Below are 56602 nucleotides of genomic sequence, written 5' to 3' on the forward strand. Positions count from 1 at the left end.
CAACGCTGCCATCAGTAGGCCGCCCACAGTCGAACGAGCCGTGGCCACGCCAGTACCCTACGTAGTACCCTACATTCTATGAAGACCAAGACGAGCGTGTACCTCGAATCCCAGCAGGCGGCCCGTCTCAAGCAGGCGGCGGAGGAGTCCGGGCGGTCGGAAGCCGATCTCATTCGAGAAGGGATCGACCTCGTTTTGCTCCGCACACACCGGGTTCGCCGAAGCAGGCCATGGCCGTCATTCGACTCCGGGGATCCGAATTTCGCCGCCGACAGTGAGGAATCGCTCGGCGAGGCCTACGGGCGATGAGCTTCTTCATCGCTGACACCTCGGCGATCATCGCGGCCTACGATCGCGCCGCCGAGCTGCAGGATCGCGCGCGCGAATTCCTGGCCACCTCAGTGGCCGTCGTCTCGCCGCTGGTGCTCGATGAGATCGATCATCTGCTGATCGCCCGATTCGGCAAAGACCGTCGCATCGCCGATCTCGTCCTCGACGATCTGCTCACCTCTGCCGAGGAAGGCGCGGTACTCGTCCCACCGATCGATCATGACGATCTTCGAGCGTCGCAGCAGATCATGGGACAGTACCGCGGGCTGCGACTCGATCTCGCCGATGCGGTCAACGTAGTGCTCGCCGAGCGCTACCTGACCAACGACATCCTGACATTGGATGAGAAGGACTTTCGCGCCATCCGGCCACTGACGCCTGCCCACCCCTCGTTTCGGTTGCTGCTCCAAGACGCTTGAGCCGTCGGCGCCGTCGTGGGCCCGCGACGCCGTCGGCCTCGGGCTGAGCGGAGCCGAGGCCCGCTGAGCCTCCGCACGCGACATTTCGGAATCTCTCAGGTTGACGCACGATGATGTGGACCATGCCCGCTCGACGAGGAGTTCCGGAACTACCATCGTGGCGGCAGGCGAAACCGGCAGGCGAGCGAAAGGCGTGGTGAACGCACGGTGAGCAACAATCCGGGACGGACTAATCCGCTGCTGAAGGCGGAGCGCGCCGACCGCAACCGCAAGATCCTCATCCAGGTGGCGGTGGCCGCCGTGCTGATCGGCCTGGTGGCCGCGATCGGCATCGGACTCGCGATCAAGAAGGCGGAGAAGGACGATCCCGGTCCCACCCCGACCATCGCCGCGGCGCAGACGCCGGGCGCCGTCGGCGGCTCGATCACCGACAACGGCTCCATCCGGATCGGCAAGCCCGAGGCGAAGGTCACCGTCCGGTTGGTCGCCGACCTCCAGTGCCCGGCGTGCAAGGCCTTCGAGGCCACCTACGGCAAGGTGCTCGAGGACGCGGTGAGCACCGGCACCGCCGCGGTCGAATACAACATCATCTCGTTCCTGGACAAGGCCTCCACGACCCAGTACTCGACCCGCGCGGCCAACGCCTCCTACTGCGTCGCCGAGCAGGATCCGACCAAGTACCAGACGTGGCTGTCGGCGATGTTCGCCCAGCAGCCGCCGGAGGGCGGCAACGGCCTGCCCGACGAGAAGCTGATCGAGATCGCGAAGTCGGTCGGCTACACCGACGCCGTCGCGAGCTGCATCACCGACGGCACCTACGAGAAGTTCGTCGCGTCCACCACGAACAAGGCCTTCGACGGCGGCATCCAGTCGACGCCGACGGTGTTCGTGAACGGCAAGCAGGTCAACCCGAGCGCGCTCGAGCAGACCATCGCCGCGGCGGCCGCGGGCCAGTGATCGCCGCGCCACCCCGGTCCGCCTGGCTGCTGTTGATCTGCGGCCTCGCGGGCTGGCTCGCCTCGATGGCGCTGACCATCGAGCGGTTCAAGCTCTTCACCGATCCCGGCTACCGTCCCTCGTGCAGCATCAATCCGATCCTGTCCTGCGGCTCGGTCATGGTCACCGATCAGGCCTCGGTGTTCGGGTTCCCGAACCCGCTGCTCGGCATCGTCGCGTTCTCCGTCGTGGTCACGCTCGGCGTCCTCGCGGTGGCCGGGCTCGGGTTCCCGAAGTGGATCTGGGGCGGCCTGTGGCTGGGCACGGTCGCCGGCATCGGCTTCGTCTGCTGGCTCATCTTCCAGAGCCTGTACCGCATCAACGCGCTGTGCCCGTACTGCATGGTGGTCTGGGCGATCGTCACCCCGCTGTTCGCGGTGGCCACCGACCAGCTGTGGGGCGAGTCGCGCGGCCCGCTCCGCGTGCTCGCCGAATGGCGCTGGACCATCGTCGCGCTCTTCTACGCGGTGGTGCTGCTGCTGGTCTTCCTGCGGTTCCAGGATTACTGGCTGAGCCTGTTCTGACCCTGCCGCCTGTGCTGACGCGCTCGCGTCAGTTCGGCGCGCCCTTGCCGAGCACCACGGTCACCGTCCGCTCGACGCCGCCCACGCCGATCACTCCCAGGCGCACCGTGTCGTCGGGCTTGCGCACGTTGATCGCGGCGCGCAGAGCCCGAGCGGTGGTGACCGCCTTGCCGTCGATGGACGTGATCACCTCGCCGTCGGCGAGTCCGGCGGCAGCGGCGGGACTGCCGTAGATCGCGACATCGATGCGCGCGCCGCTCGGCTTCGCGTCGGAGATCAGCACGCCGAGCGTAGCCGTCGGGCCGATGTGCACCGTCTCGGTCGGCGTGCCGGAGCGGATCTGGCGCACCACCCGCATGGCGGCGTCGATCGGCACCGCGTAGCCGTTGGGCTGCCGATCGACCGCCCGGTCGCGATCGCCCGACGCCGCGGTGATCACGCCGACGATCGCACCGCGCCGATCGGCCAGCGCTCCCCCCGACTGCCCCGAACTCACCGCGGCCGCGATCTCCAGCATCCCCGACAGCGCCTTGCGGGAGAGATCGGCCGAGTTCAGCGCGACGATCGTGCTGTCGAGATCGGTGATCTTCCCGGCGATCGCGGTCGGCGGGCCGCCCGTGCCACCCGCGTTGCCGATCGCGAGCACCTCGTCGTCCAACCGCAGATCGGCGGCACTGCCGAGCTGCGCGATCGTGAGTCCGGCGGCGTCGGCCAGCTCGAGCAGGGCGATGTCGGCGCTGGAGTCGTAGCCGAGCACGTTCGCGGAGTAGACCTCCCCCGTGCCGACCGACGTCACGGTGACCGATTCGGCGCCTTTGACCACGTGATGGCTGGTCAGTACCTGTCCATCGGCGGTGAGCACGATGCCCGAGCCCGCGGCCCCCTGACCGAACATCTGGGCGGCGGTGCTGATGTTCACCAGGGCCGGTTTCACGGCGGCCGCGACGGCGACCGGGTCCATCGGCGGGGCGGCTTCGTGCTCCATCGGCGCGACGACCGAGCCAGGGCCGGTGAACGGCCAGCCCGGCAGCTCACCGCGATACCCGAGGAAGCCGGCGAGGCTGAGCAGGGCGACCACGATCAGCGCCAGCGCCCGCCCGCCGCCGCTGCCGCGTCGTCCGTCGTCCATGGCACTCCCGCCTCTGCTACGCCTGACGAATTCCATTGTGGCCGGAGATCTTCACCGTAGATCAGGATTTCCGGCCGTCGCACCCGCCGAGGGTCGGAAAACCGGGCAGGATGGACATCCCCCGCGCTCCCCGGGGCAAACCCGTCTCGGCAAACACGCGGCGTCGCGAAGCCGTATAGGTTGGCAATCCGCGCATGCGACGGTAGGCATGTATTCATGAGCACTGTTGCCGCCGCCTACGCCCTGCCCGCTCCCGACGGAGCCTTCGAGAAGGTCACCATCGAGCGCAGGGAACTCGGTCCGCACGACGTGCTGATCGACGTCAAGTACGCGGGCATCTGTCATTCGGACATCCACACCGCCCGCGACGAATGGGGCGGCACCCGCTACCCGTGCGTGCCGGGCCACGAGATCGCGGGCCTGGTGGCCGCGGTGGGTTCTGCGGTGAGCAAGTACAAGGTCGGCGACCGGGTCGGCGTCGGCTGCATGGTCGACTCCTGCGGTAAGTGCGGTCCGTGCCTGGCCGACGAGGAGCAGTACTGCCAGGTCGGCGCCACCATGACCTACAACTCCGCTGTCGCGCCCGAGGTGCAGCCGGGCGGCTACACCATGGGCGGCTACGCCACCCGGGTCGTGGTGACCGAGAACTTCGTGGTGTCGATCCCGGAGGGCATCGGACTCGACGTGGCCGCGCCGCTGCTGTGCGCGGGCGTCACCCTGTTCTCGCCGCTGCGGCACTGGCAGGCCGGGCCCGGCAAACACGTCGCGATCATCGGCATGGGCGGGCTCGGGCACATCGGCGTGAAGATCGCCGCGGCGATGGGCGCGGAGGTCACCGTGCTGAGCCACTCGCTGAGCAAGCAGGACGACGGCAAGCGGTTCGGCGCGGACCACTACTACGCCACCGGCGACCGCCAGACCTTCCGCGAACTGCGCGGCCGCTTCGACCTCATCCTCAACACGGTCTCGGCCGACCTGCCGCTGGACGACTACATGAAACTGCTGAACCTGGACGGCACCCTGGTGATCCTCGGCCTGCCCGAGAACCCGTTGAGCGTCAAGCCGTTCACCCTCGCCGGCTACCGCAGGTCGCTGTCGGGCTCGATGATCGGCGGTATCGCGCAGACCCAGGAGATGCTGGACTTCTGCGCCCAGCACGGCATCGGCGCCGAGATCGAACTGATCTCCGCCGACGAGATCGACAACGCCTACGACCGCGTCGTCGCCAGCGACGTGCGATACCGCTTCGTCATCGACACCGCGACCATCTAGGAGTACTTCCGGCGGGCACGGGTTCGCGCCGCGCTGGCATGTTGCGGGCGGCCGGACGCGCAGCTCAGTACCGTGGTTTTGTGTCCGCGGATGACCAAGACTCGACCACGCCGAAGTCCGGTGCGGATTCCCACGCGCCCGGGTCCGAGAAGCCGAAGGCCGAGGCGTCGACGTCCGACGTCTCGAACGCGCCGCCGCCGTGGCTGTTGCGCGCCTTCCTGCTCGCCGCCGCCACGGTCGCGGGACTGATCGTCGGGTTCTGGGTGCTCCAGCGGCTGCAGGGTTTGCTGACCGTGCTGATGGTCTCGCTGTTCCTCGCCTTCGCCATCGAGCCCGCGGTCAACTGGCTCGCCGCGCGCGGGGTGCGGCGCGGCATCGCGACGGGCGTGGTGTTCCTCGGCCTGTTGCTGATCGTCGTCGGGTTCCTGTGGACGCTGGGCTCACTGCTCGTCAATCAAGTGACCACGCTGGTGCAGAACGCGCCCGAATACGCCGACCGGATCGTCGACTGGGTCAACAACACCTTCCACACGGAACTGTCCGGCACCGACATACAGAAATACGCGACGGAGTGGAGCGACCAGATCGAGGGCTATCTGGTCGGCCTCGCCGAAAATGCCTGGGGCATCGGAACGGCCGCCATCGGCGCGCTCTTCCAGGGGCTCGGCGTCTTGCTGTTCACCTTCTATTTCGCCGCCGACGGACCGCGCTTCCGCAATGCCGTGTCCTCGCTGCTGCCGCCGCATCGCCAGCGGCACGTGCTGCGCGCCTGGGACATCGCGGTCGACAAGACCGGCGGCTACATCTATTCGCGCGGCCTGCTCGCCGTCTGCTCGACGCTCGCGCACTACGTGGTGCTGCGGATACTCGACGTGCCATCGGCTTTCGCGCTCGCGCTGTGGGTCGGCGTGGTCTCCCAGTTCATTCCGACCGTCGGCACCTACCTGGCGGGCGCGCTTCCGGTGATCGTCGCGATGGTGAACGGCGGCCCCGGCGACGCGCTGTGGATCCTCGGCTTCATCGTCCTGTACCAGCAGTTCGAGAACTACGTGTTGCAGCCGCGCATCACCGCCACCACGCTCGACATGCACCCCGCGGTCGCCTTCGGCGCGGTGATCGCGGGCGCCGCGTTACTCGGGGCCACCGGCGCCCTGCTCGCCATCCCCGTCACCGCGACCGTGCAAGCCTTCGCGGGGGCCTACATCCGGCGCTACGAGGTGGAGACCGACGTCGAATCCCCGGCCCCCGAGCCGCCCAAGCGCAACGGCCGGAACCGGCTGCGGGAATTGATGGTCCGGATTACCCGCGCCTAGCACTGAAGGGTCCGTCGTCCTCCGTCTTGCGATGCGGCGACCGAACACAGTCCCGCGTTTACCGATGCTCCGGTGCGTGTCCGGGCGGCCCAACTGCGCGCGAAAGCAGATCGGAGCGGCAACCGTACAACGGGCCGCCTTCTGTTTCGCTAGGGAAGGCGGCCCGTGCCGTCCCCCGCCGCGACCAAGCGCATGACCGCGTCCACCGACGCTTCGGCGAGTTCGTCGTCCAGCGGCAGGTGGCCGAACAGCGCGCGAAAGTAGATCGGAGCGGCGACGGCGTCGAGGACGAAGTCCATATCGATGTCGGGGCGGACCTCGCCGCGCCGGACCGCCGCGCGTAGTGCGATTTCCGTGGTCTGCCGCCGGGGCTCGAAGACCGTGGCCAGGAAGTGCTCGCGCAGTTCCGGATCATTGCCCAGATCGGCGAGCAGCGCGGGGAGCACCCGATCGAGCGAGGTATCGCGGAGCGCAGCGACGAGATCGCGCATCGCCGCGGTCAGATCGGCGCGCAGGTCGCCGGTGTTCGCGGTGGGCCGCAGGCCGAGGAGATCGGCGACCACCGCCACCACCAGGTGCCGTTTGGAGGGCCAGCGCCGGTAGATCGCGGGACGGTGAATTCCCGATCTGGTGGCCACCCCGCCGATCGAGAGCTCGGCATATCCGTTCTCGCTCAGCAGTTCTCGCGCGGCGATCAGCACCGCCGCATCGATCCGATCGTCGCGCGCGCGGCCTGCCATCAGAACACCGGCCGCGGCATCAACATGACCAGCCAGCCGTCCGGATCGGGAAAAGCCAAGCCGCCGTGCGCCGCCCAGTACGGATTCTCGACGGGCACCGGCTCGACGCCGAATTCACCGAGCCGCTGCGCGACGTCGTACATCTGCGCCTCATCCTCGAAACAGAGGACTAGCAGATTCTCGGAACTCGGTGCGGCGCAGGGACTTCCGTCCACATGCGAGGTGAACTCGAGGTGATACTCGGCGCCGGGCAGACCGAGCATCACACCGTCGTACCCCGCGTGGTTCTCGAATCGGTACAGCTCGCGAAGGCCGAGCCCCTCGACGTAGAACCGCACCACCTCGTCCAGCCGATCCGTCGGCCGCGCGACCCGTACCTGGGCCACCCGTAGCGAATCGGGCCACGCTCGTTCATCCACAGTCATACCCAAATAATACGGTACGGACCGTACCGAAATAGCGGGTTGCGACCGGAACGGAAGCTTCACCTTGGTGGGATCGAACCACTTGGAGGGTGCGCTGGCGTGCACCCTGGGTGTCCTTTCGACGCGATCCGGCGTCGAGCAGTCTGGACGGCGTCATCACGACAGCGGGACCGCCCCGCCACACCGACACGAAGGAGCACCCTCGTATGACCTCGAACCAGCGCTCGACCCGCCGCACCCACCGGTTCGCCCGCGCCATGGCTATCGCCGCGGCGCCCGCCCTACTGGGCGCGGGCCTGCTGACGGCAGGCGTGGCCCAGGCTGGTCAGGACGCCAATCTGGCGACCTGTACCTGGCCCAACCTGGTGTGCGGAGGGCAGGTCGATCTGACCCCCGGCGGCCAGACCGACCTCACCCCGGGCGGCCAGACCAACCTCACTCCCGGCTCATCGACCGAGAATTACGACTCCTACGGTAACTACTACTACTACTGATCACGGTGCCTGCGTGCGGCTCCGCCGCGCTGGCGCCACTCCCTTGGCAGCGAGAGCAATTGCCGACCCACTCGGCTGAGGTACACACCGTAGCGAGTTGAGGTCCCCGCCGCAGAGGCGTGAAAAACAACGGGCCGCGTTTCCATTTCGTGACGGAAAAGCGGCCCGTTTCGGCTGACTATTCGGCCGTCGGCATGCGCCGCCGGATGCGCCGCGCGGCGGCGACCAGATTGCGCAGCGAGGGCTCGAGCTGCCAATAGTGCCGGGTCTTGAGTCCGCCGTCCGGATTGGCCCACAGCCGTTCCGGGGTGACAGCCTCGGCCGCTGCCGTGAGCAGTTCGTCGAGCTCGTCGATGTCCGGGATACGGGCCGAACGGCTTTCGTACACACCGGGACCGACACCGTGGCTCAGGCCGTGGCCCGACGCGCAGTCCTCCTTGAGCGCCTTGAGCACCCATTCGATGGAGCGAGTGGCGACGATCGCGGTGACGTCGGCGTCGAGCTGATCGATCGCCTCCACGACCTCGGCGCGACCGGAATAGCCGATGTGCGTGTGGATCTGGGTCTCCGGCCGCACACCAGAGGTGGCCAGCCGGAACGCGCCGACCGCCCAGCGCAGGTACTCCGCGCGGCCGACGTCGCGCAGCGGCAGCATCTCCCTGATCGCGGGCTCGTCCACCTGGATGATGGCGATGCCCGCCTTTTCCAGATCCACCACCTCGTCACGGATCGCCAGCGCCACCTGGTCGGCGGTCTCGTGCAGCGGCTGGTCTTGCCGCACGAACGAACGCGCGATCATGGTGACCGGGCCGGTCACCATGCCCTTGACCGGCCGGTCGGTGAGCGACTGGGCGTAGGTGATCCACTCCACCGACATCGGCGCCGGGCGCGAGACGTCGCCGTAGATGATCGGCGGTCGCACACAACGGGATCCGTACACCTGCACCCAGCCGAAGTGGGTGGTCGCGAAGCCGTCGAGCAGCTCGGCGAAGTACTGGATCATGTCGTTGCGCTCGTGCTCGCCGTGCACCAGCACGTCGAGGCCGATGTCCTCCTGCAGACGGATGGTGGCCTCGATCTCGGCCTCGATCCGCTTGCGGTACTCGTCGTAGGACAGCCGTCCCTCGCCGAGTTCGTACCGGGCCTGGCGAATTCGGTCGGTCTGCGGGAACGAGCCGAGCGTGGTGGCGGGCACCGGAGGCAGGTTCAGCTTGGCCTGCTGGGCGATTCGGCGCTGCTCGTAGGGCTCGCGCTCGCGCATCTGCGGCGTGATCGCGTAAACCCGTTGGCGCACCGCGTGCTTCTGCTTGAAGTGCACTTCCGTCGGCCGCTTGCGCCACTTCTCCGAGGGACCCTCGGTGAGCGCCTTGGCGAGCGAAACCACCTCGCCCACCTTTTGTTTCGCGAAGGCGAGGCGATCGGCGACGTTGCCCTCGATGTCGTATTCGACGAGCAGGTCGTAGGGCACGTGCAGCAGCGTGCTTCCGGTGGAGACCACCAGATCCGGGCACACCTTGGCCAGTTCGTTGAGGTACTCCAGCGTCACGAAACGGTCTGCGCGCCACACGTTGCGGCCGCTGATCACGCCCGCGTACAGCCGCTTGCGGCGGATGCCGGGCACCTCGGCGAGATCCTCGGGGCGGATGCGGTGGCTGGCCAGGTCCAGACCGATGGCCTCGACATTGGACGCGGCGAGGATGGCCAGCGCCGGTCCGAAATCGCCGTACTGACCGGTGACGAGCATGCGTGGCCGCAGCGGCGCCTTGGACAGCCGCTGGTAGGCCAGCTCGAACGCGGCCAGCTCGGCCTCGCTGCGCTCGCTGGTGAACGCGGGCTCGTCCAGCTGGACGCAGGTGGCGCCGCGCTTGGCGAGGATCTCGAACAGCTCCTCGTAGACCGGGAGCAGCTTGTCGAGCAGGGTCAGCGTGTCGAACTCGGCCTCGCCGGGCACCTGCCCCGCCTTGGAGAGCAGCAGCAGCGAGAGCGGGCCCAGCATGACCGGACGTAGCTCGATGCCGCGCTCCTTGGCCCGGTCGAACTCGTCGAGCAGAGCTTCGGGATGCAGCGAGAAATCGGTCTCGGCGTCGAGTTCGGGCTGGCGGTAGTGGTAGTTGGTGCCGATGTAGCGCACCAGCTCCAGCGGCGGCAGGTCGGGCCGCCCGCGCGCCATCAGGAAGTAGAAGTCCAGCGGCTCCATCACGTCCTGGTAGGGCTGGAACCGCTTCGGCACCGCGCCGAACATCAGCGCGTTGTCCAGCACGTGGTCGTAGAAGGAGAAGGTGTTGCCCGGCACCTGGGTGAGCCCGGTGGCGGCCAGCTCGCTGAACTGCTGTTCCTGGATGTCGCGACCGACCTCGAGCAGTTCCTCACGCGAGAGCGAGCCCCGCCAGTAGGACTCCAGCGCCCGCTTGAGTTCCCGGTGCGGTCCGATCCTGGGATACCCCAGAATGCTCGACCCGTAGCCATCCGTGACGTTGACCATGCGCGGCAACTCCCTTTCGATCACCTGCGCGATATCCGCTCCGCACGGCGGACGACGCACAACACTGCGCTTTCCGGTGTCCGGCCGAGCCGTGCCAACGGCCCGGCATCCTTGCAGCCTATGCCGATTACTACTGCTGTCACTGCGAAGCGCTGGTGGCGGCGCCTCACCTCATTCGGCCCGACCATTGATCGACCGCACATCCACAACACACCCGGCCACCTCAGGGGAGAGTCTCAGGCCGTCAGACTCGGGCTGGCACGACCTCCGACCGATCGCACCATCCACGCACTCCCAGCCACCCCCAGGGCGAGTCTTACGAGCCCGTTCGCGGCCCGTCTCGCGTCCGAGCGGTCGCGACGCATGCGCCGCAGGCGCGAGACGCGACCGCTCGGACGCGAGACACCAGGGGGCCGCGAACACGCGCGCGCCAGCGCGCCAAAAACACAGCCCGCAAACCCGCCCTGGATCACCGAACCATCAACACAGCTAGTTCCCAGGAAAGGTCCAGCATCCTCGCAGATACCTGGCGCACCATGAACTCATGACTGGTGCGCCCGCGGATCAGTCCCCCGAGGCCAGAGTGCTGGTGGTGGACGACGAGCCGATGATCCTCGAACTGCTCTCGGTGAGCCTGCGCTACCAGGGCTTCGAGGTGGAGACCGCGAGCGACGGCGCGCAGGCGCTGGACCGTGCCCGCAGCTTCCGGCCGCAGGCCTTGATCGTCGACGTGATGATGCCTGGCATCGATGGCTTCGGCCTGCTGCCGAGGCTGCGCGCCGACGGCATCGACGCGCCCGTGCTCTTCCTGACCGCCCGCGACGACGTGCAGGACAAAGTGGCGGGCCTGACCTTGGGCGCCGACGACTACATCACCAAGCCGTTCAGCCTGGAGGAGGTGGTGGCCCGGCTGCGGGTGGTGCTGCGCCGCGCCGGGCCCTGCGAATCCGCGAAGGAGAGTTCGCGCATTCGCTTCGAGGACATCGAGCTCGACGACGACACCCACGAGGTGTGGAAGGCGGGCGAGCCGGTCACCCTTTCCCCCACCGAGTTCACCCTGCTGCGGTATTTCATGGTCAACGCGGGCACCGTGCTGAGCAAGCCGCGCATCCTGGATCACGTATGGCGCTACGACTTCGGCGGCGAGGTCGGTGTTGTGGAGACCTACGTGTCGTATCTGCGCAAGAAGGTGGACACCGGCGAGCAGCGACTGATCCACACCTTGCGTGGTGTCGGCTACGTGATGCGGGCGCCGCAGCGCGGCCGCCCGCTGGGCCCGTGAGTATCGGCTCGGTGCGCGCAGACGCCGATCGGAAAGCGCCCGCCGCCAAGCGAACTCGCCCTTCGGCGCAGCGGCGCGCCGCCCGCGAAGCAGGCCGGGCGCGCCGGGCGCGGGAAGCGTTCGCGCAGCGGCTCGGCGCCATCCCCTTGCGGGTGACGCTGGTGGTGGCCCTAGTGGTGTTGGCGGCGCTGGGCCTGCTGGCTTCCGGCTGGGCGGTCACGTCGTCGCTGGAGGTGTCGCTGCTGAACCGCACCGATCAGCAGTTGCACGATGCCGCGATGACCCGCGCCAGGACCGCGCGCCCGCCGCTGCCGCCGCCGACTCCGCCGCCGGATCAGCGCACCGCGCCGAGCCCGTTCTACATCGTCACCGAGAACAAGAACGGCACAGGCACTTTCGTGTTGCAGCCGTTCAATGTCGACGCCACCCCCGATTTGCCGAATCCGCCTTCTCTCGAGCCGGTGACGGTGGGTTCGGTCGGTGATTCCGACGTCCAATGGCGCGTGGTGACCGTGCACCACCAGGACACGATCACCACGATCGCGTTGCCGCTCACCCACAATCAGCAGACCGTCCAGCGGCTGGTGACACTCCAGCTGGTGATCGGCCTCGCCGTTCTCGCCGCGCTCGCGCTGGCCGCGTATTTCGTGATCAGGAGCAGCCTGCGCCCGCTGCGCCGGGTGGAGAACATCGCGGCGGCCATCGCCAGGGGGGATCTGCACCGCCGGGTTCCGGTGCGCGGCACCAACACCGAGGTGGATCGGCTGTCCCGTTCGCTGAACGGCATGCTGGCGCAGATCCAATCCGCGTTCGCGGCGACCGAGGCCTCGGAGGCGGCGGCGAAGAGCTCCGAGGCGAAGATGCGCCGCTTCATCGCCGACGCCAGCCATGAATTACGAACCCCGATCACCACCATTCGCGGTTTCGCCGAGCTGCACCGGCAGGGCGCGGCCACCGATCCCGGGATGTTCATGGACCGGATCGAACGCGAGGCGCAGCGGATGGGCCTGCTGGTGGAGGATCTGCTGATGCTGGCCCGGTTGGACGCGCAGCGCCCGCTGGAGAGCGGCACGGTGGATCTGCTCGCGGTCGCCAGCGACGCGGTGCACAACGCCCGCGCGGTCGCCGCGGCCGCCGATCCGGACGGCCCGCGCCGCCCGATCGCCCTCGAAGTGTGTTCCGGTTCGGGAACTTTGGAAATCAACGGCGACGAGGCCAGGCTGCGCCAAGTGCTGGCGAATCTGCTGAACAACGCCCTCACGCACACCCCGCCGGACGCCTCGGTGACCGTTCGTCTCACGCCCGGCGACGACGACGTGCTGCTCGAGGTGGCCGACACCGGTCCCGGCCTGCCGTCCGAGGAGGCCGAGCGGATCTTCGAGCGCTTCTATCGCACCGACATCTCGCGCGCCCGCGCCAGCGGCGGCACCGGTCTGGGTCTGTCCATCGTGCAGGCGCTGGTCACCGCGCACGGCGGCGACGTGCGGGTCACCAGCACCCCGGGCGCGGGCGCCACATTCACCGTGCGGCTGCCCCGAGACTCCTAGAGCGGCGACTCCTGGATCGAGCGACTCCTAGATCGGCGTCACGGAGTCGACGAGCCAGCGGTCGTCGGTCTTGTCCAGCGCGACCCGCACCCGGCTGCCGGTGGTGGTCCCCTGCGGCGACTCCTTGCTGGTGGTCACCTGATTCAGGTACAGCAGCACCACCGCGTGGTCGCGGTCGGCGGAGACCACGCCGCTCGCCTGGGTGGTGGCCCGCACGGTGAGCTGCTTCTCCTTGGCGCCCGGCGCGATGGCCTGGCTGATCAGCTTCAGGTAGTCCTCGCGAAAGTCGGCGGACAGGTTGTCCGCGGCCTTCGGCAGCACGGTGTCGACGCTGCCGTAGTCATAGCTGAACATGGCCGAGACCGTCCGGTCGGCCGCGGTGACCGCGTCCTGCCTGGCCTGCTCGTCCTGCCGGTCCGACCAGTACCCGAATCCGTTGATGGCCATGACGATCACCGCCGCCAGCGCCACCGCGCCCGCGGCGCCCGCCGCGATCAAGCCCCGTGTTCCGTTCATGCCACGAACTCCACATTCGAGGCGGACAGGCCGGAGTCGGTGCGGGTCACGGTGACCCGGAACCGGTAGAACCGCGTCTGCGGCTCGGCCTGGCCCGCGTTGGTCAGGGTCTGTTTGGCGGCGACGAGCACCTTCGCGGAATCGTCGGCGTCGCTTTCCAGCGCGGCCTCGACGATCTCGCCGTTGGAGACGACCTTGGCCTGCTGCACGATGCTCAGGAACGGATCGACCCGGCCGTCGAATTCGGTCTTGAACTGGCCGGAGGCCATCGAGAGGATCCGGTCGATGTCCTCCTTGGCGGAGTCGGCCCTGATGGTGGTCAGATTCAGAATGGCCTGCCGCGCGGTCTGCACGTAAGCGGTGCGGCGCTCGTCGCGCTCGCCGGCGGCCCTCGCGACGAAGACCGAGGCGACCGCGCCCCCGACGAGGGAGAGGACGAGGACCGCCGCGACGGCCACCGCCACGATGCTTCCGACGACGGACCGGTCGCCGCGCAAGCCTTCGGCGGTGTCGTCCCCGTCGGTGGAACCGGAGGTCTCATCCGAGGACGTCGCCGTCTCGGCCTCGGCCTTACCGAGGTCGGCAGACGGCGCACCGGCGGATTCCACACCCGCCGAAACCTGCACCGGGTCGGCAGCACCGCTGTCCTTCGGCTCGCTCTTCGTCAGCGCGACGGTGTCGGCGTTTTCCACAGCCTCGGCGATCTCGGCGATCTTCGCCTGCCCAGCACTGTCAGCACCTTTCACCGCGCTGTCGGCATTCTTCGCCTGCCCGGCGCTCTCAGCATCTTTCGCCGGCCCCGCGCTGTCAGCATCTTTCGCCGGCCCCGCGCTGTCAGCATCTTTCGCCAGCTCGGCGGTGTCGGCATCCTTTGCCTGCTCAGCGCTGTCGGCATCCTTTGCTCGCTCCGCGCTGTCGGCGGGCTTCGGGCGGTCGGCGCTCTCGGCAGCTTTCGCCTGCCCGGCGCTCTCGCCGGCCTTCGCCTGCCCGGCGGCCTCGGCATCCGCAGTCCGCCCGACACTCTCGGCAGCCTTCACCCGCCCGGCGGTCTCCTCGCCGCCGAGCCGAGCGGCATCCGTCGCCGACTCCTCCGTCACCGCGTCGGCGCCCTCCACGGGCGGGCCCGCCGAGCGAACGGCCCGCCTGCGCGCGCGATGTGCATCTCCGCTGATTTCACTCATCGTTGCTGCTCCTCGAGCATCGCCTGCCAGCTCGGCGGTACCGTGCCGGAACCGCCGGGCCCGACATCACCTTGTCGGTAGGTGCGACCGTCGGTGCCTATGTACACGCCGGTAGCCGGATCGTAGGACTTGGCGGCCGCGGGCGTACTGAACGACGCGGGAGCGACCTGAGTGTCCTCGGGCGCGGGACCGCTCGCGGGCGCCACCGGCCGCGGCGGACCGAACGGCGGGTTGTCGCCGATGGGAACGTAACCGGTGCGGCACAGCTCCGGCGTCGGCGCGCGCACGCCCGGGTACTCCATGCACGGCGTGTTGCGGATACCGCGCACCTCGATGGGCGAGTCCTGCGGAATCTTGCAGTAGAGACCGGGCGGGGTCGGCACGGAGTTCAGTTCGCTCGGCGAGCGGCGCTCGTCTTCGGGCAGGAAGCCGGTGGTGCAGGCGGGCGGATCGTTGATGGTCATCATGAAGTCGACGAGCACGCCGTACTCGACCGGTCCCCGCACCGCGGTCATCAGCGCGGCGACCAATGGCGGGTACACGACCAGGATCTGCTCGAGGCCCGCGTGGTAGATCGTGGTGACCTGCCCCAGGCTGACCAGGTTCGAAAGCAGCAGCGGCAGCGTCGGTTTCAGATCCTGGAACTGCGTGGACACGCGCTGCAAGGCGGCCGGGCCGTCACGCAGGATGTTCGTCAGCGCCGGATCGTGCGCCCGCAGCTGATCGGTCACCGTGGCCAGGTCGGCGGTCCACGACCGGATCGCCGCGTCCGAGCGGATCTGGGTGTCGAGCAGCGGGCCGATCTGCTCGATCAGTTTCTTGGTCGGCTCGCTGCTGTTCTGCGCCTCCTGCACCAGCAACGAAGCGGAGTCGATGAACCGCTGCAGGTCGGGTCCCGCGCCGTTGAACGCGCGGAAGGCCTCGTCGATCACCTGCCGCAGCCGGGTATCGGCCACGCTGGAGAGCAGGCGGTCGGTCTGATCGAGCAGCGTGCCGACGTCCTGCGGCAGCTTGGTGCGCTCCTGCGGGATCACCGCGCCCGCCGCGAGATTGCCGCCCCTGGGGCTTTCCGCCGGAATCAGGTCGACGTACTGCTCGCCGACCGCCGAGACGCTGCGCACCCAGGCGTCGACGTCGGACGGGACCTTGTAGTCGCTGTCGATGGACAGCTTCGCCTCCACGCCCTCCGGCGTGAGCAGGACCTCCTGCACCTTGCCGACATTGGTGCCGCGATAGGCCACGTTGGCGTGCGGGTAGAGGCCGCCGGTCGCGGCCAGCTGCACGGTGACGTCGTAGCGCCCGATGCCGAACATGGCGGGCAGCTGCACGTAGGTGCCCGCCATGATGGTCAGGCCGATGACGGTCAGCACGGCGAAGATGCCGAGCTGGACGCGGACGAATCGGGTGAGCTTCATCGGCCCGGACTCCCTTGCGGCGCAGTGTCTCCCGCTCCCGGCAGCGGCACGGTCAGGCCGGGAATGGCGGGCAGACCGGGGATCGGCGGCAGACCGGGAATGGTCGGCGTCGGCTGGCCCTGGGCGGGTGGCTGCAGCGGACCGGTCGCCGGGTTGCCGCTTTCGCTGGCGGTGGGCGGCGCGAAGCTGCCGACGATGCCCTCGACGCCGCCGAAGCGGCCGCCGAGCGGGGTGCCGGTGAGCCAGTTCGAGTCCAGGCGCTTGCCCGTCATGTCCACCGTCATGAACAGATTCAGGTAGTCGCCCTTGATCGCCTTGTCGATGTTCTCCATCGGGAACGGGAAGGTGAGCAGGATCTTCAGCGACTCGATGAGGTTGTTTCCGGTGTCGGACAGCTGCCGCAACACCGGCTCCAGACTGGCCAGGTTCGCCTTCAGGTTCTCGCCGCTGGTGCTGATCACCCGCTGCGTCACGTCGCTGAGCTCACCGAGCGCGGTGAGGGCGTGGGTGATGTTCTCCCGCCGGTCGGCGAGCACCGTCAGCGCCGGATGGATGCGCTCGATCGCCGAGCCGAGCACGGCGCGCTGCTGGGCGAGCTGCCCGCCGAGCCGGTCCAGCCCGTTCAGCGCGGCGATGATGTCACCGGTCTGCGCCTCCAGGTTGGTGGTGAGCTCGTTCAGCTGCGGCAGCAGGTCGCGGATCGCGTCCTCGCGTCCGCTCAGCGCGGAATTCAGTTCGCGGGTAATGGTTTCCAGCTGTGCTACGCCGCCGCCGTTGAGCACGACCGACAACGAGGAGAGCACCTGCTCGGTGGTCGGGTACGCCCCGGCACGGTCCAGCGGGATGACGTCGCCCGCCTTCAGCTGGCCTTCGGGCGGCACGTCCGTCGGCGGGGCGAGCTCGATGTGGTTGCTGCCGAGCAGACTGGTCTGACCGATCTTGGCGGTCGCGTTGGCGGGCAGTTTCACGTTGCCGTCCAGCGAGACGGTCACCAGCGCGTGCCAGTTCTGCACCTCGATGCCGGTCACCGTCCCCACTGGGACGTCGTCGACGCGCACCGGCGAATTCTGGGTCAGCGTGGTGACATTCGGCATCTGAATACTGACCTGGTACGAGCCCTCGCCGGTGCCTTCGGCGCCCGGCATCGGCAACGAGTTCAGGCCGTCCCACTGGCAACCGGTGGCGCCGAGGGTCAGCGCGACGCCCATCGCGAGGACGGCGGTCTTGCGCATCGGTCGCATCATCGACCTCCTCCCGGAATGGCCAGGCCCGCAAGCCCGTTCGGCACGGTGATCGGCGCGGGCTGCGGCGTCTGCACCGGAACGCGCTCCTCCAGGCTGGGCGGGCTGTAGACGATCTGGTTGGGGAAGGCGTGCACGCCGGTGGCCGGGTTCAGCATGATCGGCGCGTAGTTCATGGCCAGCGAGTCGATCACCGGCGCGAGGTAGGTGGCACACAGGTCGGCGGAGCGATCCGAATCGTTCTCCTCCAGCGCGCGCACCGAGCCGCACAGGAAGCTCAGCGGGTCGGCCGTGTTGTTCAGCGCGACCGCGCCGGTGATGGTGCCCTGGGCCGGCTTGTAGAGCTGGTAGAAGTTCACCAGCGCCGTGGGACCCGAGTGCAGCACCCGTTCCAGTTCGGGGCGCTTGTCCACCAGGATCTGGGTGGCGTCGGACAGCCGCTGCACGCCCTCGGTGAGCTCGGCTCCGCTGCCGTCCAGGAAACGCTTGACGTCCGCCATCGCGAGGTCCAGATTGTCCAGTCCCGCACCGAGATCCGCCGAGACGCCGGCCAGCACGGAGGACACCGAGGCGAGTCTGCCGCCGAACTGCACGATCTGCTCGTTGCTCGCCGAGAGCACCTCGACGAACTGCTGCAGATTGCGGATGGTGCCGAACAGGTCGGTGCGGCCATCGGAGAGGGTGTTCAGGGTGGCGGAGAGCTCGCGGAGGGTCTCGCGCATCCGGTCGCCGTTGCCGTCCAGGTTGTTCGCGGCGGTGTCGATGAAGCGCCCGAACGAGCCCTGTTCGTCGTCGCCCACCGGGCCCAGAGTCGTTGCCAGCTTGGACAACTCGGCCTTGATGTCGTCCCACTCGACCGGTACGGCGGTGCGCTGGATCGGAATGGTCGCGCCGTCGGCCAGCTTGGGCCCGCCGGTGTAGGCCGGGGCCAGCTGGATGAAGCGGGCCGAGACCAGCGAGGGCGAGATGATCACCGCGCGCGCGTCGGCGGGGATGTCGATGCCGCGGCGGATGGTGAACTCGACCCGGACCTGATCGCGACCCGGCTCGACCTTGTCGATCTCGCCGACGTCGACGCCGAGCACCCGCACGTCGTCGCCGACGTAGAGGCCCGTCGTCGACGGGAAGAACGCGGTGACGGTGGTGGTCCCGATCTTGGTGATGCCGCGATACGCGCCGACCGCCACCAGTGCGGCGACCAGCACGCCCGCGACCACCCACGCCCAGCGCGGGCCTTTCTGAACAACCTTCGGCATTTTCATCGCGGCGGCTCCTGGACCGCAGGCCCGATCGACGGGGGCGGGTTCAAGAAGAAGTTGCGCAGGTCGTCCGGCAGGTGCTGCGGCCACACCAGCGCGTCGACCAACGGCTGCAGACCGACGGAGGTCGCGTTCACCACGTAGGCGTTGAACCACGGACCGTTGCCGACCTGCTCGCCGAGCGCGGCGGCGAACGGGCCGAGCCCGTCGAGCGCCTGGGTGAGGTTGTCGCGGTTGCGCTGAAGCAGGGCGAGCACCGAATTGAGCCGGTCCAGCGCGGGTTTCAGCTGCGCCTCGTTGTCGGCGACCAAGCCGGAAAGCTGCTGGGCGAGCCCGTTCACGTACACGATCAGCTGTTGGATCGCGGTGCGGCGGCGGTCCAGCTCGCCGAGTAGTTCGTTGCCGTCGAGCAGCAGCGCGTTGATCTGGGCGCTGCGGTCGGACAGGATCTTGGTGACGTTCTGCGCCCGCCGCAGCAGTTCGGAGAGCGCCTCGTCGCGCGCGTTGATGCTGCGCGAGAGCTGAGTGACGCCGTCCAGCGCCGCGCGCAGCGGGGCCGGGGTGTCGGCGAAGGTCTCCGAGAGGGCGTCCAGCGTCTCGTCGACCTTCACCATGTCCAGGCCGTGCACCGTGCCCGCCAGATCGCCGAGCGCTTCATTGAGCGAGTACGGCGAGGTGGTGCGCTCCAGCGGAATGGTGTCGTCGCGGCGCAGCGCGCCCTGGCCCTGCGGCAGCAGCTCCAAGGATTTGCGCCCGAGCACGGTGTTGGTCTTGATGGCCGCGGAGGTCTTGTCACCCAAGACGATCGATTCGTCGAGAGTGAACTTCACCAGTACCTTGGCGCCCGCCAGCTCGACATCGTCGACCCGGCCCGAGCGCACGCCGGCGACCTGCACCGGGTCGCCGGGCGCCAGCCCGCCCGCGTCGGCGAAGTAGGCGGTGTAGATCGCGCCGCCGCGGATGAACGGCAGCCGGTCGAACTGCAAGGCCGAGAGCGCCACCGCGATCGCGACGACGATGCCGACGATACCGATCGTGACGGCCGGGGATCGCTCGTTCATTCGGGGGCGCACCTTCCCGTCTCCTGTCCGCCGGGCATGTTGATGTGCAGCGGTTGTCCGTTCGGTCCGTCGACGATGAAGTTCGTGCTGCATATGTAGAGCGCGAGGAAGGAGCCGTAGGAACCGATGCGGATCAGCTTCCGGTAGGTCTCCGGCAGCCGCTCCAGCACCCACTGGACGGTGTCCGAGCCGTTGTCCAGGTTGGTGGCCAGCCTGCCGGTCTGCTCGATCGTGCCGCGCAGGTCCGGGCGGGCCTGGGCGAGCAGGTCGGTGAGGTCGCCGGTGGCGCCCGCGATCCTCGGCAGCGCGTCGCCGATCGGATCACGGTCGGCGGCGAGGCCGCTGACCAACCGCTGCAATTCGGTGAGGGTGGTGTCGAACTGCTCGCCACGCTCATCGATGGTCGCGAGCACGGCGTTCAGGTTGTTGATGACGCTGCCGATCAGCGCGTCGCGCTCGCCGAGCGTCTTGGCGAACGAGCCGCCGCTGTTGAGCAGCGAGACCAGCGTGCCGCCTTGGCCCTGGAAGATCTGCAAGAGCGCGTTGGTCAGGTCGTTCACCTGGCCAGGATCGAGCCCGCGCAGCAGCGGTTTGAAGCCGCCGAGCAGCATGTCCAGGTCCAGCGCGGGCGCGGTCTTGTCCGTGCCGATGGTGCCGCCCTGGCGCAGCTTTTCGGCCGAGCCCGGCCCGTCGAGCAGCTCCATGTACCGGTCGCCGACCAGGTTCTCGTATTTGATCGTCGCGCGGGTGCTGGTGAGCAGCTGGTGCTTGCGGTCGACGTCGAACTCGACGTGCGCCAGGTTGTCCTTGCCCACCTTCACCGAGGTGACCGAGCCGACCGGCACGCCCGCGATGCGCACCTTCGCCCCGGGCAACATGCCCGAAGAGCTGGTGAACACGGCGTGGTATCCGTATTCCCTGGCGAAGCGCATCTGGCTGAACACGATGGCCAGTCCGGCGAAGACCAGCGTCATCACCAGGGTGAAGATGGCCAGCTTCACCGTCGTCGCGGTGTTCTTCACGGCGCGCTCACCCCCGGAAGCCCGGCGAACAGCAGCTGGAACACCTTGGGGCCGTTGAATTCGAGCTTCATCGACGGCACGTAGGGCGTGCCCTCGTTGGTATCGGTGACGATGTAGTTCGCGTGGCTGCCCGGCACCCGGTTGTCCAGCCCCTCACAGCGCGGGCCGCCGGTCGCGTTCACCTTCGGCAGATCCTCCGGAAACTTGTACGGCTCGGCGCCGAACATGAAGTTGGTGTTCATCGTGACGCCCGGCTGCAGACCGCCGAACATCATGTTGGCAATCGGCATCAGCCGCCCGATCGCGTTGATCATGCAGTGCAGGCCGGGCGCGTACTCCTCGAGCAGGCCGGTGGTCGGGCGCAGCAGATCGAGCGCGGTGCCGAGGTTGTTCTCGTTCTCGCGCAGCACCGAGCCCGTGGTGTCGGCCAGGCCGACCAGGTTTGCGAGCACGTCGTCGAGGCCCTGCTGTTCGTCGACCAGCGTCTGGCTGGTGGCTACCGCGTTGTCCACGGTCCGCAGCAAATCACCCACGGTGTCCGCGTACAGGTTCGACACGTCGGCGGTGGCCGCGAAATCCTGTTGCAGTGTCGGCAGCGTCGGGTTGATCTCGCGCAGGTAGACGTCCAGGTTCACCAGCAGCTCGCCGAGGGTCTCGCCGCGGCCCTGCAGCGCGGTGCCGAGGGCGGAGAGCGTCGCGTTCAGCTTCTCCGGCTCCACCTTGGCCAGCACGTCGGACAGATGCTGGAACAGCGTGTTGAACTCGACGGTCACCTGCTCGGCGACGACGGTCGCGCCCGGCTGCAACGATTTCGACGATGCCTGTTCCGGCACAACGAAGTTGACGTACTTCGCGCCGAAAACGGTGGTGGACCTGATGTCGACGCCCGCGTTGGCGGGCACCATCTTCAGCAGTTCGGGGTCTATCGCCAGCTTCAGCTCGGCGCCGTCGTTGTGCTGGGTCACCTCGGAGACCCGGCCGATCTCGACCCCACGCAGCTTCACCTTGGCGTCCGGGTCGAGCACCAGGCCGCTGCGCGGCGCCTCGACCAGCACCGTCGCGGTCTTGGTGAACCCGCCGAGGAACATGGTCAGCGCGATCGCCACCACGGCGACCAGCACGAGCACCATTCCCAGGCCGGCGAGTTTGTATTTGATCTTCTCCATACCGCCCTACCCGGAAAGATGAAAGTTGCCGGAGGTGCCGTAGATGGCCAGCGAGATCAGCAGAGTCACCGTGACCACCGCGACCAGCGAGGCCCGCACCGCGTTGCCGACAGCCACACCCACGCCGACCGGTCCGCCCGCGGCGAAATAGCCGTAATAGGTGTGGATCATCATCACCGCGAGTGCCATGAAGATCGCCTGGGCGAAGGACCAGAGAATGTCGCTGGGGATGAGGAACGTCGAGAAGTAATGGTCGTAGACGCCCGCCGACTGCCCGTAGATCACCACGGTGGCGAACCGCGCCGCCACGAACGAGGCGATCACGGCCAGCGCGTAGAGCGGCACGATCGCGATCATCCCGGCCAGCACCCTGGTGCCGACGAGGAACGGCACCGGCCGGATCGCCATGGTCTCGAGCGCGTCGATCTCCTCCGAGACCCGCATGGCGCCGAGTTGCGCGGTGGACCCCGCGCCGATGGTCGCCGCAAGGCCGATGCCCGAGATCACCGGCGCCGCGATGCGCACGTTGATGAACGCGGAGAAGAAGCCGGTCAGCGCCTCGACGCCGATATTGCCCAGCGAGCTGTAGCCCTGCACAGCGATGGTGCCGCCCGCGAACAGCGTCAGGAAGCCGACGATCACCACCGTGCCGCCGATGACGGCGAGTGCGCCGGTGCCCATGCTGATCTCGGCGATCAGCCGGATGGTCTCGGTTCGGTAGTGGGTCAGGGCGCGCGGCATCGAGGCCAGCGCCTGCGCGTAGAACACGGCGTGCTTGCCCACCGAGTCCAGCGAGTCCGACATCCGGCGCGCCCGCCGCACCGTGCGGGGAAACCGGGACTGGATCACGAAGGCCATCGCGTCACCGCACCGTGAACTTGATGCCGACGGCGGTGACCACCACGTTCACCACGAACAGGGCCATGAAGGCGAAGACGACGGTCTGATTCACCGCATCACCGACACTCTTGGGACCGCCTTTGACGTTCAGGCCGAGGTAACAGGCCACCAGTCCGGCGATCAGCCCGAACAATCCGGCCTTCACTTCGGAGATGATCAGCTCGGGCAGATGGGTGAGCAGCGTGATGCCGTTGACGAAGGCGCCCGGGTTCACGTCCTGCAGATAGACCGAGAACAGGAAGCCGCCGACGATGCCGATCGTGCACACCAGGCTGTTGAGCATGAGCGCGACGAACATCGAGGCCAGCACCCGCGGCACCACCAGCCGCTGCACGGGGTTGATGCCGAGGACGCGCATCGCGTCGATCTCTTCTCGGATGGTGCGCGCGCCCAGGTCCGCGCAGATCGCGGTGGCGCCGGCGCCCGCGACGATGAGCACGGTGACGATCGGTCCGACCTGGGTGACCGAGCCGAAAGCCGCGCCCGCACCACTGAGGTCGGCCGCGCCGATCTCGCGCAAAAGAATGTTCAGCGTGAAGCTCACCAAGACGGTGAACGGGATCGCGACCAGCAGGGTCGGCACGATGGACACGCGCGCGATGAACCAGGACTGATCGATGAACTCACGCGCTTGAAAGGGCCTGCGGACGCTCGCGCGGGCTACCTCGGCGGTGAGTTCGAAGAACCCACCGACGGCCCGCAACGGGACAGCAAGGACCTCGTTCATCCGCGATCCTCCTAGCTCAACTGCACGTACTGCTCATGGCGCGACACGGCACCATGGCCGCGTCGCCGGATTGATTAGAACATGTTCACATGGTCGCCGTGCCGTTTTCGTCACATTTGAACTGCACGTTTTCTAGATGACGGACCTCGAATATGAAACGTGTGTCATACGTAGGCGGTGACGCCTTTGTGAGGCGTCACACACCGGTCACCCATGTCTACCAAGTGCTGGACTCATGATCAACAGCTGGACAGTTGATCAGTTAATCATCGACGACCGAGGCGATCGCCCGGCGATCAGCCGAGTTCGGTCACCGAGGAAGCCGAGAAGGTCTGCCCGGCCGGGCGCTCGGCGAAGTAACCGGAGAGCGTGGCCGCGAGGTCGGCGGAGTCCCACGCCGCCCCGGCGGCGTCGAAGCGCCGCTCGACGACGGGCGCGGCCATCAGCGCCACCATCGGTCCGTAGACCACGAACAACTGCCCGTTGACCGAATCGGCCGCGGGCGAGGCGAGGTAGGCGACCAGACGCGCCACATGATCGGGCGAGAGTGGATCGATTCCGGCTTCGGGGGCCGCACTGAACACGGCTTCGGTCATCGCCGTCCGCGCACGGGGCGCGATCGCGTTGGCCCGCACGCCGTAGCGCGAGAGCGCACGCGCGGCCGAGAGGGTAAGGGCGGTGATGCCCGCCTTGGCCGCACCGTAGTTGGCCTGCCCCTCCGGGCCGAGCAGACCCGCCTCGGAGGAAGTGTTGATCAGGCGGCCGTAGACCGGCGCGCCCGCCTCCTTCGACTTGACACGCCAGTAGGCGGCGGCATTGCGGGACAAGAGGAAATGCCCGCGCAGGTGCACCGCGAGCACCGCGTCGAAGTCCTCGTCGGACATGTTGAACAGCATGCGGTCACGCGTGATGCCCGCGTTGTTGACCACGACGTCCACGCTGCCGAACGCCTCGTTGGCGGTGCGAATCAGCGCGTCGGCCGTGGCGCGCTCCGCGATACTGCCCGCGACGAACTCCGCCTTGGCTCCCAGCGCCCGGATCTCGGCCAGCGTCTCGGCGACCGCGTCGGATTCCGCGAGGTCGTTGACCACCACCGACGCGCCCGCGCCCGCCAGTGCGAGCGCCTCGGCCTTGCCGAGTCCCGCGCCCGCGCCGGTCACGATCGCCACACGGCCCGCCAAGCTCAGATCAGTTTCGTTCACCGGCCCGACTTTAGAACGTGTTCCAACCTACTGGCAAGAAACTTTCACAGAAGCTTCAGCGCGGCTTTCGGGCACTGCGCCACCGCATCCTCGACATCGCCGAGGCGGTCGTCGGGCACCTCGGCGGTCAGGATGTGCAGCTGGTCCTCGTCATCGAGTTCGAACACGTCGGGGGCGATTCCGACACAGATTCCGTTCGCCTCGCACAGATCCCGATCGACACTGACCTTCATGGAAACTCCTTATCTGCGACTCATCTCAAAGCCTACAAGCCTGCGCGGTCACACGCGCCGCCATCGGCCGGATTCCTGGGCAATACTGGAACATGTTTCAGTCGATATGCAATCATCGGGACAAGCGAATCTAACGACATGAGGTTTTGCCATGCGCATTGCGTACACGCCGCAGCAAGAAGAGCTCCGCGCCGAGTTGCGCGACTACTTCGCTCGGCTGATCACACCGGAGCGCCGGGCCGCGCTGAGCGCGACGACCGGTGAGTACGGGCACGGCAATGTCTACCGCGAGGTCGTCCAGGAGATGGGTCGCGACGGCTGGCTGACGCTGGCCTGGCCCAAGGAGTACGGCGGCCAGGACCGGCCGACCATGGACCAGCTGATCTTCACCGACGAGGCCGCCATCGCCGGCGCGCCCGTGCCGTTCCTGACCATCAACTCGGTGGCTCCGACGATCATGCACTACGGCAGCGAGGAACAGAAGAAGTTCTTCCTGCCCAAGATCGCCGCGGGCGAGCTGCACTTCTCCATCGGCTACTCCGAGCCGGGCGCGGGCACCGACCTGGCCAGCCTGCGCACCTCCGCGGTGCGCGACGGCGACGAGTACGTGATCAACGGCCAGAAGATGTGGACCAGCCTGATCGCCTACGCCGACTACGTCTGGCTCGCGGTGCGCACCGACCCGACCGCCAAGAAGCACAAGGGCATCAGCATGCTCATCGTGCCGACCACGGCCGAGGGCTTCTCCTGGACGCCGGTGCACACGATGGCGGGGCCGGACACCAGCGCCACCTACTACCAGGACGTGCGCGTGCCGGTGAGCTCGCTGGTCGGCCAGGAGAACGGCGGCTGGGCGCTGATCACCAACCAGCTCAACCACGAACGCGTCGCGCTCACCTCGGCGGGCCCGCTGACGGTCGCACTGAACCAGACCGTCGAGTGGGCCCGCACCACCAAGGCGGGGGACGGCTCGCGCGTCATCGACAAGGAATGGGTGCAGCTGAACCTGGCCAAGGTGCACGCCAAGGTCGAATACCTCAAGCTGCTGAACTGGGAGATCGCCAGCCGCGCCGACGCGGGCGGCGACGCGGCGCCGCGCCCGTGGGACGCCTCGACCTGCAAGGTCTACGGCACCGAGCTGGCCACCGAGGCGTACCGGCTGCTGATGGAAGTGCTCGGCCCGCAGGCCTATCTGCGCCAGGACTCGCCCGGCGCCGAACTGCGCGGACGCCTGGAGCGTTTCCACCGGGCCGCGCTGATCCTGACCTTCGGCGGCGGCACCAACGAGGTGCAGCGCGACATCATCGCCATGACCGCCCTCCGCCAGCCTGCCGCGGCGCGCTGAGCAGAAAGCAGAGAGACCACCATGGATTTCACCCCCACCGAAGCCCAGCTCGACCTGGCCCGCCTGACCGGCGAGGTGTGCGGCAAGCTCGTCACCGCCGACCGGTTGCGCGCACTCGACGTGGCGGGCCGGTTCGACGAGCCGCTGTGGAAGTCGTTGGCCGAGACCGGCGTGCTGGCCGCGGCGCTGCCGGAGAACGTCGGCGGCAGCGGCCTCGACGCGCTCGAGCAGACCGCGGTGCTGCGCGAACTCGGCAAGTCGGTCGCCGCGGTGCCGTACCTGTGGTCGATCGTGGTCGGCGCGGGCGCGCTGGCGCGGTTCGGTTCCGAGGAACAGCGCGCGCTGGCGACGCGGGCGGGCGAGGGCGGCGCGATCCTCACCGCGGCACTGGCCGAGGAGCACAACTACGAGCCCGCCAAGCCGACCACCGTCGCCCGCGAGAGCGGAGGCGCCTGGCGGTTGACCGGCGCCAAGACCACGGTGCCCTACGCCGACCGCGCCGCGCGAATCCTGGTGCCCGCCACGGTCTCCGGGGTGCCCGCGGTCTTCCTCGTCGACCCCGCCGACGCGTCGGTGCAGGTCACCGCGCAGCAGGTGGTCGACCTCAGCGCGGAATTCGGCGTCGAATTCACCGACACCCCGGCCGAATTGGTCGGCACGGTGGAGGGCGGCGCGGATCTGCTGGACTGGATCCTCACCCGCGCCTGGCTCGGGCTCAGCGCCCAGCAGCTCGGCACCGTCGAGAAGGCGCTCGACCTGGTGGCCGACTACGCCCGCGAGCGCGAGCAGTTCGGCAAGGCCGTCGGCAGCTTCCAGGCCGTCGCACAGCGCCTGGCCGACGCCTACATCGACGTCCAGGGCCTGCGCCTCGCGGTCACCCAGGCCGCCTGGCGGCTGGCCGAGGACCTGCCCGCCGCCGAGGCCGTGCACACCGCCAAGTTCTGGGCCGCCGACGCGGGCCACCGCGTCGCCCACACCGTCGTGCACGTGCACGGCGGCGTCGGCATCGACCGCGACCACATCGTGCACAACTACTTCACCGCCGCCAAGCACAACGAATTCGCCCTCGGCGCAGGCACCGACCACCTCCGCGCCCTCGGCGCCCTCCTCGCCAACCCATCCTGATCCGAACCACCCTGACATCGGCCCGTCGGCACAACCGACGGGCCGATCGCCGTTTCGGGCCGAGAGCCTTCGAGCGCGGGTGCTACACGGCGGGTGGGGTGGAGGTCAGGTAGCGCTGGAGGGTGGGGGCGATGTCGGCTATGAGCTGGGGTGGGGTCATGGCGACGACCGGGGGGATTTGTAGGACGTAGCGGCACAGGGCCAGGCCGAGGAGTTGGGTGACGATGAGGCCACCGCGGCGGGGGGCGTCGGCCGGGTCGCCGAAGCGCAGCACCGCGGGCAGTACCTGTTCGGCGAAGATCACGCGGAAGCGGTCGGAGACGGCGTCGTCGGTGATGGACGAGCGAAGCAGGATCAACAGGACGGTGTTCTGCCGATCCTCCCAGATCGCGAGGAAGCGGCGGATCAGCAACTCGCCCAGCGTGTCCGGCTCGGCGGCGGCCAGATCGGGCAGCTCCAGATCGATGTCGACGGCCGCCGCGAACAGGCCGTCCTTGCTGCCGAAATAGCGCATCACCATGGACGGATCGATGGCGGCGTCGGCGGCGATGGCGCGAATGGTGGCCTTGCGGAACCCTTCGGCGGCGAACCGCGCCCGCGCTGCGTCGAGGATCGCGGCGCGGGTCGCGTCGGAGCGACGGGCAGGGGCGTGATCGGACGACTCTGTCATGCCAACAATTGTAGGCCAACAACTGTTGACATCTGCGCGCGTACCGATCTATCGTTATGACAACAAGCGTTGGCCTACAGATGTTGACCTAGGAGCCACCATGAATGCCCCGCTCCCCCGCACCACCTCCGTACTCGTCGTCGGCGCCGGACCCGCCGGACTCACCGCCGCCATCACCCTCGCGGACGCGGGCGTCGACGTCGTCGTGCTGGACCGGCTCGCCGAGGGCGCCAACACTTCCCGCGCCGCCGTCGTGCACGCCCGCACCCTCGAGGTGCTCGCCGAGCTCGGCATCGCCGACGAACTGATCCTGCGCGGCATCCAGGTTCCGCGTTTCACCGTGCACGACGGCGCGCGCACCCTCGCGACCATCCACTTCGGCAAGCTCCCGACCCCGTACCCGTACACCCTGATGACCCCGCAGGACACCACCGAGGCGGTGCTCCTCGAGCGCCTGCACAAGGCGGGCGGGCAGGTGCACCGGCCGTACGTGGTCACCCGGGTGGTGCAGGAAAACGACGGCGTCACCGTCGAATACACCGACGCCGAGGACACCACGGGCACGATCCGCGCCGACTACGTGATCGGCGCCGACGGCATGCACAGCACCGTGCGCGAACAGGCGGGCATCGGCTTCACCGGCGACACCTACCCGGCCTCGTTCGTCCTGGCCGACGTCCGCATGGCCTGGCCGATCGCCAGGGACGAAGTGGCGCTGCACCTTTCGCCGGAGGGCGTCACGGTGGTCGCGCCGCTGCCCGACGACGCCGAACCCGATCGCTACCGGGTGGTCGCCACCGTGGCCGAAGCGCCCGAACACCCCACCGCCGAGGACATCCAGGCGATCCTCGACGCCCGCGGCCCCGGCGGCGACGTGCGGGTGCGAGAAGTGCTCTGGAGCTCGCGATTCCGCGTGCACCACCGGGTCGCCGACCGCTACCGCGCGGGTCGCGTCCTACTGGCGGGCGACGCCGCGCACGTGCACAGCCCGGCGGGCGGGCAAGGCATGAACACCGGTATCCAGGACGCGGCCGCCCTCGGCCCGTTGCTCGCGCGGGTGCTGGCCGGCGAGCCGCAGACCCTCCTGGACGAGTACGAGGCCACCCGCCGTCCGGTCGCCGTGGAAGTGGTGGCGTTCACCGACCGCATGACGAAGATGGCCACGCTGCGCCCCCGCCTCGCCAGGCTCGCGCGCAACACCGCGCTTTCGACGCTGAGCCGAATCCCCGCGATTCGCACCCGGCTCGCCTTCCGCTTGGCCGAGCTGACGAACCGCTGACCGAAAGACGCACTCGGGCCTCGATATTCGGCACACGGCAAAGGGCCGCCGCGATGATCGCGGCGGCCCCTTCCTGCCCTCGTGACTACTTGGCGCTCGCCTCGGCCTGCTCGTCCGCCGGGCGCTCCTCGGTCTGAGCCTTCGCCCAGCGGTAGTCCGGCTTACCCGCGGGCGAACGCTTGATCTCCTCGACGAACCAGAGGCTGCGCGGCAGCTTGTACGGCGCGATCTCCTTGGTCAGCACCGGACGCAGGTCCTCCAGGGTGGGCCGGTTGTCGCCGCGACACTGCACCACCGCGACGACGCGCTGACCCCAGCGCTCGTCGTCGACGCCGACCACCAGCGCGTCGAAGATCTCGGGGTGCGATTTCAGCGCGCCCTCGACCTCCTCCGGGAAGATCTTCTCGCCGCCGCTGTTGATGCTGACCGAACCGCGGCCGAGCATCGTGACGGTGCCGTCTTCCTCGACCCGCGCGTAATCGCCGGGGATCGAGTAGCGAGTTCCGTTGAACTCCTTGAACGTCGCGGCCGTCTTGGCCTCGTCCTTGTAGTAGCCGAGCGGAATGTGCCCCTTGCGCGCGAGGATGCCGATCTGGCCGGATCCGGCCGCCACCGGATTGCCCTGCTCGTCGAGCACCTCGGTGGAGGCGTCGATCTTCACCCGCGGCCCGCCGGTGTGCGCCGCGCCCTTCGCGACCATGCTCAACCCGCCGAAACCGGTCTCGGACGACCCGATCGAGTCGGTGATCATCCGGTTCGGCAGCAGATCGAGCAGCTTCTCCTTGATGGCGGGCGAGAACAGCGCCGCGCTACTGGCGATCGCGAACAGCGTCGAGAGATCGTAGGGCGCATCGGTTTCCGGGTTGCCCTCGATCAGCGCGTCCAGCATCGGCCTGGCCATGGCGTCGCCGGTGATGAAGATGAGGTTGATGCCGTGGCGGTCGATGTGCTGCCACACGCCGTGCCCGGTGAACTCGGGGATCATCACGGTCTTGCCGCCGCCGAACAGGCTCTGGAAGGTGGCCCACTGGGAGCCGCCGTGGATCATCGGCGGGATCGGGAACCGGGTCATCGGCGGGTTGGCCGCGCCCAGCTTCGCCAGATCCCATTCGTCGGCGACGTATTCGCCGGTGAGGAAGTTGATGCCGCCGCCGAGCACGCGCCACACGTCCTCCTGCCGCCACATCACGCCCTTGGGCATGCCGGTGGTGCCGCCGGTGTAGAGCATGTACAGGTCGTCCGGGGAGCGTTCGCCGAAATCGCGCGCGCCGGAGGACTGCGCGAGGGCCGCTTCGTATTCCACCGAATCCGCTGCGGTGGGGATGGCGCCGGTCGTATCGTCGTCCACAACGATGACGGTGCGCAGTTGCGAGATCGCGGGCCGGACCGCGGCCACCTTGTCGCTGTAGCGGCGCTCGTGAATCAGCGCGACCATGTCCGAATTGTCGAAGATGTATTGCAACTCGTTCTCGACGTATCGGTAGTTCACGTTGATCATCACGGCCCGCGCTTTGAACACCGCGACCATGGCCTCGGCGGCCTCGATGGTGTTGCGCGAGTAGATGCCCACCTTGTCGCCCGGCTGTACGCCTTGTTCCAGCAGGTAGTGCGCCAATTTGTTGGCGCGCTCCTCCAGCTGTGCATAGGTCACCTCACGGCCGTCGTCGGCCAGCGCGACGCGATCGGGCATGAGGTCGATGGCATGTTCGACGAGGTCGGCTATGTTGTGGCTCACACGCTAAAAATAGAACGTGTTACTGTTCTTGACAAGGCTCGAAAGTCAGGAGATCAGCAATGCCGCACTGCCTCGTCGAGAAGCGCGATCACGTTCTCATCGTCACCATGAACCGGCCGGAGGCCCGCAACGCGCTGTCGGCCGAAATGATGGCGATCATGCGCGACGCCTGGGACCAGGTGGACAGCGATCCGGACATCCGGGTGGCGATCCTGACCGGCGCGGGCGGCGCTTTCTGCGCGGGCGCGGACCTCAAGGCGATGACCACTCAGCACCCCGGCGATTCGTTCAAGGGGGGCGGCTGGGACCTGTCCAAGATCGAGGCGCTGCTCAAGGGCCGCAGGCTCACCAAGCCGCTGATCGCGGCGGTCGAGGGCCCGGCCATCGCGGGCGGCACCGAGATCCTCCAGGGCACCGACATCCGCGTGGCGGGCCAGAGCGCGAAGTTCGGTGTGTCCGAGGCGCGCTGGGGCCTGTTCCCGCTCGGTGGCTCCGCGGTGCGCCTGGTGCGCCAGATTCCTTACACCGTCGCCGCCGACATCCTGCTCACCGGCAGGCACGTCACCGCGGCGGAGGCCAAGGAGATCGGCCTGATCGGGCACGTCGTCCCGGACGGCACGGCGCTGGACAAGGCGCTCGAACTGGCCGACCTGATCGCGGCCAACGGCCCGCTCGCGGTGCAGGCGATTCTGCGCACCATCCGCGACACCGAGGCCATGCACGAGGAAGAGGCCTTCAAGATCGACGCCCAGCTCGGCGCCGAGGTCTTCAAGTCGGCCGACGCCAAGGAAGGGCCGAAGGCCTTCGCGGAGAAGCGCAAGCCCACTTTCACCGGTCGGTGAGCGAATACGGCTCGGCCCCCGGCGCGTTCGCGCACGGGGGCCGCGTTGTGTTCCTGCGTCAGTTGGCGCCCGGGTAGTCCATCCAGAACGGCTCCCACTGGTGGCCGTCGGGGTCGATGAAGGTACGGCCGTGCATACCGACCTCGGCCTCCTGGGCGCGCTTCTCCTCGTTGACTTCCTCGGTCGCGCCCGCGGCCACCGCGGCCTCGGTCAGCTGGTCGACCTCCTGCGCGCTGGACAGCGAGAGGGCGTAGCCTGCGGCCGCCGTCGAGACGGTGTCCGCGATCGGGCGCGTGCTGAAGGTCTTGAAGTATTCCCTGGTCAGCAGCATCAGACAGATGTTGTCGTCGATGACTATGCAGGAGGCGTTCACGTCGGTGAAGTCCTGGTTCACCTTCCAGCCCAGTGCCTCGTAGAAGGCCTTCGACCGGTCCAGGTCGGTGACCGGAAGATTGATGAAGATCATCTTGCTGCTCATGTTCTCGTCCTCTCGGGGCGCATCGGCGTGTTCACACATAGAGACGGACCCCGCGGCGCGAACTCATCGCAGCGGCGATCTGTGATCGTCGTCACTCGAATTTCGCCGATCTTGGTCGGCCCGCGACCTGGTTTTCGGGCCTGTTTTGTGTCAGTGGGCTGTGGCATGGTGGCACCCATGAGCGACTCGTCGAGCCCGTCCACCACCCTCTCCCCCGACGTACTCGCGTCGTTCGAGAGCCACCGGCGGGAGCTGTGCGCCTACGCGTACCGCATGCTCGGTTCCTCCTTCGAGGCCGAGGACGCGGTGCAGGAGACTTTCACCAGGGCGTGGAAGTCCTATGACTCCTTCGAGGGCCGGGCCAGCCTGCGGTCCTGGCTGTACCGCATCGCCACCAACGTCTGCCTGGACATGCTCGACGGTCCGCAGCGCCGGGCAAGGCCGATGGATCTGTCCGGCCCGGGTAGGCCGGATTCGCCGCTGCCCGCGCCGCAGCCGGACTACGTCTGGATCGAGCCGATCCCGAATGCCCTTGCCTTCGGGGCGGATCCGGCCGAACACGCGGCCACCAAGGACACCCTGCGCCTGGCCTTCGTCGCGGCATGTCAGCATCTGCCCGCGACCCAGCGCGCCATCCTGATCATGCGCGAGGTGCTGCGCTTCTCGGCGAACGAGACCGCCGAGGCGCTGACCATGTCACCCGCGTCGGTGAACAGCGCCTTGCAGCGCGCCAGGGCCACCATGTCCAAGGTGCAGCCGACCAGCACCGACGGCTACGACGAATCCGACGACAATCAGCGCAAACTGATCGATGACTTCGTCGCCGCCTTCGAGGCCTACGACATGGACACGCTCACCACCCTGCTGAAAGCCGATGTGGCACTGTCCATGCCGCCCTTCGAGCTGTGGATCTCCGGCCCGGACAACGTGGCCGCGTTCATGCTCGGCACCGGCAGCGCCTGCGAGGGATCCCGGATGGTCCGGCTGGAAGGCGCGAACGGGTTGCCGGCTTTCGGCCACTACAAGCCGACCGAGGAGCCGGGCGTCTTCGTGCCGTGGTCGATCACGGTGCTGGAACTGGACGGCGACACGATCGCGGGACTGAACTTCTTCCTGGACACGGAGCGGCTGTTCCCGATGTTCGGGTTGCCGATGGAGTTGCGCGAAGCTGTTGCGTGAGGGGGTTTGCCAAGGGTTGGGTTTCGCCGGTCGACAGTTGGGTTCCGGTGGATGCCCAGGGTCGGGCGGTGGGACCGGCGGCCGGGTTCCACGTTGTCGGCACGTTAGTCGAACGGCCGATCGCGCGACGTGAACCCAGGTTGAGCTGGTCCAATTAGCTTGCCTACCAACGTTTGCCTCGAAGCGGTGCTGGGCACGTCGAGTGCCGTACCCGACGATCCGCCCGGACCAACCCACTACGTACGCGAACCGAACGCGCCCGAAGGCCACCTACCACGTACGCGGGCCAACGAAGCGCCCCGAAACAACCCGACGGCGTACGCGAACCAGCGACGCGCCCGAAGGCCATCTACCGCCTAGGCAAGCCAACGACGCACCGCGAAGACCAACCCCGCCACCGGCGCGAGCCAACGACATCCGCCCGAAGGCACAATCGCACCTACACAACCCAACGACGCGCGCCCCGAACCCCTACGACGCCGACACGTACCTGTCCCGCAACTTCCGCTTGTACAACTTCCCATTCGGGTCGCGGGGCAGCTCCGGCAGGTAGTCGATCGAGCGCGGCATCTTGTACTTCGCCAATCGCGTTGCGGCGAAGGCGAGTATGTCGGCGGTGAGCGCTTCGCTGGGCTCCACGCCGTCCACCGGCTGGACCACGGCCTTCACCTCCTGACCCCAATCCGGGTGCGGGATACCGAAGACCGCGACGTCGGCGACCTTCGGGTGGGTGATGAGCACGCCCTCGATCTCGGCGGGGTAGATGTTCACGCCGCCGGAGAGGATCAGGTCCGAGCGGCGGTCGCACAGGTAGAGGTAGCCGTCCTCGTCGAGATAGCCGATGTCGCCGACGGTGAACAGATCGCCGACCCTGGCGTCGTCGGTCTTGGCCTTGTCGTGGTGGTATTCGAAGCTCGACGCGCCCATCTTCATGTACACCAGGCCGGTCTCACCCACGGGGACCTCGCTGCCGTCCTCCTCGCTGAGCACCTTGATCACCGACCACGGCCACGCCTTGCCGACCGAGCCGGGCTTGCGCAGCCAGTCGGCGCCGTTGATCACCGTGCCGCCGCCCTCGGTCGCCGCGTAGTACTCGGTGACCGTCGGGCCCCACCACTCCAGCATCTGGCGCTTGGTCTCCTGTGGACACGGCGCCGCACCGTGCACCATGCTGCGCAGCGAGGACACGTCGTACTTCGCGCGCACCGCCTCCGGCAGCGCAAGCAGTCGGTGGAATTGGGTGGGCACCATGTGACTGTGGGTGACCCGGTACTTGTCGATCAGGCGCAGCATCTCCTCGGCTTCCCACTTGTCCATGAGAACGAGCTTGTGCCCCAATTGGATCGAAATGGTCGCGAAGTTCAGCACCGCGGTGTGATACAGCGGCGACCCGCAGATGTGCACGTGATCGTCGTAGGGCGCCAGCTCGAACAAGCCGAAGAAGGCGTTGGTGTGCGGCGGGACCACGTCGGGATCGGCGCCGGTCAATGGACGCCGAACTCCCTTGGGACGCCCCGTGGTTCCCGAGGTGTAGAGCATCGGCGCGCCCGTACTGCGCTCGGACGGACGACCGGTGTCGGCCGCGCCGAGCCAGGCCACCGACTTGAAGCCCTCGATCTCACCGACCGAAAAGCGCGCCGTCGGAGGCAGACCCGCCTCGTCGGCGGCGGCCTTCGCGGCGGCGGCGAACCGGTCGCTCGCGAAGAACGCCTTCGCCTCGCTGTCCTGGAGGATGTAGGCCACCTCGGGGCCGGTGAGATGCCAGTTCACCGCCACGATGTAGAGCCCCGACTGGTAGGCCGCGAAGTAGGCGGCGACCGCCTCGACGCAGTTGTGCACCATGCTCACCAGCACGTCGCCCGTCCGCAGGCCGAGGGCGCGCAGCCCGGTGGCGTAGCGGTCGGCGAGCGTGGCCAGTTCGTGATAGGTCACCTCGCGGCCCGAGGGATCGACCATGGCGATCCGATCGGGTTCGGCTTTCGCGATGTTCCACAGGCCGAGAATGTTCACCGACTCCTGCGCAGGGGGATTGTGCGGAGGCGGAGCGGACGGGGCGGGTGAGGCAGTCACCCCATTGAATTTAGAACGCGTTCTACTGATCGACAAGGGGTGCGAGCCGGTGCAATTGCTCGATATCCGGAACCGACACGAGCATCATGGTGACGCCCGCGGCCTCCCAGACCTTCAATTGCTCACGCACATGACCTTCGTCACCGATGATGGCGGTGTCCAGGATCAGCTCGTCCGGGACCACGGCCGCCGCCTCGGCCTTCTTGCCCGCCTGGAACAGCCTGCCGATCTCGTCGACCTCGCGCTCGTAGCCCATCCGCCGGTAGACCTGGGCATGAAAGTTCAGCTCCGGCGCACCCATGCCGCCGATGTAGAGCGCCATGATCCAGCGCATCCGTTCCAGCTCGGCGCCGGGGTCGTCGGTGATCACCACCTGGCAGCTGGCCGCGATCTCGAAGTCCTCGCGCGATCGGCGCGCGCCCACCCTGGCGAAGCCTTCGTCGAGCCAGTCGTTGTACATGTTCGCCAACCGCGGCGCGTAGTAGATCGCCAGCCAGCCGTCGGCGATCTCGGCGGTGAGCGCCACGTTCTTCGGACCTTCCGCGCCCAGCCAGATCGGCAAATCCGCACGTAGCGGGTGCACGATCGGCTTGAGCGGCTTACCGAGCCCGGTCGCGCCCGGCCCGGTGTACGGCAGCGGGTAGTGCGGTCCGTCGCTGGTCACCGGCGCCTCGCGCGCGAGGATGCGGCGGATGATGCCGACGTACTCGCGGGTGCGCTGCAAGGGTTTGGCGAACGGCTGCCCGTACCAGCCCTCCACCACCTGCGGACCGGATACCCCGAGCCCGAGGATCGCACGACCGCCGCTGAGGTGATCGAGGGTCAGCGCGTGCATCGCGGTCGCGGCGGGCGTGCGCGCCGACATCTGCACCACCGAGGTCCCCAGCCGAACCCGCTCGGTCGACGAACCCCACCAGGTGAGCGGACCGAAGGCGTCCGAGCCCCACGATTCGGCGGCGAAGACGGCGTCGAAGCCCGCCTTCTCGGCCGCCACGACCAACTCCCCCGCGTTCCGCGGCGGCTGCGCCATCCAATATCCGAGTTGCAATCCGAACTTCATGGTCGTCCCTTTCCTTGGCAACTTTTACGCGCACGGCCGGAGCGAAGGCGGAGGCACGCCCTTGCCACCAGAATAAGAACCTGTTCTACTCGATAGCGTGACTAAGGGGAATACCGCGTCCGGCGTATTCACGGGTGGGGGCCCGACGAGATGAGCACCGCCGCGAGCTGGGCGGGACGAACCCGGCCCACCGCGTGGCGCGAGGACGGCCGCCGGAACCGCGGCGGGTGATGAAGAGCTGAGAGAAGGTCGGAATTGGACACCAGCACGGCACCCGATGTGCTGAGCGCCCCGCTGCGGGCGCGATTCGACTACACACGGTCGGTGGGACCGACCATCGGCAGATTCCTGACCGGTCTGCGGAGCCGCAGGGTGGTCGGCGTGCGCGGGTCCGACGGCCGGGTTCTGGTGCCGCCGCCCGAGTACGACCCGGTGACCAGCCAGCCGCTGACCGAGTTCGTCGACGTCGCCGACACCGGCACGGTCGCCTCCTGGACCTGGGTGCACGAGCCGCTGCCCGGCCAGCCCTTCGACCGGCCGTTCGCCTGGGCGCTGATCCAGCTGGACGGCGCGGACACCAGCATGCTGCACGCCGTCGACGTCACCGCGCCGGACGAGATGCGGACCGGCATGCGAGTGCGGGCGCGGTGGGCCGCACAGACCGAAGGCAGCATCAAGGACATCGTCTGCTTCGAGCCGGGCGAGCAGTCCACCGCCGAGCCCGCCACCGAAAGCGGCGAGCCGGTCACGATGATCGTCACGCCGATCGATCTGTCCTACAAGCACACCGCTTCCCCGCAGGAGACCGTCTACCTGCGCGGACTCGCCGAGGGCAAGCTGATCGGCGCGCGCACCGACGCCGCGGGCAAGGTGTACTTCCCGCCGCGCGGGGCCAACCCGACCGACGGCAGGCCGACCGACGATTACATCGAACTCTCCGATCACGGCACGGTCACCACGTTCTGCATTGTGAACGTTCCGTTCCTCGGACAGCGCATCAAACCGCCGTACGTCGCGGCCTATGTGCTGCTGGACGGCGCCGACATTCCGGTACTGCATCTCGTACTCGGCTGCGACGCAAGCGAAGTGCGGATGGGCATGCGCGTGAAAGCGGTGTGGAAGCCGCGCGAGGAGTGGGGTCACGGTCTGGAGAACGTCGACCACTTCGAGCCGAGCGGCGAGCCGGACGCCGACTACGAGACCTACAAGCACCACCTGTGAGAGGCGCTTACGTTGACTGACAACGCCACCGACATCGCGGTCGTGGGCTTCGCCCACGCACCGCACGTGCCGGAGACCTTCGGCACCACCAACGGTGTCGAGATGCTGGTGCCCTGCTTCCAGCAGCTCTACTCCGATCTGGGCATCACCAAGTCCGATATCGATTTCTGGTGCTCGGGCTCCTCCGATTACCTTGCCGGACGCGCCTTCTCGTTCATCTCGGCGATCGACGCCATCGGCGCCGTGCCGCCGATCAACGAGTCGCACGTCGAGATGGACGCCGCGTGGGCGCTGTACGAGGCGTTCGTGAAGCTGAAGTCGGGGCAGGCGCGCACCGCGCTGGTCTACGGATTCGGCAAGTCGTCCGCGGGCACACTGCGCCAGGTGCTCACCATGCAGCTCGACCCCTACCTGGTCGCTCCCCTGTGGCCGGACGCGCTGTCCATCGCCGGTCTCCAAGCGCGGGCCGGACTCGACGCGGGCCGCTGGACCGAGCGCGATATGGCCGCGGTGGCGGCGGGCGCTTCCGGTGACGTCGAAAGCTTGCTCGCCACACCGTATGTGGCCGATCCGCTGCGCGCCCACGACTGCGCGCCGATCACCGACGGCGCGGCCGCCATCGTGCTCGCGGTCGGCGATCGCGCCCGCGAGCTGTGCGAGCGGCCCGCCTGGATCACCGGCATGGCGCACCGCGTCGACACCCCGGTGCTCGGCGCTCGCGATCTCACCGCCTCGCCCTCGACTTCCGCTGCGGCACAGGCGGTTACCGGCGGCGACCTGAGCGGCTTCGACATCGCCGAACTGCACGCGCCGTTCAGCCACCAGCAGCTGATCCTCGCCGAGGCCATCGGGCTGAAGCCGGAGACCACCTTGAATCCGTCGGGTGGCGCACTGGCCGCCAACCCGATGTTCGCGGCGGGCTTGGAGCGCATCGGTTTCGCGGCCGAAGCCATCATGGCGGGCACCGCGAACCGCGCGCTCGCCCACGCCACCAGCGGCCCCGCGCTGCAACAGAATCTTGTGACCGTTTTGGAGGGGCAGGTATGAGCGAACGAAGTGAGCGAATCATGTGCCAGCGCGCCACGCGCATGCCGGAGCCGAGCGCCAGCGAGGTGCAGGCATGAGCGAACGAAGTGAGCGAATCATGTGCCAGCGCGCCACGCGCATGCCGGCGCCGAGCGCCAGCGAGGTGCAGGCATGAGCGAACGAAGTGAGCGAATCATGTGCCAGCGCGCCACGCGCATGCCGGCGCCGAGCGCCAGCGAGGTGCAGGCATGAGCGTTCCGGCCGCGGTGCTCGGCACCGGACAAACCCATCACGTGACGAAACGAACCGACGTCTCGATGTCGGGCATGTGCCGCGAAGCAATCGATCGCGCGCTCGCCGACGCCGGGCTCACCATCGCCGATATCGATGCGGTGGTGGTCGGTAAGGCGCCGGACCTGTTCGAGGGCGTCATGATGCCCGAACTGCATATGGCCGACGCGCTCGGCGCGACCGGGAAGCCGCTGCTGCGCGTGCACACCGCAGGCTCGGTGGGCGGTTCCACCGGCGTGGTGGCCGCCAACCTGGTGCAGGCTGGCGTGCACAAGCGGGTGCTCGCGGTGGCGTGGGAGAAGCAGTCGGAGTCGAATGCCATGTGGGCGTTGTCGATTCCGGTGCCGTTCACCATGCCGGTCGGCGCGGGCGCGGGCGGCTACTTCGCCCCGCACGTGCGTTCCTACATCCGCAGGTCCAATGCGCCGTCCCACATCGGTGCGATGGTCGCGGTGAAGGATCGGCGCAATGGCGCCAAGAACCCGCTCGCCCACCTCCAGCAGCCCGACATCACGCTGGAATCGGTGCTCGCCTCGCAGATGCTGTGGGATCCGATCCGCTTCGACGAGACCTGCCCGTCCTCGGACGGCGCGTGCGCGATCGTGCTCGGCGACGCCGAGGCGGCCGCGGCGGTGGAAGCCGAGGGCAAGAAGGTGGCGTGGGTGCACGGCACCGCGATGCGCACCGAGCCGACCACTTTCGCCGGGCGCGACCAGGTCAACCCGCAGGCGGGCCAGGACGCGGCTGCCGCGCTGTGGAAGGCGGCGGGCATCACCGATCCGCTCGAGGAGATCGATGCCGCCGAGATCTACGTGCCGTTCTCCTGGTTCGAGCCGATGTGGCTGGAGAACCTCGGTTTCGCCGCGCCGGGCGACGGCTGGAAGCTCACGGAGAAGGGCGAGACCGAGATCGGCGGACGCATCCCGGTGAACCCGTCGGGTGGCGTGCTGTCCTCCAACCCGATCGGGGCTTCCGGCCTCATCCGGTTCGCGGAGGCGGCCAAGCAGGTGATGGGACGGGCAGGCGACTACCAGGTCGACGGCGCGCGCAAGGCCATGGGCCATGCGTACGGCGGTGGATCCCAGTACTTCTCGATGTGGGTTGTCGGCGCGGAAAAGCCTCGCTGACGCTCGGCTTACTCCGCACCGACCGACGTTGGAGGTCGATCGGGGGCGCTTCGCTTCCCCGATCGACGGATACCTGCCATCAGATACGGAGCTCCTATGACCACCACTACCGAGCATCCCGCCCGCCTCGCCGGACTCGCATCCCAGGCCGCGGTGCGGGCACGGGACAAGGACGCGTGGCTGGATCTGTTCGCCGCCGACGGGATCGTCGAAGATCCCATCGGCCCTTCGGGTTTCGACCCCGAGGGCAAGGGTCACCGCGGCCGTGACGCCATCGCGGCGTTCTGGGACAAGGCGATCGCGCAGACCGAATCGATCGAGTTCCTCTTCGACGATTCCTTCGCCTGTGGCAAGGAGGTGGCCTTCACCGGCACCATCCGCACCCGCATCGGCGGGCATCAGATCGACGCCGAGGGCGTGTTCACCTACAAGGTCGACGACGCGGGCAAGATCGCCGCCCTGCGCGCGTTCTGGGAGGTCGACCGGGCGATCGCGACTACCCGGCGCGTCGACTGATACCGGCTGCCCCTGCTCTCGGGCAGCAGACGAAAGGGCCCTCGAACCGGCTGGGTACTCCGGTTCGAGGGCCCTTTTCGCTCGGTCAGTGCGCGACCGGGCAGCCGCCCTTGGTCTTGTAGTCGACCGGGAATTCCTTGATACCGTTCAGCCACCCGGACCGCAGGCGCTTGGCGTCGCCGAACTTCGTCATATCGGGCAGGTGGTCGGCGATCGCGTTGAAGATCAGATCGATCTCCAGACGGGCCAGGTTCGCGCCGATGCAGAAGTGCGCGCCGGTGCCGCCGAAGGACAGGTGCTGGTTGTCCTTGCGGGTGATGTCGAACTTCTCCGGGTTCTCGAAGACGTCCTCGTCGAAGTTGGCCGAGCGGTACAGCATCACCAGCCGCTGCCCCTTCTTGATCTGCACGCCGCCGAGCTCGGTGTCCTCCAGCGCGGTGCGCTGGAAGGAGGTGACCGGAGTCGCCCAGCGGATGATCTCGTCGGCCGCGGTGGCCGGGCGCTCCTTCTTGAACAGCTCCCACTGGTCGGGGTTGTCCAGGAAGGCCATCATGCCGTGGGTGATGGCGTTGCGGGTGGTCTCGTTGCCTGCGACCGCGAGCATGATGACGAAGAAGCCGAACTCCTCCTCGCTGAGCTTGTCACCGTCGATATCGGCCTCGATCAGCGTGGTCACGATGTCGTCGGCGGGACATGCCTTGCGGGCGGCGGCCATCTGGTAGGCGTAGCCGAGGATCTCGGCGGACGCGGCCACCGGGTCGGCGTCGTTCTCCGGGTCGTCGTAGCCGGTCATCTGGTTGGACCAGGTGAAGACCTTCATCCGGTCTTCCTGCGGAACGCCGATCAGCTCGGCGATCGCTTGCAGCGGCAGCTCGCACGCGACCTGGGTGACGAAATCGCCCGCTCCCGATTCGGCCGCGCTCTTCACGATCTCCTCGGCCCGCGCCGAGAGTTCGGCGCGCAGGCCGTTGATGGCGCGCGGGGTGAAGCCGCGCGAGATGATCTTGCGAAGCTTGGTGTGCTCGGGCGCGTCCATGTTGAGCAGCACGATGCGCTGGAGTTCGATCTGCTCGCGGGTGATGTCGTCGTTGAAGCGCGGGATCGCGGTGTTCTCGAAGCTGGAGAACACCTCGCTGCGCCGCGACACCTCCTTGACGTCGGCGTGCTTGCTCACCACCCAGAAACCCTCGTCCTGGAAGCCACCGGTCTCGGGCGACTGCGGGTTCCACCAGATCGGCGCGGTGCGGCGCAGTTCGGCGAATTCTTCGACCGGAACTCGCTCGGCGTAGATGTCCGGGTCCGTGACGTCGAACCCTTCCGGCAGATTCGGGCGGGCGTTCCGAGTCTCAACCACCAGATGTCTCCTTCGACAAACTGAAACACGTTCTACAATCAATTGCAGCACAGCCGGAAGGACTAGTAAAGAAGCGCAGTACATCCGGCTGGCACACGTTTCAGTTTTGGTCCCCAGAGGAAGGTTCAAGATGGGCACACCCGTCATCGTCGAGGCCGCTCGCACTCCGATCGGCAAGCGCGGCGGCTGGCTATCCGGCCTGCACGCCGCCGAACTCCTCGGCCTGGCCCAGCGCGGACTGCTCGAGCGCGCTCACCTGGACCCGGCCCAGGTGGAGCAGGTCATCGGCGGCTGCGTCACCCAGGCGGGCGAGCAGTCCAACAACGTCACCCGGGTCGCGTGGCTGCACGCCGGACTGCCGTGGCAGGTCGGCGCGACCACGATCGACGCGCAGTGCGGTTCGGCACAGCAGGCCAACCACCTGGTGGCCGGCCTCATCGCCGCAGGTGCGATCGATATCGGCATGGCCTGCGGCGTTGAGGCGATGAGCCGAGTTCCGTTGGGCGCCAACGTCGGCGAGCACGCCGGTCCGCGCAGGCCGGCGTCGTGGAATATCGACCTGCCCAACCAGTTCGAGGCCGCCGAGCGAATTGCCAAGCGGCGCGGCATCTCTCGCGCGGACGTCGACGAATTCGGCGCACGCTCGCAGCGGCTGGCCGGGCAGGCGTGGGCCGAAGGACGCTTCGATCGCGAGGTGCTGTCGGTCACCGCGCCCGCGGTGGACAAGGAAGGCAACCTCACCGGCGAGAAGCTGGACGTGGCCCGGGATCAAGGTCTGCGCGAGACCACCGTGGAGGGCTTGGCCAAGCTGAAGCCGGTCCTGGAGGGCGGCGTGCACACCGCAGGCAGTTCGTCACAGATCTCCGACGGCGCGGCCGCGGTGCTGCTGATGGACGAAAAGGCCGCGCAGCGAGCGGGTTTGCGCCCCCGCGCGCGGATCGTGACTCAGGCACTGGTCGGCGCCGAGCCGGAATTCCATCTCGACGGTCCGGTGCAAGCTTGCACTCGCCTACTGGAGCGTTCCGGGATGAGTATCGGCGACATCGACCTTTTCGAGATCAATGAGGCATTCGCTTCGGTCGCACTTTCGTGGGCTTCTGTACACCAGTCGGACATGGACCGGGTGAATGTCAACGGCGGCGCGATTGCTCTCGGCCATCCGGTCGGGTCCACCGGATCCCGGCTCATCACAACGGCTTTGCACGAACTGGAGCGGACCGGCGGCAGCACGGCAATGGTGCTCATGTGTGCCGGTGGCGCACTGGCGACAGGTACGATCATCGAGAGGTTGTAGCAACTTCAACTAATTCCACTCCCATTTGTTGAACGTTCATCCCAGAGCCCGCAAAACGTGTCGTACGCCACACAGTGACCAGTACGGCCGACTAGATGAGATGTCAGCTATCTTGTCGCTAACATCGCCCTGATCGGGAAGACCCCCGCGACGGGCCAGAACCGGGTCGTACCGCGCCTCCACTAGAGACGTTGGCGCGACCCGCAAACGCAACCGTCCCAGTAGCTTCGCCGACCGCTCACCTAGAAGCTTCAAGGAAATCCTGAATCAGGCGTAGGTTTTCAGTTACTGAGCCGCTAATATCAATGATACGTATCCGAGATAACGACTGTTAGTACAGCGAAGGGAATTGGGCGGCTCACAATGGCTGATTTCGCGGCGCGGCTGAACAAGCTGTTCGAAACCGTGCATCCCCCGGGGCGCAAGCCGCACACCAACGCGGAGGTTGCGGCTGCGCTGACGGCCTCCGGGCATCCGATCTCGAAACCGTATCTCTCGCAGTTGCGGTCGGGCCAACGGACCAACCCGTCGGACGAAACGGTGGCTGCACTGGCCAAGTTCTTCAAGGTCAAGCCGGACTACTTCTTCAACGACATCTATGCCGCCAAGATCGATCACGATCTTGAGCTGCTGTCCCAGCTGCAGGGCTACGGACTGCGTCGGCTGTCGAGTAGGGCGTTCGATCTTTCCGAAGAATCGCAGAACCTTCTCACCTCCATGGCGGAGAAGTTGCGGGCGAGTGAGGGCTTGCCCGAAATTCCTCCGGACGGAACCGAATAAGGTTCTCCCACAGCGCAGCACAGTGCGGCCATCGGTCGCACTGTGCTGCGTTGTGCGCGAACCAGCTCCCGAGGACGGGCAGGCCGGCGCGGCACACGGGTTCCCGCCGAATCCAATTCGGCGGAGTGCGCGCATTCTGTAGCGTCCGCGGATTGCGCGCCGATTCGGATTCCACGCCGTGCAAGAACGTTTGAAAGTGCACCGCTCGATCCATACCGAGCGGGTTGCGATCGCCATTGTGCAAACGCATGCCACACCACAGAAGACAGAGCGAGCAAGTTCCTCGTTCGGTCGATAGCCCCGATTTCCAGGGGCGCATTACATTCCACTGATGGACACGGGTCCAACTTCGATCCCGCGGCCTTATCGTCACGGTGACGATGCCCTCACAGGTCGACGGTGCGCGCGGTGAGCAGTGTAGTCATCCATCCGAGTCGATGTCATCGACGGGTGACCGGGAACACCGATCATCGAAAATCGTGGTGCGGCACGGAGAACGGCGGCCGTCACCACATGCGACGGCGACACCGATGGATGATCACCCGCGTCAGGTCATCGAGAAACCGGCTCCTCCGAGTGCGCGCCTGCGGTGGACTCGTAGGCGCGCGCGATCGCCTGTACCCAGCCGCGCGAACCGACACCCTCCGGCGGCGCGATCCATCGAGCGTCTATCACGATGTCGCCCAACGGATTTCGCGCCCACTCCGCCACCTCGTCGGCGCGCTCGGCGATGGCGTCGGGCGGCGTGCCCGCGGCCACCAACTCGACACCGCCACCCGATTGCAGGTAGAGGGCGTCCATGATCTGGGCGACCTGGTCCGAGGCACGCAGCTGCGTGGAGGTTCCGGTCTGATCGTGCGCCACCACTTCGGGGAACCGGCCGACCATCAGGCGGTGCAGCGACCGAATCTGGCGCAGCAGCACTCTGGCTCGCACCCACAGCTCCACCACGATCCACACCGCGCCGAAAGCGACCAGCAGCGCGGCGATTTCCCACGCGGGCCAGTCCCACGCCGGTTGACCCGCGGGCGCGCGCGGCTCGTCGGTCAGCGCGCGCCGCACCTGAAGCACCGCGAGCACGCCGACCAACGCGGTTCCCCCGGTGTAGATGGCGATGCCGCGGCCGAGCGTCGTCCAGTCCAGGTTGCGCAATCCGGTCACGACGATGAAGATCGCGCCGAGCACGACGAGCAGCCAGCCGAACGTGTACGACCACGACAGCGCGATGGCCACCGCGGTCGTGCCCGCCGCGTAGATCACCATGCCGATCTGGCGCAGGTTGCGCCGCGAGACCACCGGCCACGCCGCGGCGGCCACCACCGAGGTGGCCGTGACGAACGCGAGCCACGCCGAGAGCACGACGCCGTCGGACAGCAGCCCGGAGCGCAGACCATGCGGGCGCAGATTGTCCACGGCGAGGGCGATTTCGGGCACCGCGACCGTCGCGCCGAGCGCTACCGCGGCCACCGCGACGACGATCGCCACCCGCGCCGTCGTCGCGGGTTTCACCAGCACGCGCCCCACGCGCGCGCCCGCGGCCACCCAGACCAGCATGGCCGTCAACCAGAACGTCATCCGAGTGCCTCATCGAATCGAAGGACCGAGACGCCCGCGCCTCGGCTGTTGAAGACGCGCAGCCGGGTCATCAGCATGGCGGCGAAGGTCTCGGCCTCCCATTCGGCCAGCTCGTCGGCGCCGTCGTCGACGATCTGCTGATGGGCGCGCTGGCTCAGCATGTAGGCGATCAGGTCGTCGCCGGCCTCCAGTGTCACCTCCGGTGCGGGCGCGCCCTCGTGGTCGAAGACGATGTGGCCGAGTTCGTGGGCCAGCGTGTGATCGCGGCTGGGCAATGTGGCCGCCAGCACGATGACGTCCCGGTCGGGATAGAACCTGCGCTGGCCGCAGACACCGGGACCCAGCTGGGCACTGGCGATCTCGATTTCCCGCTTACGCTCGTTGGCGATCGCGGCGACCACCTCGTCCAGGGTGGTGGCGTCGTAGTCGGCGGCCACGGCGCACACCGCGTCGACCGCGGCCGCCACCCGCCGGTAGGACCGGGAACTGCTCTGCGTCCTGCTCTCACTCATGCCTGACCCTTCACAACCTCGGGCCGAAGAACTGGGCGCGGGCGGCGTCCACCTTGGCCTGCGCGGCGGAGGCGCTCTGGAAACTGACCACGCCGGAACCGGTTCCGGCGAGCGCGAGGGCGACGAGGCCGCCGACGACCGAGAGCACGTTCGGTTCGGGCAGTCCGTTGTCGGCGCTCGTCGGGCGTACGTCGTGGTTCGGATTCGCGGGCACTTGCGGCGCGGGAGCGGGCGGCGGAGTCTGCTCCGGAACCGCCTTCGCGGCGGGCGGTGCGGCGACCGGGATCGGAGCGAGCTGTGGAGCCGGGCCGTCAGGGACGGGCGGAATGACGAGGGGCGCAGCAGGAGTCGCCGGGACGGGCAGTGTCGGCAGCGGGATCAGCAGGAGCAGCAGTGGGGAGGCGGAGCCGACCGCGGCCGAACCGACGGCGGCGGAACCGACAGCCGCCGACCCCGGACCCGCCGAACCAACACCGGCCGAACCGACACCCGCGGAACCAACGCCCGCCGAACCGACACCCGCGGAACCAACAGCGGCCGAACCGACACCGGCCGAACCGACAGCCGCGGAACCGACAGCGGCAGAGCCGACGGCCGCCGAACCGACAGCGGCAGAGCCGACGGCCGCCGAACCGACAGCGGCAGAGCCGACGGCCGCCGAACCGACAGCGGCAGAACCAACGGCCACCGAACCGACAGCTGCCCCCAGACCCGCCGAACCGGTACCGAGCAACGCAGCCAATCCGGCTGAGCCGGTGCCCAACAACGCACCCAATCCGGCCGACCCGGTACCGAGCACAGCGGCCAACCCGGCGGAACCGGCCGCACCGGCCGAGCCCAATCCGGCTGAGCCCAGTCCGGCGGAACCCGCGGCGGCGGCGGAACCGAGTCCAGCGGAACCCGCGGCGCTTGCCGAGCCGACAGCGGACGAACCGATCTCCTCGGCGGTGGGTTCGGGAGTCATTGGCACCAGCGGCAATCCGGGGCCCGTGATGGAAGCGCTCGACGCGGGGACGCGCGGCTGACCCGGCTCCTCGGGCGGTATGCCACCCGGTTGCGCGAGGGCGGCAACGGAACCGAGTAGCGCAAAACCGGTCACAGCTCCGGCTAGTGCCACCGCACGGAACGTGCGACCAACGGCCATGCGCCAGCCTTCCCCTCTTCGTACAGCGCAGCTATATGCCCGGTCGCAACACCTCATCCGGACTTTTGACGGACGGGTGCCCATAGTAAACCCCCGCCCTGAAAGGCGCAGGGAAAGGATGGCAGCGCACAGCGGCGCCCCGAGGGGACAGGGCTCGCGTCACATGGCGTTAGCTCGAATTTCACTGGGCGAGCCCAGGGCCCGCCCAGCAAACAGATCGATCAGGCTCCGTACACCGGCTCCGGCGGCGCGGCCTTCGCGATGAGGTCCGCGACGACCGGGCCGAGCTCGACGGGCTCCCAGCGCGCGCCGCGATCCACCGCGACGCCGTGCCGCCAGCCGTCGGCCAGCGCGACCTTGCCGCCCTCGACCTCGAACATGCGGCCGGTGACACCGGCGGACTGGGGGCTGCCGAGCCAGACCACCAGCGGCGAGATGTTCTCCGGCGCCATCGCGTCGAACCCGTCCTCGGGCTTGGCCATCGTCTCGGCGAACACGGTCTCGGTCATCCTGGTGCGCGCGGCGGGCGCGATGGCGTTGACGGTCACGCCGTACCGGGCGAATTCAGCGGCGGCGGTCAGGGTCAGCCCGGCGATACCCGCCTTCGCGGCGCCGTAGTTGCCCTGGCCGACGCTGCCCTGCAGGCCTGCGCCGGAGCTGGTGTTGATGATGCGGGCGTCGACCGGACGGCCCGCCTTGCTCTCGCCGCGCCAGTATTCGATGGCGTGACGCATGGTGGCGAAATGGCCCTTGAGGTGCACTCGCACCACCGCGTCCCACTCGTCCTCGCCCAGGTTGACCAGCATCCGGTCGCGCACGAAGCCCGCGTTGTTGACCAACACGTCCAGCCCGCCGAAGGTATCGACTGCCTGCCGGATCAGGTTGCGCGCGCCCGCCCAGTCCGCGATGTCGTCGCCGTTGGCCACGGCTTGGCCGCCCATCGCCTCGATTTCGGCGACCACCTGCTGGGCGGGCGTCTCGACGGTGGCAGCGCCGTCGAGGGCGGAGCCGAGGTCGTTGACCACCACGCGCGCGCCCGCGGCCGCGAAGGCCAGCGCGTGCGCCCGGCCGATACCGCGGCCCGCGCCGGTGACGATGACGGTGCGCCCCGCACAGATCTGCTCGCTCATTACCTGTTGTCCTCTTTCGTTCTGTTCGGGATCAGGCCCGCTGCTGGTCGTGCTCCGCGGTGGACGCGGCAAGGAAGGCGGGGCGCTCGCCGCCACCGTGCACCGGCAGCGAGGCGCCGCTGACGTAGGCGGCGAGGGGCGAGGCCAGGAAGGCGGCGGCGCGGCCGATGTCCTCGGGACGGGCCATCCGGCCGAGCGGAACCGTCGCGGCGACGGCGTCGACGCCCTCGCGGTCGCCGTAGTGCATTTCGGTGAGCTCGGTCTCGACCAGGCCGACCACCAGCGAGTTCACCCTGACCTTCGGGGCCCACTCGACGGCGAGGGATTGGGTCAGGTTGTCGATGCCCGCCTTGGCCGCGCCGTAGGCCGCGGTGCCCGGGGAGGGCCGATGGCCGCTGACGCTGGAGATCATCACGATCGATCCGCCGTCGGACTGTTCCTGCATGACCGCGTTGGCGGCCTGCGAAACCAGTAGCGGGGCGAGGAGATTCAGCTCCACGATCTTGGCGTGGAAGTTCTTGCTCGCGGTGGCGGCGAGCGCGAAGGGGGCGCCGCCCGCGTTGTTCACCAGGTGATCGAGCCGCCCGTGGCGGGCGAGCACCGTGTCGATCATGCCCTGGACCGCGTCGCCGTCGCGGACGTCGCACGGCAGGTATTCGATCTCCCGGCCGTCGTGGACCACCGGGGCGTCGGCCGGGCGCCGGGCGCACGCGACCACCGTCGCACCCGCCGCCAGGAATGTCCTGCTGATCCCCGCGCCTACACCGCGCACTCCGCCGGTGACCAAAACGACGCGATCGGTCAGATCGATTTCGAGTCCCACCGTGCTAACCTACCAAGCAACTGCTTGCTTTGCCAATGCCCGGCGACATCCGGCACGCACCACGAGCTCAGAAACGAAGGACATGCGATGGGGATCAACCGTCACTCCGAATCAACCGGCATCACCGTCGTCACGGTCGACTACCCGCCGGTCAATGCCATCCCGACCGACGGCTGGTTCGCCATCGCCGACGCCGTCCGCGCGGCAGGGCGCGACCCAGAGACCAAGGTCGTGGTACTGCGCGCGGAGAACCGCGGCTTCAACGCGGGCGTCGACATCAAGGAGATCCAGAGCAAGCCGGGCCACCAGGCGCTGATCGACGCCAACCACGGCTGCTTCGAGGCGTTCGCCGCGGTCTACGACTGCCCGGTGCCGGTCATCGCGGTGGTGCAGGGCTTCTGCCTCGGCGGCGGCATCGGCCTGGTCGGCAACGCCGACGTCGTCATCGCCTCCGACGACGCCACCTTCGGCCTGCCCGAGGTGGACCGCGGCGCGCTCGGCGCGGCCACGCACCTCTCCCGGCTGGTCCCCCAGCACCTGATGCGCGCGCTGTTCTACACCGCGAGCACCATCACCGCCCAGCAGCTGCAGCACTACGGCTCGGTGTACCAGGTGGTGCCGCGCGCCGAACTCGACGCCGCCGCCATGGAAGTCGCCAAGAACATCGCGGCCAAGGACGGCCGGGTGATCCGGGCGGCCAAGCGCGCGCTCAACGGCATCGACGTGCAGGACGTGCACCGCAGCTACCGCTACGAGCAGGGCTTCACCTTCGAACTGAACCTGGCGGGCGTCGCCGACGAGATCCGCGCCAGGTTCGAAGACGACCTCGCGGCGCGCAAGGCCGGCGAGTAGCCCGCCCACGGATACAGGAGAACACATGCGGGACAAGCGAATGTCGCTCGACGACGTGGTCGGCGAGCTGCGCAGCGGAATGACCATCGGCATCGGCGGCTGGGGTTCCCGGCGCAAGCCGATGGCGCTGGTGCGGGCCATCCTGCGCTCGGACCTCACCGATCTGACCGTGGTCAGCTACGGCGGCCCCGACCTGGGCCTGCTCTGCTCGGCGGGCAAGGTGCGCAAGGCGTACTACGGGTTCGTGTCGCTGGATTCGGCGCCCTTCTACGATCCGTGGTTCGCCAAGGCGCGCACCGAGGGCGCGATCACGGTCCGCGAAATGGACGAGGGCATGGTCAAGTGCGGTCTACAGGCCGCGGCGGCCCGGCTGCCGTTCCTGCCGATCCGCGCCGGGCTCGGCTCCGCGGTCATGGATTTCTGGGAGGGCGAGCTGAAGACCGTCGCCTCCCCCTACCCGGCCGCCGACGGACGGACCGAAACGCTCGTCGCCATGCCCGCGCTGAATCTCGATGCGGCGCTGGTTCATCTGGACCTCGGCGACAAGCACGGCAATGCCGCCTACACCGGCGTCGACCCCTACTTCGACGATCTGTACTGCCTGTCCGCCGAGCGCCGCTACCTGTCGGTGGATCGGCTGACCGAGACCGAGGAGCTGGTGAAAGCCGTTCCGCAGCAGGCGATCATCCTCAACCGGATGATGGTCGACGGCGTGGTCGAGGCCCCGGGCGGCGCGCACTTCACATTCTCCGGCAGCTACGGCCGGGACGAGAAATTCCAGCGTCACTACGTGGCGGCCGCCAAGACGCCCGAGTCGTGGGCCGAGTTCAAGGCCACGTACCTCGACGTCTCCGAGGACGAATACCAGGCGGCCGTCCGCGCTTTCGCCACGCAGGAGGGCTGACCCGATGACCGACACCACCACGAGCACCCTCGCCGAAGTGTGCGTCGTCGCCTGCGCGGAGATCTTCCGCGGGGCGGGCGAGATCATGGCGAGCCCGATGTCCCCGGTCACCACGATCGGCGCGCGACTGGCCCGGCTTACCTTCGAACCGGATCTGCTGCTCTCCGACGGCGAGGCGCTCTACCTGGCCGAAACGCCCGCGCTCGGCGCGAAAGCCCCCATCGAGGGCTGGATTCCGTTCTCCAAGGTCTTCGACGTGGTCGCCTCCGGTCGACGGCACGTTGTCATGGGCGCCAACCAGATCGACAAGTACGGCAACCAGAACCTGTCCGCCTTCGGCCCGCTCCAGCGGCCGACCAGGCAGATGTTCGGCGTGCGTGGCGCGCCGGGCAACACGATCAACCACGCCACCAGCTATTGGGTGCCCAGGCACACCAACCGGGTGTTCTGCGAGCAGGTCGACATCGTCTCCGGCGTCGGCTACGACAAGATCGACCCGGCCAACCCGGCTTTCCGCTTCCACCACCTGCACCGGGTCGTGAGCAATCTGGGCGTCTTCGATTTCGGCGGGCCCGGCCACACGATGCGCGCCCTCTCGCTGCACCCCGGGGTGAGCCCGGAAGAGGTCGCCGAGAACACCTCGTTCGAGATCGCCGGGCTCGGCGAGGCGGGCGAGACGCGGCTGCCGAGCGCGGAAGAACTGCGGATCATCCGGACGGTGCTGGATCCCAAGGGCATTCGCGACAAGGAAGTGGCCGCATGACCGAGTCAGGGCCCGGAGGAGGCAGCCTGCGTAACCACGTAGGGCCCCTCGGGCATGCACGAAAGGACACCGCGTGACCGGACGCCTGCACACGCCGCTGACCGAATTGGTCGGCGTCGAGCATCCCGTCGTACAGACCGGCATGGGCTGGGTGGCCGGCCCGAGCCTGGTCTCGGCCACCGCCAACGCGGGCGGCCTCGGCATTCTCGCCTCGGCGACCATGACCTTCGCGGAGCTGGAAGCGGCGATCGCGAAGACCAAGTCGCAGACCGACAAACCGTTCGGCGTGAACATCCGCGCCGACGCCACCGACGCGGGCGAGCGCATCGACCTGCTGATCAGGGAGAAGGTGGCGGTCGCCTCGTTCGCGCTCGCGCCGAAGAAGGATCTCATCGCCAAGCTCAAAGACGCAGGCGTCGTGGTGATTCCGTCGATCGGCGCGGCCAAGCACGCGGTGAAGGTGGCCTCCTGGGGCGCCGACGCGGTGATCGTGCAGGGCGGCGAGGGCGGCGGGCACACCGGTCCCGTCGCGACCACGCTGCTGCTGCCCTCGGTGCTCGACGCAGTCGACATCCCGGTCGTCGCGGCGGGCGGTTTCTTCGACGGGCGCGGCCTGGCGGCGGCGCTGGCCTACGGCGCGGCGGGCGTCGCGATGGGCACCCGCTTCCTGCTGACCCAGGAGAGTTCCGTGCCCGACGCGGTGAAACAGGAATACCTGCGCAGGCAGTTGCAGGACACCGTGGTCTCGTTGAAGGTCGACGGCATGCCGCATCGCGTGCTGAACACCGAACTGGTGCAGCGGCTGGAGAATTCGGGCCGCTGGCGTGGCTTGGCCGCGGCGGTGTCGAACGCGGCGCGGTTCAAGAGCATGACCGGCATGAAGTGGTCGACCATGGTCAAGGATGGCCTCGCCATGCGAAAGACCAAGGACCTCAGCTGGTCCCAGGTGATCATGGCCGCCAACACCCCGATGCTGTTGCGCGCCGGGCTCGTCGAGGGCAACACCCAGGCGGGGGTGCTGGCCGCGGGTCAGGTCACCGGCATCATCGACGACCTGCCGACCTGCAAGGAGCTCATCGATCACGTGGTCGCCGACGCGCTGGCGCGGATCGAGGCGATGTCGGCGCTCGCCGGTCGAACGGCTACTCACTGACCCCCGATCAGCATCGACCTACAAGGCCGCTCGATCCCCGATCGAGCGGCCTTGTCATGCCCTGAACCGGCGGGCCAGGCGCGTCGGCGCGATGCGACCGAGCCCGCCGGCACAAGGACCTCGCAGCGGTTTCGCACGCTCCGCAGCCGGTATACGCCCTGCGAGGCGTGTGGAGCATATGCGTGGATCTACTATCTGCCGGTGGGGTTGCGCCGCCTACGCTGACGTTATGGCTTCCACCGTTTGGGCGATCATCACGACGACGCCGAAAATCCGCAGACGCATCGGAGTTGGCATGCGCGCCGCGGAGGACTGACCACAGCGATCACAGCCGTGCCCACGGGTGTCTGCCTCGGCCGCCCAGCCAACCGCTGCCCGCGACCGACGGGCGCATCACCACGAAAACCGCTCCGGGCGAATGGCATTCGCCCGGCGCAGATCGCGATCGGTGCTTACAGGCGCTCGATGATGGTGGCGTTGGCGGTGCCGCCGCCCTCGCAGATGGTCAGCAGGCCGTAGCGGCCGTTGCGGCGCTCCAGCTCGTTGAGCAGGGTGGCGAAGAGCTTGGCTCCGGTGGCGCCGAGCGGGTGGCCCAGCGCGATGGCGCCGCCGTTGACGTTGACCTTCTCCGGGTCGGCGCCGGTCTCCTTCAGCCAGGCGAGCACGACGGGAGCGAAGGCCTCGTTGATCTCCACCACGTCGATGTCGTCGATGGTGAGACCGGTCTTCGCCAGCGCCCACTTGGTGGCCGGGATGGGCGCGGTGAGCATGAAGATCGGGTCGGCGCCGCGCGCGCTGACGTGGTGGATGCGGGCGCGCGGGGTCAGGCCGTATTCCTGCACCGCCCACTCCGAGGCGAGCAGGGTGGCGCTGGCGCCGTCGGAGATCTGGCTGGCCACCGCGGCGGTGAGCGGGCTGCCCTCGGCGAGCGCGGGCAGCGAGGCCATCTTCTCCAGCGAGGTCTCGCGCGGGCCCTGGTCGATCCAGAAATCGCCGACCGGGACGATCTCCTTGTCGAACTTGCCTTCCTTGATGGCCTGGCGGGCGCGCTCGTGGCTGCGCAGCGCCCACTGCTCCATGTCCTGGCGGCTGATACCCCACTTCTCGGCGATCAGCTGCGCGCCGCGGAACTGGGAGACCTCGTCGGTGCCGTACCGGTGGTCCCAGCCCTGCGCGCCGACGAACGGCGACTCGAAGCCGTACTCCTTGCCCGCCAGCATGGCCGCCGAGATCGGGATGGCGCTCATGTTCTGGACGCCGCCTGCGACGATCACCTCGGCGGTGCCGCTCATGATGGCCTGCGCGCCGAAATTGATGGCCTGCTGGGAAGATCCGCACTGCCGGTCGACGGTGACGCCGGGGACTTCCTCCGGGTAGCCCGCGGCCAGCCACATGGTGCGGCCGATGTTGCCCGCCTGCGGACCGACGTTGTCGACGCAGCCGACGATCACGTCATCGACATTGATCGGGTCGATCGGGTTGCGGTCGAGCAGTCCGCGCAGCGCGGCCGCACCCAGATCGGCCGGATGCACACCGGCCAGCGCACCTCCGCGCTTGCCGACGGGGGTGCGCACCGCGTCGATCACGTAGGCGTCCCGCAGCGGGGTGTAAGGGGGACGGTAGTCGTCGGAGCCTGCGGAGACGGCGGGGCGGGTAGGCCCAGCGCGGCGGGCGGAAGGTGCAGACATGGGGTCTCCTAGTCGGTGTGCTGCGAGGCGGTGAGCCCGTCGAGCACGATGGTGAGGTACTGCTTTGCGAGGTTTTCGACGGTGATGGCGCCGCCCGGCTGGTACCAGCGCACGGCGACCCAGACGGTGTCGCGCAGGAAGCGATAGGCCAGTTCGACGTCGAGCTCGGGACGGAAGCTGCCGTCCTCGACACCGTTGGTCAGCACCCGGTGCCAGAGCTCGCGGAACTCGCGGTTGTACTCCGCGATGTAGGCGAAACGCTCCGCGTCGCGCAGGCGTTTGGCCTCGGCCTGGTAGATCGCGACCGCGGCGTGGAAGCGGTCGAACGACTCGTAGGACGCGATCACCAAGGCTTCCAAGGTGTCTCGCGAGCTGAGGCCGGAGCCGACGATCTCGCGGTAGCGGCCGAACAGGTCGTCCAGGAAGCCGCGCAGGATCTCGTCCACCATCGACTCCTTGGAATCGAAGTGGTGGTAGAGGCTCCCGGATAGAATCCCCGCCGCGTCGGCGATATCGCGCACCGTGGTCGCGCGCAGTCCACGCTGGGCGAACAGGTCGGCCGCCAGCGCGAGCAGTTCGTTGCGTCGTGCGGATTTCGAGGCGTCAGGTGCGGTCACGAAGGCCATAATACAACCAAGCATTTGCTTGGTGGTAGTAGGCAACGGCACATCCTGATTCGGCGGGTTTCGGTGGTGCGCTAGCGCAGGGAGTAGCGGATCGGAGAGGAGACCGAGAGGTCGGCGAGGAGGCGGTCGCAGATGACGACCGGGGAGATGCCGGCGCGGGCCATGCGGGCGACTAGCGCCAATCTTCGCTCCGGCGTGTCCCATTCGACGGTCAGTGGCCCGCGGCCGGGGCCCGCGTCGACGGTCGCCATCACCCTGGGCGGGCCGTACGGGACCGGTTCCTCGATGAGCTTCAGCACCATGCCGCGCTGCCAGGCGTGGTAGGCGTCCATATCGGCGCCGACCACCAGTTTGTCGGTGGCCGCGCACAGACCCTGCGCGATCTCGTCGGCGACGGCGCCGCGGTCGAAGTGATGTTTGCGGCAGCGGCGCAGCACCTCGATCAGATCGGCGCGGACCTCGCGCAGCAGCGCGGTCTGGCGCTGTCGCCGCCGATCCTGGTCCGAGGGAACCCCGGCGGGAGACCGCAGTCCGATCCGGCTGGCGCGAGCGTTGTCGCGCACCATGTCGGCGCGCAACGCGGCTCTCGGGTCTCGTTCGACTTCGCTCTCGTCGATCGCGAACCGCTCGAGAATCTGCGCGGCCCGGCACGCCGTCGCCCGCGCGGACTCGTGGTTCATGAGCTCGGCGCCGAGCGTCAGGGCAGCGAGAACCATGCTGTCCAGCCTGCGCCTGGCCAACACGACCTCGCGTACGACATCGAGTTCTAGTTGTTCGCGGGCAGGTGGGCGATCCGGGCCCATAGCCAACGCCCCTTACGAAATTGCGGGATCCGTCCTTCCCCAGCATGGCACACCCCAGCCCCGCGCGCGCCACCCTTTTTCACCTGATCGGGCGCCCATTTCCGGGGAGGGAAGCGGACGCCCGAAGGCGATCTCAATCGGGCGCCTCAGGCCCGCTGACTGCTCACCGAAACGACCTCGCCGGTGAGGTAGCTGGTGTAGTCGCTGGCCAGCATGGCGATGGTCGCGGCCACCTCCCACGGCTCGGCCGCGCGGCCGAAAGCCTCTCGTTCGGAGAGCTGATCCAGCAGCTCCGTCGAGCTGACCTTGTCGAGGAACGCGTGCCGCGCGATGCTCGGCGAGACGGCGTTGATCCGCACGC

55 protein-coding genes (1 of these 55 running past the window's edge) are annotated in these 56602 nt (G+C 68.2%); 24 read left to right on the forward strand and 31 right to left on the reverse strand.

From position 1 onward, the window contains the following. The first annotated feature begins 78 nt into the window (after positions 1 to 78). The 4 genes from ACRWNM_RS13080 (at position 79) to ACRWNM_RS13095 (ending at position 2269) form a co-directional block, all read left to right on the forward strand. Entirely contained in the window at positions 79 to 309 is a 231-nt protein-coding gene (locus ACRWNM_RS13080; protein WP_431967021.1) for a ribbon-helix-helix domain-containing protein, read from the forward strand. Then, positions 306 to 749: a PIN domain-containing protein gene (locus tag ACRWNM_RS13085; protein ID WP_431967023.1), complete on the forward strand. Its 444-nt coding sequence runs from the start codon at positions 306 to 308 to the stop codon at positions 747 to 749. The genes ACRWNM_RS13080 and ACRWNM_RS13085 overlap by 4 nt, the downstream gene beginning before the upstream one ends. A gap of 207 nt (positions 750 to 956) precedes the next feature. Next, positions 957 to 1706, forward strand: coding sequence for a thioredoxin domain-containing protein (locus tag ACRWNM_RS13090; RefSeq protein ID WP_431967025.1), 750 nt, complete (start codon positions 957 to 959; stop codon positions 1704 to 1706). Further along, complete coding sequence (locus ACRWNM_RS13095; RefSeq protein ID WP_431967027.1) at positions 1703 to 2269, forward strand: vitamin K epoxide reductase family protein; 567 nt, start codon at positions 1703 to 1705, stop codon at positions 2267 to 2269. Before ACRWNM_RS13090 ends, ACRWNM_RS13095 begins: the two co-directional genes overlap by 4 nt. A gap of 28 nt (positions 2270 to 2297) precedes the next feature. Here the strand turns inward: ACRWNM_RS13095 and ACRWNM_RS13100 are convergent, their stop codons facing one another. Further along, positions 2298 to 3398, reverse strand: coding sequence for a S1C family serine protease (locus ACRWNM_RS13100; protein WP_431967029.1), 1101 nt, complete (start codon positions 3396 to 3398; stop codon positions 2298 to 2300). A 216-nt stretch (positions 3399 to 3614) separates the two neighbouring features. Between ACRWNM_RS13100 and ACRWNM_RS13105 the strand changes: the two genes are divergently transcribed. Both ACRWNM_RS13105 and ACRWNM_RS13110 read left to right on the forward strand, forming a co-directional pair. Continuing rightward, positions 3615 to 4670 carry an NAD(P)-dependent alcohol dehydrogenase gene (locus ACRWNM_RS13105; RefSeq protein ID WP_431967031.1) on the forward strand — a complete coding sequence of 352 codons (1056 nt, stop codon included), beginning with the start codon at positions 3615 to 3617 and terminating at the stop codon, positions 4668 to 4670. Between the two features lie 80 nt (positions 4671 to 4750). Then, positions 4751 to 5983 carry an AI-2E family transporter gene (locus ACRWNM_RS13110; protein ID WP_431967033.1) on the forward strand — a complete coding sequence of 411 codons (1233 nt, stop codon included), beginning with the start codon at positions 4751 to 4753 and terminating at the stop codon, positions 5981 to 5983. Between the two features lie 149 nt (positions 5984 to 6132). Here ACRWNM_RS13110 and ACRWNM_RS13115 read toward each other — a convergent pair whose 3' ends face one another. Beyond that, the gene (locus tag ACRWNM_RS13115) at positions 6133 to 6723 is read right to left on the reverse strand and encodes a TetR/AcrR family transcriptional regulator (RefSeq protein ID WP_431967035.1); all 591 of its coding nucleotides are present in this window, start codon (positions 6721 to 6723) and stop codon (positions 6133 to 6135) included. Then, complete coding sequence (locus ACRWNM_RS13120) at positions 6723 to 7148, reverse strand: VOC family protein (protein WP_431967037.1); 426 nt, start codon at positions 7146 to 7148, stop codon at positions 6723 to 6725. Before ACRWNM_RS13120 ends, ACRWNM_RS13115 begins: the two co-directional genes overlap by 1 nt. Before the next feature lie 206 nt (positions 7149 to 7354). On the opposite strand from ACRWNM_RS13120, the gene ACRWNM_RS13125 reads away from it, so the two are divergent. After that, on the forward strand, positions 7355 to 7642 hold the full coding sequence (locus ACRWNM_RS13125; protein WP_431967039.1) for a hypothetical protein: 288 nt from the start codon (positions 7355 to 7357) through the stop codon (positions 7640 to 7642). A gap of 178 nt (positions 7643 to 7820) precedes the next feature. Here ACRWNM_RS13125 and metE read toward each other — a convergent pair whose 3' ends face one another. Next, the gene (gene metE / locus ACRWNM_RS13130; protein ID WP_431967041.1) at positions 7821 to 10124 is read right to left on the reverse strand and encodes a 5-methyltetrahydropteroyltriglutamate--homocysteine S-methyltransferase; all 2304 of its coding nucleotides are present in this window, start codon (positions 10122 to 10124) and stop codon (positions 7821 to 7823) included. A 544-nt stretch (positions 10125 to 10668) separates the two neighbouring features. Between metE and ACRWNM_RS13135 the strand changes: the two genes are divergently transcribed. Then, entirely contained in the window at positions 10669 to 11406 is a 738-nt protein-coding gene (locus tag ACRWNM_RS13135; RefSeq protein ID WP_431967043.1) for a response regulator transcription factor, read from the forward strand. A gap of 140 nt (positions 11407 to 11546) precedes the next feature. Continuing rightward, the gene (locus ACRWNM_RS13140; RefSeq protein WP_431967426.1) at positions 11547 to 12953 is read left to right on the forward strand and encodes a sensor histidine kinase; all 1407 of its coding nucleotides are present in this window, start codon (positions 11547 to 11549) and stop codon (positions 12951 to 12953) included. Positions 12954 to 12980: 27 nt separating this feature from the next. On the opposite strand, the gene ACRWNM_RS13145 is transcribed toward ACRWNM_RS13140, so the two are convergent. The 12 genes from ACRWNM_RS13145 to ACRWNM_RS13200 form a co-directional block, all read right to left on the reverse strand. After that, the gene (locus ACRWNM_RS13145) at positions 12981 to 13469 is read right to left on the reverse strand and encodes a h domain protein (protein WP_431967045.1); all 489 of its coding nucleotides are present in this window, start codon (positions 13467 to 13469) and stop codon (positions 12981 to 12983) included. Beyond that, complete coding sequence (locus ACRWNM_RS13150) at positions 13466 to 14584, reverse strand: hypothetical protein (RefSeq protein WP_431967047.1); 1119 nt, start codon at positions 14582 to 14584, stop codon at positions 13466 to 13468. The genes ACRWNM_RS13145 and ACRWNM_RS13150 overlap by 4 nt, the downstream gene beginning before the upstream one ends. 62 nt (positions 14585 to 14646) lie before the next feature. After that, complete coding sequence (locus tag ACRWNM_RS13155) at positions 14647 to 16065, reverse strand: MCE family protein (protein ID WP_431967049.1); 1419 nt, start codon at positions 16063 to 16065, stop codon at positions 14647 to 14649. Beyond that, a complete protein-coding gene (locus ACRWNM_RS13160; protein ID WP_431967428.1) occupies positions 16062 to 17306 on the reverse strand; it encodes an MCE family protein in 1245 nt (414 codons plus the stop codon). Before ACRWNM_RS13160 ends, ACRWNM_RS13155 begins: the two co-directional genes overlap by 4 nt. Next, entirely contained in the window at positions 17306 to 18568 is a 1263-nt protein-coding gene (locus ACRWNM_RS13165; protein WP_431967051.1) for an MCE family protein, read from the reverse strand. Before ACRWNM_RS13165 ends, ACRWNM_RS13160 begins: the two co-directional genes overlap by 1 nt. Continuing rightward, positions 18565 to 19626 carry an MCE family protein gene (locus ACRWNM_RS13170; protein WP_431967053.1) on the reverse strand — a complete coding sequence of 354 codons (1062 nt, stop codon included), beginning with the start codon at positions 19624 to 19626 and terminating at the stop codon, positions 18565 to 18567. The genes ACRWNM_RS13165 and ACRWNM_RS13170 overlap by 4 nt, the downstream gene beginning before the upstream one ends. Continuing rightward, positions 19623 to 20648, reverse strand: a complete 1026-nt coding sequence (locus tag ACRWNM_RS13175; RefSeq protein ID WP_431967055.1) for an MCE family protein — start codon at positions 20646 to 20648, stop codon at positions 19623 to 19625. Before ACRWNM_RS13175 ends, ACRWNM_RS13170 begins: the two co-directional genes overlap by 4 nt. Then, positions 20645 to 21814, reverse strand: coding sequence for an MCE family protein (locus ACRWNM_RS13180; protein ID WP_431967057.1), 1170 nt, complete (start codon positions 21812 to 21814; stop codon positions 20645 to 20647). Before ACRWNM_RS13180 ends, ACRWNM_RS13175 begins: the two co-directional genes overlap by 4 nt. Positions 21815 to 21820: 6 nt before the next feature. After that, positions 21821 to 22672 carry an MlaE family ABC transporter permease gene (locus tag ACRWNM_RS13185; protein ID WP_431967059.1) on the reverse strand — a complete coding sequence of 284 codons (852 nt, stop codon included), beginning with the start codon at positions 22670 to 22672 and terminating at the stop codon, positions 21821 to 21823. 4 nt (positions 22673 to 22676) lie between these two features. Beyond that, positions 22677 to 23441, reverse strand: a complete 765-nt coding sequence (locus tag ACRWNM_RS13190; RefSeq protein ID WP_431967061.1) for an MlaE family ABC transporter permease — start codon at positions 23439 to 23441, stop codon at positions 22677 to 22679. Between the two features lie 296 nt (positions 23442 to 23737). Further along, a complete protein-coding gene (locus tag ACRWNM_RS13195; protein ID WP_431967063.1) occupies positions 23738 to 24643 on the reverse strand; it encodes a 3-oxoacyl-ACP reductase in 906 nt (301 codons plus the stop codon). 44 nt (positions 24644 to 24687) lie between these two features. Beyond that, positions 24688 to 24876, reverse strand: a complete 189-nt coding sequence (locus ACRWNM_RS13200; protein ID WP_068055768.1) for a ferredoxin — start codon at positions 24874 to 24876, stop codon at positions 24688 to 24690. Between the two features lie 151 nt (positions 24877 to 25027). On the opposite strand from ACRWNM_RS13200, the gene ACRWNM_RS13205 reads away from it, so the two are divergent. Both ACRWNM_RS13205 and ACRWNM_RS13210 read left to right on the forward strand, forming a co-directional pair. Beyond that, positions 25028 to 26221, forward strand: a complete 1194-nt coding sequence (locus tag ACRWNM_RS13205) for an acyl-CoA dehydrogenase family protein (protein WP_431967066.1) — start codon at positions 25028 to 25030, stop codon at positions 26219 to 26221. A 21-nt stretch (positions 26222 to 26242) separates the two neighbouring features. Continuing rightward, a complete protein-coding gene (locus ACRWNM_RS13210) occupies positions 26243 to 27346 on the forward strand; it encodes an acyl-CoA dehydrogenase family protein (RefSeq protein WP_431967068.1) in 1104 nt (367 codons plus the stop codon). Between the two features lie 82 nt (positions 27347 to 27428). On the opposite strand, the gene ACRWNM_RS13215 is transcribed toward ACRWNM_RS13210, so the two are convergent. Further along, a complete protein-coding gene (locus ACRWNM_RS13215) occupies positions 27429 to 28016 on the reverse strand; it encodes a TetR family transcriptional regulator (RefSeq protein ID WP_431967070.1) in 588 nt (195 codons plus the stop codon). Between the two features lie 100 nt (positions 28017 to 28116). Between ACRWNM_RS13215 and ACRWNM_RS13220 the strand changes: the two genes are divergently transcribed. After that, entirely contained in the window at positions 28117 to 29295 is a 1179-nt protein-coding gene (locus ACRWNM_RS13220) for an FAD-dependent monooxygenase (RefSeq protein WP_431967072.1), read from the forward strand. Positions 29296 to 29380: 85 nt separating this feature from the next. On the opposite strand, the gene ACRWNM_RS13225 is transcribed toward ACRWNM_RS13220, so the two are convergent. Then, positions 29381 to 31030, reverse strand: a complete 1650-nt coding sequence (locus tag ACRWNM_RS13225) for an acyl-CoA synthetase (RefSeq protein ID WP_431967074.1) — start codon at positions 31028 to 31030, stop codon at positions 29381 to 29383. A gap of 59 nt (positions 31031 to 31089) precedes the next feature. On the opposite strand from ACRWNM_RS13225, the gene ACRWNM_RS13230 reads away from it, so the two are divergent. Next, positions 31090 to 31872 carry a crotonase/enoyl-CoA hydratase family protein gene (locus tag ACRWNM_RS13230; RefSeq protein ID WP_431967076.1) on the forward strand — a complete coding sequence of 261 codons (783 nt, stop codon included), beginning with the start codon at positions 31090 to 31092 and terminating at the stop codon, positions 31870 to 31872. A gap of 58 nt (positions 31873 to 31930) precedes the next feature. Here ACRWNM_RS13230 and ACRWNM_RS13235 read toward each other — a convergent pair whose 3' ends face one another. Next, complete coding sequence (locus tag ACRWNM_RS13235) at positions 31931 to 32350, reverse strand: VOC family protein (protein WP_431967078.1); 420 nt, start codon at positions 32348 to 32350, stop codon at positions 31931 to 31933. A gap of 177 nt (positions 32351 to 32527) precedes the next feature. On the opposite strand from ACRWNM_RS13235, the gene ACRWNM_RS13240 reads away from it, so the two are divergent. Further along, complete coding sequence (locus tag ACRWNM_RS13240) at positions 32528 to 33529, forward strand: sigma-70 family RNA polymerase sigma factor (RefSeq protein ID WP_431967080.1); 1002 nt, start codon at positions 32528 to 32530, stop codon at positions 33527 to 33529. A gap of 471 nt (positions 33530 to 34000) precedes the next feature. Here ACRWNM_RS13240 and ACRWNM_RS13245 read toward each other — a convergent pair whose 3' ends face one another. Both ACRWNM_RS13245 and ACRWNM_RS13250 read right to left on the reverse strand, forming a co-directional pair. After that, complete coding sequence (locus ACRWNM_RS13245) at positions 34001 to 35599, reverse strand: acyl-CoA synthetase (protein ID WP_431967082.1); 1599 nt, start codon at positions 35597 to 35599, stop codon at positions 34001 to 34003. A 22-nt stretch (positions 35600 to 35621) separates the two neighbouring features. Then, a complete protein-coding gene (locus ACRWNM_RS13250) occupies positions 35622 to 36659 on the reverse strand; it encodes an LLM class F420-dependent oxidoreductase (protein WP_431967084.1) in 1038 nt (345 codons plus the stop codon). A gap of 255 nt (positions 36660 to 36914) precedes the next feature. Here ACRWNM_RS13250 and ACRWNM_RS13255 point away from each other — a divergent pair, with 255 nt between their 5' ends. The 4 genes from ACRWNM_RS13255 to ACRWNM_RS13270 all read left to right on the forward strand — a co-directional run bounded on the left by ACRWNM_RS13255 (position 36915) and on the right by ACRWNM_RS13270 (position 40840). After that, positions 36915 to 37880: a Zn-ribbon domain-containing OB-fold protein gene (locus ACRWNM_RS13255; RefSeq protein ID WP_431967086.1), complete on the forward strand. Its 966-nt coding sequence runs from the start codon at positions 36915 to 36917 to the stop codon at positions 37878 to 37880. A 12-nt stretch (positions 37881 to 37892) separates the two neighbouring features. Beyond that, the gene (locus ACRWNM_RS13260; RefSeq protein ID WP_431967088.1) at positions 37893 to 38927 is read left to right on the forward strand and encodes a thiolase domain-containing protein; all 1035 of its coding nucleotides are present in this window, start codon (positions 37893 to 37895) and stop codon (positions 38925 to 38927) included. Between the two features lie 227 nt (positions 38928 to 39154). After that, positions 39155 to 40324, forward strand: coding sequence for a thiolase domain-containing protein (locus tag ACRWNM_RS13265; protein WP_431967090.1), 1170 nt, complete (start codon positions 39155 to 39157; stop codon positions 40322 to 40324). Positions 40325 to 40420: 96 nt separating this feature from the next. Next, positions 40421 to 40840 (forward strand): nuclear transport factor 2 family protein, encoded by a 420-nt coding sequence (locus ACRWNM_RS13270; protein WP_431967092.1) that lies wholly within the window; start codon positions 40421 to 40423, stop codon positions 40838 to 40840. Between the two features lie 85 nt (positions 40841 to 40925). Here ACRWNM_RS13270 and ACRWNM_RS13275 read toward each other — a convergent pair whose 3' ends face one another. Beyond that, on the reverse strand, positions 40926 to 42194 hold the full coding sequence (locus tag ACRWNM_RS13275) for a cytochrome P450 (protein ID WP_431967094.1): 1269 nt from the start codon (positions 42192 to 42194) through the stop codon (positions 40926 to 40928). 130 nt (positions 42195 to 42324) lie between these two features. Between ACRWNM_RS13275 and ACRWNM_RS13280 the strand changes: the two genes are divergently transcribed. Together ACRWNM_RS13280 and ACRWNM_RS13285 are read left to right on the forward strand one after the other, a co-directional pair. Then, the gene (locus ACRWNM_RS13280; protein WP_431967096.1) at positions 42325 to 43488 is read left to right on the forward strand and encodes a steroid 3-ketoacyl-CoA thiolase; all 1164 of its coding nucleotides are present in this window, start codon (positions 42325 to 42327) and stop codon (positions 43486 to 43488) included. A 363-nt stretch (positions 43489 to 43851) separates the two neighbouring features. Then, the gene (locus ACRWNM_RS13285) at positions 43852 to 44268 is read left to right on the forward strand and encodes a helix-turn-helix domain-containing protein (protein WP_011207048.1); all 417 of its coding nucleotides are present in this window, start codon (positions 43852 to 43854) and stop codon (positions 44266 to 44268) included. Between the two features lie 552 nt (positions 44269 to 44820). Here the strand turns inward: ACRWNM_RS13285 and ACRWNM_RS13290 are convergent. From ACRWNM_RS13290 to ACRWNM_RS13310, 5 genes are all read right to left on the reverse strand, one after another. Beyond that, positions 44821 to 45843: a hypothetical protein gene (locus ACRWNM_RS13290; protein WP_431967098.1), complete on the reverse strand. Its 1023-nt coding sequence runs from the start codon at positions 45841 to 45843 to the stop codon at positions 44821 to 44823. Continuing rightward, a complete protein-coding gene (locus ACRWNM_RS13295; RefSeq protein ID WP_431967100.1) occupies positions 45840 to 46355 on the reverse strand; it encodes an ImmA/IrrE family metallo-endopeptidase in 516 nt (171 codons plus the stop codon). Before ACRWNM_RS13295 ends, ACRWNM_RS13290 begins: the two co-directional genes overlap by 4 nt. Positions 46356 to 46666: 311 nt before the next feature. After that, entirely contained in the window at positions 46667 to 47530 is an 864-nt protein-coding gene (locus ACRWNM_RS13300) for a pentapeptide repeat-containing protein (RefSeq protein ID WP_431967430.1), read from the reverse strand. A 190-nt stretch (positions 47531 to 47720) separates the two neighbouring features. Then, positions 47721 to 48629, reverse strand: a complete 909-nt coding sequence (locus ACRWNM_RS13305) for an SDR family oxidoreductase (protein ID WP_431967102.1) — start codon at positions 48627 to 48629, stop codon at positions 47721 to 47723. A 31-nt stretch (positions 48630 to 48660) separates the two neighbouring features. Then, a complete protein-coding gene (locus ACRWNM_RS13310) occupies positions 48661 to 49452 on the reverse strand; it encodes an SDR family oxidoreductase (protein ID WP_431967104.1) in 792 nt (263 codons plus the stop codon). A gap of 87 nt (positions 49453 to 49539) precedes the next feature. On the opposite strand from ACRWNM_RS13310, the gene ACRWNM_RS13315 reads away from it, so the two are divergent. The 4 genes from ACRWNM_RS13315 to ACRWNM_RS13330 all read left to right on the forward strand — a co-directional run bounded on the left by ACRWNM_RS13315 (position 49540) and on the right by ACRWNM_RS13330 (position 53124). After that, positions 49540 to 50304: an enoyl-CoA hydratase family protein gene (locus ACRWNM_RS13315; protein ID WP_431967106.1), complete on the forward strand. Its 765-nt coding sequence runs from the start codon at positions 49540 to 49542 to the stop codon at positions 50302 to 50304. Between the two features lie 25 nt (positions 50305 to 50329). Then, on the forward strand, positions 50330 to 51208 hold the full coding sequence (locus tag ACRWNM_RS13320) for a CoA transferase subunit A (protein WP_431967108.1): 879 nt from the start codon (positions 50330 to 50332) through the stop codon (positions 51206 to 51208). 4 nt (positions 51209 to 51212) lie between these two features. After that, complete coding sequence (locus tag ACRWNM_RS13325) at positions 51213 to 51971, forward strand: CoA-transferase subunit beta (protein WP_431967110.1); 759 nt, start codon at positions 51213 to 51215, stop codon at positions 51969 to 51971. Positions 51972 to 52044: 73 nt separating this feature from the next. Then, positions 52045 to 53124, forward strand: a complete 1080-nt coding sequence (locus ACRWNM_RS13330) for an NAD(P)H-dependent flavin oxidoreductase (RefSeq protein ID WP_431967112.1) — start codon at positions 52045 to 52047, stop codon at positions 53122 to 53124. A gap of 452 nt (positions 53125 to 53576) precedes the next feature. Here the strand turns inward: ACRWNM_RS13330 and ACRWNM_RS13335 are convergent, their stop codons facing one another. The 4 genes from ACRWNM_RS13335 to ACRWNM_RS13350 all read right to left on the reverse strand — a co-directional run. Further along, complete coding sequence (locus ACRWNM_RS13335; protein ID WP_431967432.1) at positions 53577 to 54725, reverse strand: acetyl-CoA C-acetyltransferase; 1149 nt, start codon at positions 54723 to 54725, stop codon at positions 53577 to 53579. 95 nt (positions 54726 to 54820) lie between these two features. Further along, a complete protein-coding gene (locus tag ACRWNM_RS13340; RefSeq protein WP_431967114.1) occupies positions 54821 to 55438 on the reverse strand; it encodes a TetR/AcrR family transcriptional regulator in 618 nt (205 codons plus the stop codon). A gap of 71 nt (positions 55439 to 55509) precedes the next feature. Beyond that, the gene (locus tag ACRWNM_RS13345) at positions 55510 to 56241 is read right to left on the reverse strand and encodes a hypothetical protein (protein ID WP_431967116.1); all 732 of its coding nucleotides are present in this window, start codon (positions 56239 to 56241) and stop codon (positions 55510 to 55512) included. Positions 56242 to 56387: 146 nt separating this feature from the next. Beyond that, positions 56388 to 56602, reverse strand: the end of a protein-coding gene (locus ACRWNM_RS13350; protein WP_431967118.1) for an SDR family oxidoreductase. It continues 586 nt past the right edge of the window; 215 of the gene's 801 nt are visible here — the last part of the coding sequence; its start codon lies beyond the right edge, outside the window; the stop codon is at positions 56388 to 56390.

Source organism: Nocardia sp. bgisy134, from assembly GCF_965341865.1.
Taxonomy (GTDB): domain Bacteria; phylum Actinomycetota; class Actinomycetes; order Mycobacteriales; family Mycobacteriaceae; genus Nocardia.

Coding starts and splice junctions, on each gene's coding strand:
- ACRWNM_RS13115 (WP_431967035.1), bottom strand. CDS start 6,723: ATGGCAGGCCGCGCGCGCGACGATCGGATCGATGCGGCGGTGCTGATC.
- ACRWNM_RS13340 (WP_431967114.1), bottom strand. CDS start 55,438: ATGGCCTTCGTGACCGCACCTGACGCCTCGAAATCCGCACGACGCAAC.
- ACRWNM_RS13240 (WP_431967080.1), top strand. CDS start 32,528: ATGAGCGACTCGTCGAGCCCGTCCACCACCCTCTCCCCCGACGTACTC.
- ACRWNM_RS13230 (WP_431967076.1), top strand. CDS start 31,090: ATGCCGCACTGCCTCGTCGAGAAGCGCGATCACGTTCTCATCGTCACC.
- ACRWNM_RS13325 (WP_431967110.1), top strand. CDS start 51,213: ATGACCGACACCACCACGAGCACCCTCGCCGAAGTGTGCGTCGTCGCC.
- ACRWNM_RS13265 (WP_431967090.1), top strand. CDS start 39,155: ATGAGCGTTCCGGCCGCGGTGCTCGGCACCGGACAAACCCATCACGTG.
- ACRWNM_RS13320 (WP_431967108.1), top strand. CDS start 50,330: ATGCGGGACAAGCGAATGTCGCTCGACGACGTGGTCGGCGAGCTGCGC.
- ACRWNM_RS13165 (WP_431967051.1), bottom strand. CDS start 18,568: ATGAAAATGCCGAAGGTTGTTCAGAAAGGCCCGCGCTGGGCGTGGGTG.
- ACRWNM_RS13210 (WP_431967068.1), top strand. CDS start 26,243: ATGGATTTCACCCCCACCGAAGCCCAGCTCGACCTGGCCCGCCTGACC.
- ACRWNM_RS13160 (WP_431967428.1), bottom strand. CDS start 17,306: ATGCGACCGATGCGCAAGACCGCCGTCCTCGCGATGGGCGTCGCGCTG.
- ACRWNM_RS13145 (WP_431967045.1), bottom strand. CDS start 13,469: ATGAACGGAACACGGGGCTTGATCGCGGCGGGCGCCGCGGGCGCGGTG.
- ACRWNM_RS13105 (WP_431967031.1), top strand. CDS start 3,615: ATGAGCACTGTTGCCGCCGCCTACGCCCTGCCCGCTCCCGACGGAGCC.
- ACRWNM_RS13270 (WP_431967092.1), top strand. CDS start 40,421: ATGACCACCACTACCGAGCATCCCGCCCGCCTCGCCGGACTCGCATCC.
- ACRWNM_RS13295 (WP_431967100.1), bottom strand. CDS start 46,355: ATGAGTGAGAGCAGGACGCAGAGCAGTTCCCGGTCCTACCGGCGGGTG.
- ACRWNM_RS13290 (WP_431967098.1), bottom strand. CDS start 45,843: ATGACGTTCTGGTTGACGGCCATGCTGGTCTGGGTGGCCGCGGGCGCG.
- ACRWNM_RS13220 (WP_431967072.1), top strand. CDS start 28,117: ATGAATGCCCCGCTCCCCCGCACCACCTCCGTACTCGTCGTCGGCGCC.
- ACRWNM_RS13215 (WP_431967070.1), bottom strand. CDS start 28,016: ATGACAGAGTCGTCCGATCACGCCCCTGCCCGTCGCTCCGACGCGACC.
- ACRWNM_RS13280 (WP_431967096.1), top strand. CDS start 42,325: ATGGGCACACCCGTCATCGTCGAGGCCGCTCGCACTCCGATCGGCAAG.
- ACRWNM_RS13135 (WP_431967043.1), top strand. CDS start 10,669: ATGACTGGTGCGCCCGCGGATCAGTCCCCCGAGGCCAGAGTGCTGGTG.
- ACRWNM_RS13080 (WP_431967021.1), top strand. CDS start 79: ATGAAGACCAAGACGAGCGTGTACCTCGAATCCCAGCAGGCGGCCCGT.
- ACRWNM_RS13200 (WP_068055768.1), bottom strand. CDS start 24,876: ATGAAGGTCAGTGTCGATCGGGATCTGTGCGAGGCGAACGGAATCTGT.
- ACRWNM_RS13120 (WP_431967037.1), bottom strand. CDS start 7,148: ATGACTGTGGATGAACGAGCGTGGCCCGATTCGCTACGGGTGGCCCAG.
- ACRWNM_RS13170 (WP_431967053.1), bottom strand. CDS start 19,626: ATGAACGAGCGATCCCCGGCCGTCACGATCGGTATCGTCGGCATCGTC.
- metE (WP_431967041.1), bottom strand. CDS start 10,124: ATGGTCAACGTCACGGATGGCTACGGGTCGAGCATTCTGGGGTATCCC.
- ACRWNM_RS13205 (WP_431967066.1), top strand. CDS start 25,028: ATGCGCATTGCGTACACGCCGCAGCAAGAAGAGCTCCGCGCCGAGTTG.
- ACRWNM_RS13185 (WP_431967059.1), bottom strand. CDS start 22,672: ATGGCCTTCGTGATCCAGTCCCGGTTTCCCCGCACGGTGCGGCGGGCG.
- ACRWNM_RS13180 (WP_431967057.1), bottom strand. CDS start 21,814: ATGGAGAAGATCAAATACAAACTCGCCGGCCTGGGAATGGTGCTCGTG.
- ACRWNM_RS13250 (WP_431967084.1), bottom strand. CDS start 36,659: ATGAAGTTCGGATTGCAACTCGGATATTGGATGGCGCAGCCGCCGCGG.
- ACRWNM_RS13190 (WP_431967061.1), bottom strand. CDS start 23,441: ATGAACGAGGTCCTTGCTGTCCCGTTGCGGGCCGTCGGTGGGTTCTTC.
- ACRWNM_RS13315 (WP_431967106.1), top strand. CDS start 49,540: ATGGGGATCAACCGTCACTCCGAATCAACCGGCATCACCGTCGTCACG.
- ACRWNM_RS13100 (WP_431967029.1), bottom strand. CDS start 3,398: ATGGACGACGGACGACGCGGCAGCGGCGGCGGGCGGGCGCTGGCGCTG.
- ACRWNM_RS13305 (WP_431967102.1), bottom strand. CDS start 48,629: ATGAGCGAGCAGATCTGTGCGGGGCGCACCGTCATCGTCACCGGCGCG.
- ACRWNM_RS13085 (WP_431967023.1), top strand. CDS start 306: ATGAGCTTCTTCATCGCTGACACCTCGGCGATCATCGCGGCCTACGAT.
- ACRWNM_RS13285 (WP_011207048.1), top strand. CDS start 43,852: ATGGCTGATTTCGCGGCGCGGCTGAACAAGCTGTTCGAAACCGTGCAT.
- ACRWNM_RS13125 (WP_431967039.1), top strand. CDS start 7,355: ATGACCTCGAACCAGCGCTCGACCCGCCGCACCCACCGGTTCGCCCGC.
- ACRWNM_RS13155 (WP_431967049.1), bottom strand. CDS start 16,065: ATGAAGCTCACCCGATTCGTCCGCGTCCAGCTCGGCATCTTCGCCGTG.
- ACRWNM_RS13235 (WP_431967078.1), bottom strand. CDS start 32,350: ATGAGCAGCAAGATGATCTTCATCAATCTTCCGGTCACCGACCTGGAC.
- ACRWNM_RS13345 (WP_431967116.1), bottom strand. CDS start 56,241: ATGGGCCCGGATCGCCCACCTGCCCGCGAACAACTAGAACTCGATGTC.